Origin of the sequence: Streptomyces sp. NPDC005931, from assembly GCF_042871235.1 — a bacterium.
Classification (GTDB): Bacteria; Actinomycetota; Actinomycetes; order Streptomycetales; family Streptomycetaceae; genus Streptomyces.
Map to the genome: position 1 here is coordinate 620,467 of NZ_JBIAIG010000004.1, position 56,655 is coordinate 677,121.

A 56,655-nucleotide genomic window follows, 5' to 3' on the forward strand; every position below is an offset into this window, starting at 1 on the left:
CGGCCAGGACCTGGGCTTCCTGCGGCGCGTCACCCCGGACGGCGGCCCGTACACGGCCGAGACGGTGGTGCGCTGGCTGTCCGCCGGGCTGGAGGCCGAGACCCCCGCCCCGGCGTGAGGGACGCGGTGGTGCGGGAGGGCCCATGGGGACGCCGCGCGGGGGCACCCGGGGTGTGCGTGCGGCGGGTTCCGTCACGCGGGCGCGCGGCGGACGGGCGGGAGCGCAGGCCGGCGCCGGAAATGCCACGATGCGCCGTCGCGCGCGGTACCCGGCACCGGATACCGGGTATGGGCCCAATAACCCCATGAAATGGGATATGAGTGGACGCACTGGGCGGGAAGTGATCCGCGTGATCGAGACCGAGGGCGACCGCGCCGCGTGGACCTTCCCCGCGGACCCCGGGGCCGTGCGCGCCGCCCGTGCCGCCGTCCGGAGCCGCCTGCGCGGCTGGGGCCTGGAGAGCGTCGGTGACATCGCCGCCCTGCTCGTCAGTGAGCTCGTCACCAACGCCCTGCGGCACGCCACCGGCCCCATCGACGTGCGTCTGGTCCGCCCCACCGAACCGGGCGGCGTCCTCCTGGTCGAGGTCTCCGACCCGCTGCCCGACTTCCCTCACGAGCGCGTCGCCCGCCCGGAGGACGAGAGCGGACGCGGACTGCAACTCGTCGCCTCCGCCACCCGTCGCTGGGGCACCCGGCCCGGCGGTGTCGGCAAGACCGTGTGGTTCGAACTGGCCGTTCCCCAGTGAGGGTTCGTACCCCGCGCGCCGGTGTACGCGCCCGCCGCCGCTGTCGAACGGCCGGAACGAGCCGGTGACGGTTGCCGACGTGGGGGATTCGACGAGGTGTCCGCTGGTTAGAAGACTGGAAGTGTTCTCACGGCACGGACCGAAAAGCATCGGGACCGTGCTGTGATCGTGAACACCGTGTTGTGCGGCACCGTAGTGCTGGATACTGCGGGCAGCCGCCCCCGGTGACCGGTGCCGGACGCGGTGAGCTGGAGGGGACGGTTCGCGTGAGCGAGATACCAGCGAAGGCCACGGAGTCCGAGGACCCGTCGGGCGGCGCGAGGGCAGGGGCCGCCGACGGCCCGGTCCCCGGCGACGCCCCGTCCGCCGACGCGATGTGGCAGAGCAGTCCGCCCGGCTCCATGTACGACTACATCAAGGTCGCGTCCTTCTCCATCGGCCCCGACGGGCTGGTCGACCAGTGGAGCCTGCGCGCCGAACAGCTCTTCGGCATCCCGGCCGAACGCGCCGTCGGCGTCGACCCCATCGCCGCCTTCGTGGACTCCGACCGGCGTGAGCAGGGCCAGCGCAAGATGGCCGAGATCCTCGACGGCCGGGAGTGGACCGGCGTGGTCCCGTTCCGGCTGCCGGACTCGGCCGAACCGGACGAGCGCGACCGGGAGGGGCTCGCCGAGGTCTACGTCATGCCGACGCGCACCGAGGACGGCGAGAAGGCCGCCGTCTGCGTCGTCGTCGACGTGCGCACCCTGCGCCGGATCGAGACCGACCTCGCCGCCTCGCAGGCCATATTCGGCCAATCCCCCTTCGGATTCCTGCTGATCGACCCCGACCTGCGGGTACGCCGCGCCAACCAGCGGTTCGCGTCCGTCTTCGGCGGCACCCCCGACGACCACCGCGGCAAGGGCGTCCACGACTACCTGCCGCGCGGGGAGGCGGACCGGGTCGCCGCGACCCTGCGCCGGGTGCTGGAGACCGGCGACTCCATCACGGACATGCACGTCACCGGTTTCGTGCCGGGCTCCGAGGAGCGCCGCCACTGGTCCGTCAACCTCTACCGCGTGCACAGCGGCAGCGGCCGGCCCATCGGCATCGCCTGGCTCGGGACCGACATCACCGCCCGGCGCGCCGCCGCCCGGGAGGCCGCCGCCGCCCGGCGCAACCTCGCCCTGCTCAACGAGGCCGGGGCCCGCATCGGCAACTCCCTCGACCTGGAGACCACCGCCCGCGAACTCCTCGACGTCGTCGTCCCCGGCTTCTGCGACCTGGCCACCGTCGACCTCTACCAGGGGCTGCTGGCCGGCGACGAGACCCCGCCGGGCCTGGCCGACGGCAGCGCCGAGGTGCGCCGTGTCGCCTTCGCCAGCGCGGTGTCCGACGCGCCGTTCATCGGCACCGGCGAGCCCGTCAAGCTGGGCGCCGTCCACCACTACGCCTTCAACTCGCCCTGCGCGGACGCCCTGCGCACCGCCCGCCCGCAGACCGTCCCCGGCGAGGACGGCGGGCTCGTGCAGTCCACGCTCGCCGTGCCGATGGTCGCCCACGACACGGTGGTGGGGCTCGCCCAGTTCGCCCGCACGAAGGGCAGCGAGCCGTTCGGGGACCGGGACCGGGACCTCGCCGTGGAACTGGCGGCGCGGGCGGCCGTCTGCATCGACAACGCCCGCCTGTACCGGCGCGAGCACGAACGCGCGTTGATACTGCAACGGTCACTGCTCCCCCCTGGCGACCCGGAGGCGTCCGGCCTCGACATCGCCTGCCGGTACTTGCCCGGCAGCGCCTCCACCGGCCGGCCCAGCGAGGTCGGCGGCGACTGGTTCGACGTCATCGAACTGCCCGGCCACCGCACCGCGCTGGTCGTCGGCGACGTCATGGGGCGGGGCCTGCGGGCCGCCGTGGCCATGGGAGAACTGCGTACCGCGGTCCGCACCCTGGCCCAGCTCGACCTCGAACCGGCCGAGGTGCTCAGCCAACTGGACGAGATCGCCCGCGGCCTCGGCGCGCCCGGCGGGGTGCAGCAGGCGACCCGGGCGGCCCGCCGCCCCCGCGAGGCCGACCTGTCCGAGGTGTACTTGGCGACCTGCGTCTACGCCGTCTACGACTCGGTGACCCGGCGCTGCACCTTCGCCAACGCGGGCCATCTGCCGCCCGTGCTGGTCGAGCCCGGTGAGTCCGCGCTGATGCTGGACGTGCCGCCCGGCATGCCGCTGGGCGTCGGCGGGGAGCCCTTCGAGGAGGTCGAGGTCGAACTGCCGGAGGGCGCGCTGCTCGCGCTCTACACGGATGGACTGGTCGAAAGCCGCGACCATCCCCTGGACGAGGGCCTCCAGGCCTTCGTGGGGGCGCTGACCGAGCCCGCCCGCCCGACGCCGGTGGGGGTGGCGCGCACCGACGCCCACCGGGACCTGGAGGACGTCTGCGACCACGTCCTCGCCACCCTCGACACCCACCACGGCGAGGACGACATCGCGCTGCTGATGGCGCGCGTCCAGGGGCTCCCCGCGGATTCCGTCGGCGACTGGACGCTGCCGCGCGAGCCCCGCAGTGTGGGGCGGGCCCGCGAGTACGCCCGTGGGCAGCTGCTCAGCTGGGACATGGAGCCCCTGGTCGACACCACGGAGCTGCTGGTCAGCGAACTGGTCACCAACGCCCTGCGGTACGGCGAGGGTGAGATCAGACTCCGACTGCTCCTCGACCGCACCCTGGTCTGCGAGGTATGGGACTCCGGCCTGGTCCAGCCCCGGCGCCGGCGGGCCCGGGACACCGACGAGGGCGGGCGCGGTCTCCAGCTCGTCGGCCTCCTGAGCGCGGCCTGGGGCTCGCGCCGTACACCGCGCGGCAAGACGGTCTGGTTCGAACTCCCGTTGCCCGGAGGGGAGACGGGACTCACCGACCCGGCGGAGGCCCTGCTGAGCCTCTTCTGACCCCCTGCGCGCACCACCGTCCTGCGCTCGCCGCGTGCGTGGCATTCCGACGAGCCGGACGGCCGGTTCCCGCACCCTGCGGCCCTGGAGCCGCGCGGACGCCCCGGCCCGGCCGAGCCGTCCGAGGACGACGCCCTGCACCGCTGGACGGGCACGGGCGTACGGGACGGAGGCGAGGGCGGTGCGCCGGCCGGCCGAGCAGGCGCGTGGCCGGCGGACGGGGAACCGCTTCGCGCTCGTGGCCGAGGAGGACACCCGGCTGGTCGGCCACGTGGTCCTCAAGTACCCCGCATGCGGCGCCGGCCCGGCGGGGGTCGGCTACTGGACCCTGCCGCACGCGCGGGGGTGCGGGGTGGCCACGCGGCAGCTGGACGCCCTGACCGACCGGGCCTTCACCACGTTCGCCCAGGAGTCGCCGACCCGCCTCGAGTTGCTGCACCGGGCCGACAACACGGCGTCCTGCCGCGTCGCCACCAGGAGCGGCTTGGCCCCGACGTCCGCGGTCCGCCCTGCCCGCGTCCCCGCCCATCTTTCCCCGCGACGGCCACCTGCACCTGCGGCACGCGCCCACCACCACGTGATCGCAACCGCGCCGGAGCCTACGGTCGTCCTCCCCCTCAACATCACCCACACGGCTGAGGGGACCCACCATGCGACGCACGGGACCGGAGGAACCGGAGGCCGGGGGGACGGGGGATCCCTCGCCGGAGCCGACCGGAACTCCTCCCGCGGAGGCCGGTGACGGGCACCCGCGCGAGCGGGAGTCCCCCCGCACCGGCACCGACGCCCCGCACGAGCCCTCCGACACCCGTACCGACGCGCCCCGGGACCCGTCCGCTCCCGACGCCGACACGGACGCCGACACGGACACAGACGCAGACACAGAAGCCGACGCCGGCGCAGATGCCGGTGCCGACACCCCGGCCGGGCACGACCCCGCCCCCACCAAGACCCGGAGTCCCTGGCCCCGTCGGGTGGGGCGGGGTGTACTCGCGCTCGTGCTCGTTCTGCTCCTGCCCGTACTCGCCGCCCAGGCCGCCCTGCGGATCAACTACACCGGTGACCCCGCCGACGGCACCCGCACCCGTGACCGCGACGCCCTCTGGCTCGGGCACGCCTGGGTCGACGGGCGCAAGACGGACGTCGACGTCACCGCGCTGGCCCGGCAGTTGCGCGGCACCGGGATCCGGGACCTCTACGTCCACTCCGGGCCGCTGGAGCACGACGGGAGCCTGCCGAAGTCGGCGTACCCCCGGGCCCGTTGGCTGATCGAGGCCGTGCACCGGGAGATACCGGGGGTCCGGGTCCAGGCATGGCTCGGCGACATCCTCGCCCCGGAGCACCCCGAGGCGCTGCACCTGGAGCGTGCCGCGTCACGTGCCGCCATCCTCCGCTCAACCCGGGAGGTCCTGGACACCGGCTACGACGGCGTCCACTTCGACCTGGAGCCGCTGCACTCCGGCGACCGCGACTTCCTCGCGCTCCTGGACGCCCTGCACCGCGAGACCCGGTCCCGCGACGTGCCGCTCTCCGTCGCCGCCCACCAGATCGACCCGCTGCCCGCCTTCCACTCCTTCTGGGGCACGCTGACCGGACACCCCAAGTGGTGGTCGCAGGAGTACTTCGGGCAGGTCGCCCGGCGCGTCGACCAGATCGCCCTGATGTCGTACGACACCATCCAGCCGCTGGAGAGCACCTACGGCGGCTACGTCGCCCAGCAGACCGCCCTCGCCCTGGAGGTCACCCCGCCGTCCACCGACCTGCTGATGGGCCTGCCCTTCTTCAAGGAGAACCGCTTCGGTCACTGGGCGCACGCCGAGACCGTCCCCGCCGCCGTCCGTGGCGTCCGCCTCGGCCTGTCCCGCACCGACGCCGACCGCGCCCGCTTCGGCGTCGCCCTCTACGTCGACTTCGCCGCGACGGAGGCCGACTGGGCCGCGTACCGCAGGGACTGGGTGAACCGGCGGTGAGCCCGCCGGCCCCGGTCACCCCGTCCGCCGCCGGATCCGGTTCCCCAGCCACACCAGCGGGTCGTACTTGCGGTCCACCGCCCGCTCCTTCAGCGGGATCAGCGCGTTGTCCGTGATCCGGATGCCCTCGGGGCACACCTCCGTGCAGCACTTGGTGATGTTGCAGTAGCCGAGTCCGTGTTCGTCCTGGGCCGTGCGCTCGCGGTCGAGGCCCGTGTCCCCGGCCGCGTCGAGCGGATGCATGTCCAGCTCCGCGACGCGCATCAGGAAGCGGGGCCCCGCGAACGCCTCCTTGTTCTCCTCGTGGTCGCGCACCACGTGGCAGGTGTCCTGGCACAGGAAGCACTCGATGCACTTGCGGAACTCCTGCGACCGGTCCACGTCCTCCTGCATCATCCGGTACTCGCCGGGAGCGAGGTCCGCGGGCGGTACGAAGGCCGGGATCTCCCGGGCCTTCGCGTAGTTGAAGCCGACGTCCGTCACCAGGTCCCGGATCACGGGGAACGCCCGCAGCGGTGTCACGGTGATCGTCTCGTCCCGGCCGAAGACCGACATGCGGGTCATGCACATCAGCCGGGGCCGCCCGTTGATCTCCGCCGAGCACGAACCGCACTTGCCGGCCTTGCAGTTCCAGCGCACGGCGAGGTCGGGGACCTGGGTGGCCTGGAGGCGGTGGACGATGTCGAGGACCACCTCGCCGTCGTTCACCTCGACGGCGAAGTCCTCCAGGCCGCCGCCCTCCGCGTCCCCGCGCCACACCCTGAAGCGGGCCTCGTAGCTGCTCACTCGTACAGCTCCTCTTCGGCGAGGTACTTGACCAGCTCCTCCTTCTCGAAGAGGGCGAGCAGGTCGGGGCGGATGGGTTCGGTGGTCTCGCGGCTCAGGGAGATCCGGCCGCTCACCGGGTCGGCGGCCGGGAGCCCGCCGGTGGGGTCGGTCAGCCGGCACAGCAGGTTGACGTTGCGCCACGCGCGGTCCATTGCCGCGTGGTCCTCGCGGGTGTGCCCGCCGCGCGACTCGGTGCGCTCCAGCGCGGCCCGTGCCACGCACTCGCTGACCAGCAGCATGTTCCTGAGGTCCAGCGCCAGGTGCCAGCCCGGGTTGAACTGCCGGTGCCCCTCGACCCCGGCCCGGCGGGCCCGCACCGTCAGCTCGCCCAGCTTCTGGAGGGCCTGCTTCATCTCGGGCTCGCGGCGGATGATGCCGACCAGGTCGTTCATCGTCTGCTGGAGTTCCTGGTGCAGGGTGTACGGGTTCTCCGGCGGGCCGGCGGCCGCATCGTCGTTCTCCGCGGAGAACGGGCGCAGCGCCTCCGCGGCTGCCGTGTCGATCTGGGCCTCGTCCACCCGGGGCCGCGCCGCCCCCTGCCCGGCCGCGTACTCGGCCGCGTGCAGGCCCGCCCGGCGCCCGAACACCAGCAGGTCGGAGAGCGAGTTCCCGCCGAGCCGGTTGGAGCCGTGCATCCCGCCGGCCACCTCACCGGCCGCGTACAGCCCCGGCACCCCGCGCGCCGCCGCGGAGTCGGAGTCCACGGCGATACCGCCCATCACGTAGTGGCAGGTGGGCCCGACCTCCATCGGCTCGGCGGTGATGTCGACGTCGGCCAGCTCCTTGAACTGGTGGTACATCGACGGCAGCCGCCGCTTGATCACCTCGGCCGGCATCCGCGTGGACACGTCCAGGAAGACCCCGCCGTGCGGTGAGCCGCGGCCCGCCTTCACCTCGGCGTTGATGGCGCGGGCCACCTCGTCGCGGGGGAGCAGTTCGGGCGGGCGGCGGTTGTGGTCCGGGTCGTCGTACCAGCGGTCGCCCTCCTCCTCGGACTCGGCGTACTTGTCCTTGAAGACGTCCGGGACGTAGTCGAACATGAACCGCTTGCCCTCGGAGTTGCGCAGCACCCCGCCGTCACCGCGCACGGACTCGGTGACCAGGATGCCCTTCACCGAGGGCGGCCAGACCATCCCCGTGGGGTGGAACTGCACGAACTCCATGTTCAGCAGCGGGGCGCCCGCCAGCAGGGCCAGTGCGTGGCCGTCACCGGTGTACTCCCACGAGTTCGACGTGACCTTGAACGACTTGCCGATGCCGCCCGTCGCGATGACCACGGCGGGCGCCTCGAGCACCAAGAAGCGGCCGGTCTCCCGCTCGTAACCGAAGACCCCGCAGACGGACTCGCCGTCCTTGAGCACCCGGGTGACCGTGCACTCCTGGAACACCTTCAGCCGGGACTCGTAGTCGCCGGTCTCGCGGTGGTCCTGCTGCTGGAGGGCGACGATCTTCTGCTGGAGGGTGCGGATCAGCTCCAGGCCGGTGCGGTCGCCGACGTGGGCGAGGCGCGGGTACTCGTGGCCGCCGAAGTTGCGCTGCGAGATCCGGCCGTCCTTGGTCCGGTCGAAGAGCGCGCCCCAGGTCTCCAGCTCCCACACCCGCTCGGGCGCCTCCCGGGCATGCAGCTCGGCCATCCGCCACTGGTTGAGGAACTTGCCCCCGCGCAGGGTGTCGCGGAAGTGGACCTGCCAGTTGTCCCCGGCGTTGACGTTGCCCATGGCGGCCGCGATGCCGCCCTCGGCCATCACGGTGTGCGCCTTGCCGAACAGCGACTTGCAGATCACGGCCGTACGGGCGCCGCGCTCGCGGGCCTCGATGGCGGCGCGCAGTCCGGCGCCGCCCGCCCCGACCACGACGACGTCCCATTCCTGCCGGTCGACCACGGTCATATCGAAAAGGCCCCACTCATCAGAAGAAGCGCGGATCGTCGAAGGCACCGGACGCGACGAGATAGACGTACAGGTCGGCGAGCGCCACGCTCACCAGGGACGCCCAGGCCAGCTGCATGTGCCGGGCGTTGAGCCGGCCCACCCACTGCCACATCCGGTAGCGCAGCGGGTGCCTGGAGAAGTGCGTGAGCTTGCCGCCGACGATGTGCCGGCAGGAGTGGCAGGACAAGGTGTACGCCCAGATCAGCACGATGTTGACCAGGAACACCAGGGTGCCGAGGCCCATGTGGCCCCAGTCGTAGTGCTCGTCGCGGAAGGCGAGCACGGTGTCGTAGGTGAGGATCCCGGCGACCGGGACCGCCGCGTAGAAGAAGTACCGGTGGATGTTCTGCAGGATCAGCGGGAAGCGGGTCTCCCCGGTGTACTTCCGGTGCGGCTCGGCCACCGCGCAGGCCGGCGGGGACGCCCAGAAGCCCCGGTAGTACGCCTTGCGGTAGTAGTAGCAGGTCAGGCGGAAGCCGAGCGGGAAGATCAGGATGATGATCGCCGGTGAGATGCCCCACCAGGTGCCGAAGATCTCCCAGTTCGGCCCCGCTTTCATCGGCTCGCAGTTCTCCGCCAGGCAGGGCGAGTAGAACGGCGAGACGTACGGTGCCGCGTAGTAGTCCGCGTTGGCGAAGGCCCGCCAGGTCGAGTAGACGACGAAGGCCAGCAGGCCGGCCGCGGTGGCGGCCGGGGCCAGCCACCAGCGGTCGGTCCGTAGGTGCGGGGCGTCGATCGCGGCGCGCGTGCCCGTTCTCACGCCGCCGCCTCTTCGATGGGGTTCCGTGGCAGGGGGTTCCGTACCAGTGGCCACTTGTCCACTCCGGTCGGGTCAGGTGGGGTCGGGCGTGCCGGTCGGCGCCGGACGGGTCAGGGGGCGTTCCGGTGGCGGGCGCCGAGACCTTCGTCGTCCGTGTCCACCCACAGGGAGGGGTCGTACGGCGTGTCGGAGATGGTGACGAGGTCGGGCCGCTTCGCGGCGGACGGCGTGGCGACCGCCTCCCGCAGCAGGGCGACGCTCTCACGCAGGTGATCGGCGTCGTGCCGGACGCGGCGCATCTCGAGACCGCCGCTGCCGAGCTGCTTCTCCAGGCGTCCCACCGACCGGTACAGGTCGTCGAGGCAGCGCTGGACGGATGTCAGTTCGTCGTGCACGGACATGACTTGCCCTCACTTCCGCGGGTCCTTCGAGGCCCAAGGCGGCACGTTCATGCGCCTGCGAGTGTTGCGCGTCACACCTTGCGCTGTGAAGGGATGTGCATCGATTGGCCGAGGCGCGTGGGTGCACCGCTCGGTGCGTTGCGCCGCACGAGTGGGCTTCCCCGCCGTGGCCGCCGTGTCGCGCTCGGTTGCCGAACCCTTTCCTCTTCAGTGGCCGCATACATCAGATGAACTCCAAATACCACCAAAAGTGATCGTAACGCCCGCGGCTTCCCGGAGGTACCCAGATGTCCCACGACGGCGTCGGACCGCGTGCGGTCACCCGTTCGGCCGCCTTCCTCATCGCGGGCGCGCTGGCCGTGACCGCGCTGGCCGGATGCAGCTCCGAGGACCCCGCGGGCAGGCCCCTCGCCGGCCAGGACATCGCTCCCGCCGCCCGGGAGCGGATCGCCGACGGGGGCACCCTGCGCTGGGCGGTGGACACCGTCCCGGACACCCTGAACACCTTCCAGTCGGACGCCGATGCCACCACCACCCGCATCGCCCAGGCCGTGCTGCCGTCGATGTTCCGGATGGACGCCCGGGGCCGGCCGGTGCGCAACGCCGACTACCTGGAGTCCGCGAAGGTGGTCGAGACCGAGCCCCGGCAGGTGGTCCTCTACAAGCTCAACCAGCAGGCGGTCTGGAGCGACGGCCGCGAGATCGGCGCCGCCGACTTCGCCGCCCAGTGGCGCGCGCTGTCCGGCAAGGACACCGCCTACTGGACCGCCCGCAACGCAGGCTACGACCGCATCGAGAAGGTTGAACGCGGCAAGGGCGACCTCGAGGTCAAGGTCACCTTCCGCCGCCCGTACGCCGACTGGCGCTCGCTGTTCACGCCGCTGTACCCGAAGCAGGTCATGGGCACCCCCGACTCCTTCAACGACGGTGTGCGCCGGAAGCTGAAGATCACCGCGGGGCCGTTCGCCCTGCAGAAGATCGACCGGGCGGACGGCGAGGTCGCCCTCACCCGTAACGCCCGCTGGTGGGGCGATCCCGCCAAGCTGGGGAAGATCGTGCTGCGGGCCGTGCCCCGGGACGAGCGCATCTCCGCGCTCGCCGAGGGCACCGTCGACCTGGCCGAGATCGACCCCGCCGCAGCCCGCCGCGTCACCGTCGCAGCGCGCCGGCGCAGCGGGAACACACCGCTGGCGGGTCCGGGCGGCGACCGGTCCGCCGCGGAGGCGCTGCACTCCTGGGCGGTGGCCAACGGCTCCGACGAGGAGGCGGCGGACGAGGAGATCACCGCTCGCGAGAAGCTGCGCCGGGCCGCCGCCCGGTACGCCCGCAGGCAGAAGGCCCTCGGCGTCTTCGAGGTGCGCAAGTCGCTGGAGCCCGCCTTCACCCAGCTTGCCCTCAACGGCGCCGAGGGCCCGCTCGCCGACGAGCGGGTGCGCAGGGCCGTGGTCCGCGCCCTGGACCGGAAGGACCTGGCCGAGGCGGTCCTGAAGCCGCTCGGCCTGCCCGCCGAGCCCGTCGGCAGCCACCTGGCCCTGGTCGGCCAGTCGGCCTACGCCGACGGCAGCGGCGCCCTCGGCGACCAGGACACCAAGGAGGCGCGGGCGCTGCTGGCGGACGCCGGGTGGGTGGAGGGCGGACCTGTCGAGACGAAGGAGAACGCGGAGAAGGGAGAGAAAGGGGAGAAGAAGGAGAAGGACGAGCAGGGGAAGAAGGAGGGGGACGGGGAGCAGGCGGCCGGGTCCGAGGGCGACGAGGCATCCGGCGACGAGTCCGGGAACGGCGACGACGGCACGTACGTCGTCGGCCGGGACGGCGAGAGCAGGACGCGTGACGACGACGGCAAGGCGACCCGCGACCACGGCGGCGACGACCACGTCGCCCAGGACGGCCCCCGGCAGCTGACGCAGGGCGGTGCTCCCGGCGCCTACGCCCCCAAGGGCAGCGCCGCCCCGGCCGCCGCCGAGAGCGCCCCGCGGGCCAAGAACGGCAAACCGCTGACCCTGCGCTTCGTGCTCCCCTCGGGCCCCGGCTCCGACACCCTGCGCACCGTGGCCGACCGGATCTCCCGCATGCTGGAGCGGGTCGGCATCCGCACGGACATCTCCCGGGTCGCCGACGAGAGCTACTTCAAGGACCACATCGCCTCCGGCCAGTACGACCTCGCCCTCTACTCCTGGCCCGCGACCGCCTTCCCCGCTACCGACGCCCGCCCCGTCCACGCCAAGCCGGTCCCCGCCGCCGACGGCTCGCTGAACGTCGAGCAGAACTACACCCGCGTCGGCACCGACCAGGTCGACCAGCTCTTCGAGCAGGCCGTCGCCACGCTGGACGACGCCGAGCGCCGCTCCCTGATCCGCAAGGCCGACTCCCGGATCTGGGCGATCGCCGGCTCCATCCCCCTCTACCAGCGCCCCCAGCTCACGGCGGCCCGCAAGAACCTGGTCAACGCCGGCGCGTTCGGCTTCCGCACCCCCGTCTACGAGGACATGGGCTTCCTGAGGAAGGGGGCCCAGGGGCCGACGGCCGACCGGACGAACGACGCGAAACCGCCGACGAGCACCGCCTCCGACGGCTGACGGGTCCGAAACGGGCCGCTCGCACCTCTGAGCTACCTCAAACCGCTTGTGACCCGCCCACCGGCACCCGCACGCTGAAGCCCGCAGCGATCATGTGCGGGCGCCGACCGCGCCCGCACCTCGGGGGAAGAGGGTCCGGCCATGCGCGGTACGACACGACGGAGCCGGGCGGCGGGACCGCTCGCGGTGACGCTGGTGGCCCTGCTCGCCGCCTGCTCCGGGGGCGGGACGGGCGAGCCCCGAAGCAGTCGCACGAGCGAGAAGGCCGCGGTACGGGCCTGCGCCGGTGGCATGTTCGCGTGGTCCGGCGTCAGGAAGACGGACAGACTGACGGGTGTCGCCGAGAGGCAGCAGCTGGGGAAGAACGGGGGGAAGCTGACGAAGCCGCTGACGCGGGTGTACACCCCGCGTCCGTCGGTGCAGGCCGATGGGCCGGTCGCTTCCCCGGCGGAGGTCCTCTTCTCGCTGGGCAAGAAGATCGGCGAGATCGAGTCCGACGCTCGCACCCTGGCGCAGACGGACGGCGAGACCTGGAGCTTCACCGACGTGCACGTCAAGGCCCCTGCCCTCGACCCATCCATCACCGCCGTCAACGGTCCCGGGGACATCGTGAACTACGCCGGGGTGCGCGAGGTGGCAGGTGATTTCCGGTACACCTGTCCGGGCGGCGAGACCGTCACAGGACACGCCCGGACGTGGCAGATCGACATGGGCGGCGTCCTTGACTGCGGCGAGAGCGTCGACTCGGACCTCGCCCTCCAGGCCGCCCGCCGCGCCTGCCCACAGGGCTCCGAGGCAGCCGCAGGGCCTGACCCCGCCCCGCCCGTCGAGTCGTCACGGTCCGGGCCCCGTACCATGGGGTGAGGCCGTGGCGTGTTCAGCCCGGCAGGGCCCGCGCACCACAGACGTTCGCGCAGGGCATTCCTCAGCACTCCGGGAGTACGCCTTATATGGCCACGCGCCACGACATCCGCAACGTCGCCATCGTCGCCCACGTCGACCACGGCAAGACCACCATCGTCGACGGCATGCTCAAGCAGGCCGGTGCCTTCGCCGCCCACCAGCTCGACCAGGTCGACGACCGCATGATGGACTCCAACGACCTGGAACGTGAGAAGGGCATCACGATCCTCGCCAAGAACACGGCGGTGAAGTACCACCCCAAGGACGGCGGGGACCCCATCACGATCAACATCATCGACACCCCCGGCCACGCCGACTTCGGCGGCGAGGTCGAGCGCGGCCTGTCGATGGTCGACGGCGTCGTCCTGCTCGTGGACGCCTCCGAGGGCCCGCTGCCGCAGACCCGCTTCGTGCTGCGCAAGGCGCTCCAGCAGCGGCTGCCGATCATCCTGTGCATCAACAAGACCGACCGTCCGGACTCCCGGATCGACGAGGTCGTCAACGAGACCTACGACCTCTTCCTCGACCTGGACGCCGACGAGGAGCAGATCGAGTTCCCGATCGTCTACGCCTGCGGCCGGGACGGCGTCGCCTCCCTGACCAAGCCGGAGGACGGCACGGTCCCGGGCGACTCCGACTCGCTGGAGCCGTTCTTCTCCACGATCCTGGAGCACATCCCGGCCCCGACCTACGACGAGGACGCCCCGCTCCAGGCCCACGTCACCAACCTCGACGCCGACAACTTCCTCGGCCGCATCGCCCTGCTGCGCGTGCACCAGGGCGAGCTGAAGAAGGGGCAGACGGTCGCGTGGATGAAGCGCGACGGGTCCGTCACCAACGTGCGCATCTCCGAGCTGATGATGACCGAGGCGCTCACCCGCAAGCCCGCCGAGAAGGCCGGCCCGGGTGACATCTGCGCCGTCGCCGGCATCCCGGACATCATGATCGGCGAGACCCTGGCGGACCCGGAGAACCCGGTCCCGCTGCCGCTGATCACGGTGGACGAGCCCGCGATCTCGATGACCATCGGCACCAACACCTCCCCGCTCGTCGGGCGCGGCGGCACCGGCAAGGGCGCCGACGCCAAGGCGGCGGTGAAGGACCGAAAGGTCACCGCCCGTCAGGTCAAGGACCGCCTGGACCGCGAGCTCATCGGCAACGTCTCGCTCCGCGTCCTGGAGACCGACCGCCCCGACGCCTGGGAGGTGCAGGGCCGCGGCGAACTGGCGCTGGCCATCCTGGTGGAGACCATGCGCCGCGAGGGCTACGAGCTCACCGTCGGCAAGCCGCAGGTCGTCACCAAGGAGGTCGACGGCAAGGTCTACGAGCCGGTCGAGCGCATGACGATCGACGTGCCCGAGGAGCACATGGGCGCCGTGACCCAGCTCATGGGTGTCCGCAAGGGCCGGATGGACAACATGTCCAACCACGGCTCGGGCTGGGTGCGCATGGAGTTCGTGGTGCCCTCGCGCGGCCTCATCGGCTTCCGCACCGAGTTCCTGACCCAGACCCGCGGCACCGGTATCGGCCACTCCATCCACGAGGGCCACGAGCCGTGGTTCGGGGCGCTCACGACCCGTAACAACGGCTCCCTGGTCGCCGACCGCTCCGGTGCCGTGACCGCCTTCGCGATGACCAACCTCCAGGAGCGCGGCGTGCTGTTCGTCGAGCCCGGCACCGAGGTGTACGAGGGCATGATCGTCGGGGAGAACTCCCGCTCCGACGACATGGACGTCAACATCACCAAGGAGAAGAAGCTCACCAACATGCGGTCCTCGACGGCCGACGTGACCGAGTCGATCGTGCCGCCGCGCAAGCTGTCGCTGGAGCAGTCCCTGGAGTTCTGCCGCGACGACGAGTGTGTCGAGGTGACCCCGGAGGCCGTCCGCATCCGCAAGGTCGTCCTCGACCAGCGCGAGCGCGCCCGCGCCGCCAGCCGCGCCAAGCACGCCTGAGGCCCTTCCGCACGACGCCGCCGGGCACCCCACACGACCGTGGGGTGCCCGGCGGCGTTTGTGCGCTGGAAGACACGCGAATACACGAGAAAGGCCGCCGCGCCCCAGAACCCCTGTGGGACGTCACCTGAGATGTCTCCGGGGGCGTCATGGGAGAAGTACAGGGGCAGAAGCCCGCGAGAGCAGAGCGAATAAGAAGTGGTCGAAAGAGGGAGGGTAGGGAAAACCCTTGACTTGCCTTTGCCCCGCCGATGAGCAGGCCCGCGGGCACTACCCTGCTCCGGAAGCGGCGCCCTTGTGACCGGCAGATTCCGGGCCCACGGCCTCACGGCCAACGGCCTTGCCACACAAGCCCGCTGAGCACAGGGCAGTCCTTGAGGGCACCCTGCACGGCGGCGACGTTACCCGCAATCGGTTTTTCTCACCCCGGCGTCCGGAATGCGGACACCACACTCCGATAGATGTGTAACAAGTCCGTTTCGCAGGGATCTTTCACCAAACCGTTTGTCCGGATTTTGGAAGATGTAGGCGCGAGCTGTGATCGAACCGAGACCTCGAGAGTGTGGTTCGGTCCGGGCGCATGGCAGATAGTTAGGCGCGTAGAGCTCGGAAGAACGGGTCACGCGCTGACGGCGCCGACTCACGAGCGCGGGGGCACCTGACGATCTCCGACACCGGCGACGGGCGGTGGGCGGTGACATGTCGTGTGCTCCCCTTTGCGGTGAACCAATGGACTCATGAGGAGGAACCCATGCGCGGTGCCAAGAGCGCCAAGTGGGTCGCGATAGCCGCGGTTGTGGCGCTGGGCGCGACCGCCTGTGGTGGGGGAAGCGGTGACAGCGAGGGGCAGAAGAAGGGCTCCGGACCCGCGGGCTACGTCTCGATCGACGTCGGCGAGCCGCAGAAGCCGCTGATCCCGGCTGACACCAACGAGAGCAACGGCTCGTACGTCATCCAGTCCCTGTTCACCCAGCTGCTGGACTTCGACGCCAAGGGCGAGATCGTCTACACGAACGCCGAGTCGGTCACCACCGACGACTCCAAGACGTGGACGGTCAAGCTCAAGAAGGACTGGAAGTTCCACAACGGCGAGGCCGTCACCTCCAAGTCGTACGTCGACGCCTGGAACTGGTACGCCAACATCAAGAACAACCAGCAGAACTCCTTCTGGTTCCAGGACATCAAGGGCTACGACGACGTCCACCCCGAGAAGGGTGACCCGAAGTCCGAGGCCATGTCCGGCCTGAAGATCGTGGACGACCACACCTTCACGATCGAGCTGAAGTACACGATGCCGTACTTCAACTACAAGCTCGGCTACTCCACCTGGGCCCCGCTGCCCAAGGTCTTCTACGACGACCCGAAGGCCTTCGGCAAGAAGCCGGTCGGCAACGGTCCCTACACCTTCGAGAAGTGGGACCACAAGAAGCTGATCCAGGTCAAGGCCTGGGACGACTACAAGGGCCCGAACAAGGCGAAGAACAAGGGCGTCCAGTTCAAGGCCTACACGACGCTCGAGGCCGCCTACAAGGACGTCGTCTCCGGCAACCTGGACATGATCCGCCAGGTCGGCCCGACGGACCTGCCGAAGTACAAGCAGGACCTGGGTGACGGCGCCATCGAGCAGCCGTACGCGGCCATCCAGACGCTGACCCCGGCGTTCTACTCCAAGACCTTCAAGGACATCGACCCGAAGGTCCTGCAGGGTCTGTCGATGGCGATCGACCGCGAGACGATCACCAAGACGGTTCTGAACAACACCCGTACGCCGGCCAAGGGCTTCACGCCGCCGGGAGTCAAGGGCTACCAGAACCTGGACACCGACATCTTCACGTACAACCCGGAGAAGGCCAAGCAGCTCGTCAAGGAGGGTGGCGGCGTTCCGGGCAACAAGTTCACCATCCAGTACAACACCGACGGTGGCCACAAGGAGTGGGTGACCGCGGTCTGCGAGTCCATCCGCAAGGTCACCGGCGTCGACTGCGTGGGCGACCCCAAGCCGGACTTCGCCACGGACCTCGAGGCCCGTGACAACGACCAGGTGAAGGGCATGTACCGCGGTGGTTGGGTTGCCGACTACCCGGTCAACGCCAACTTCATGAAGGAGCTCTACCACTCCACCGCCGAGGCCAACAACGGTCGCTTCTCCAACAAGGAGATCGACAAGCTGATGAACGAGGCCGACCAGGCCAAGTCCCTCGACGAGTCGGTGAAGGCCTTCCAGAAGGTCGAGGAGAAGCTGGTCGAGCACATGCCGGCCATCCCGCTCTGGTACTACCGCATCAACGGCGGTCACGGTAAGAACGTCGACAACGTCAATGTCGACTTCCACGGTGACCTCGAGGTCTGGGCCGTCACGACGAAGTAAGTCGAGCCCTCGGGCCTCATTCCCAACTCGGCCGTTGACCCACCGCCGCTGCGAAGCGGCGGTGGGAGGTTGCACGGGGCCGCACCCTGGATCAGGGGGCGGCCCCCGAACCTGCAGTAACCCCTCACGGAGGCACCTATGGGGCGCTATGTCGCACGACGACTGCTCCAGATGATCCCGGTGTTCATCGGGTCAACCTTGATCATCTTCTGCATGATGTACGCCCTGCCCGGCGATCCCGTCCGGGCGATGATGGGGGATCAGGCGTACGACCCGACGGTGGTCGCGAACATCAAGAAGGACCTCGGGCTCGATCAGCCGCTCATTCAGCAATATGTGAACTACATGGCCGGGCTGTTCCAGGGTGACTTCGGCACCCAGATCGCCAGTCAGCGGCCGATCGCCGACATCATTGCGGACGCGTTCCCGGTGACGATCCGGCTGACGATCTTCGCGTTCACCTTCGTCTCGCTCGTGGGCATCGGCCTCGGCATCGTCGCGGGCCTGAAGCCCGACACGCTGCGCGACCGCGGACTGCTCACCCTGACGCTGGTGCTCGTCTCGATGCCGTCCTTCGTGCTGGGCTTCCTGCTGCAGTACCTGCTTGCCTTCAAGTGGTCCGTCACCACGCCCACGGTGACCGACTCGACCGACTTCTCCCAGCTCGCGCTGCCCGCCACCGTGCTGGCATCACTGTCGCTCGCCTACGTCGCCCGGTTGACCCGCACGTCGATCGCGGAGAACCTGCGTTCCGACTACATCCGCACCGCCGTGGCCAAGGGCCTGCCGCGCCGCCGTGTCGTCGGTGTCCACCTGATGCGCAACTCGCTGATCCCCGTGGTCACCTTCCTCGGCATCGAGATCGGCAGCCTGATGACCGGCGCCATCGTCACCGAGGGCATCTTCAACGTGCGGGGTATCGGTGTCGAGATCTACGAGGCGCTCACCCGGCGTGAGGGTGCCACGGTCGTCGGCATCGCCTCGCTGATGGTGCTCGTCTACCTCGCCGCCAGTTTGATCGTCGACCTGCTCTACGCGGTCCTGGACCCGAGGATCCGGTATGCCTGACAAGACCGCTGAGAAGGTCACGACCGCAACCGGCGAGCCGATCGCCGCCGTTGTCGCCCCGGACGCCGGTTCCGCGCCGGCCAAGGCGCGCAGCCTCTGGTCCGACGCCTGGCACGACCTGCGGCGCAACCCGCTGTTCCTGATCTCGGCCGTGCTGATCGTGTTCCTGCTGGTGATGTCGGTCTGGCCGGGCCTGTTCACCAGCGCTTCGCCGCGCGACGCCGATCTGGCCAAGCACTACCTGGGCAAGCCGAACTGGGGTCACTTCTTCGCCCCCGACTGGCTCGGCTACGACGTGCAGGGGCGTTCGATCTACGCGCGGGTGGTCTACGGGGCCCGTGCGTCCATCTCCGTCGGTGTCGGCGTGACCGTCTGCGTCACCGTCCTCGGCACCGTCATCGGCATGGTCGCCGGCTACTTCGGCGGCTGGACCGACACCCTGCTCTCGCGGCTGACCGACATCTTCCTGGGCATCCCGTTCCTGCTCGGCGCCCTGGTCGTGCTGAACTCCTTCACCGACCGCACCGTCATCGTGGTGATCCTGGCCCTCGCCTTCCTCGGCTGGACCCAGATCGCCCGTGTCGCCCGCGGCGCGGTGATCACCATCAAGCAGGCCGACTACGTGGTGGCGGCCAAGGCGCTCGGTGCCTCCACCTCCCGGATCCTGTTCCGGCACATCCTGCCCAACGCGCTCGCTCCCATCATCGTCGTGGCGACGATCGCGCTCGGCGGTTACATCGCGGCCGAGGCGACGTTGTCCTTCCTGGGTGTCGGCCTCGGTGACACCGCGGTGTCCTGGGGCGGCGACGTGGCGCGAGGACGTGAGCAGCTCCGTATCGCTCCGCACACGCTGATCGTCCCCTCGGTGATGGTCTCGATCACGGTGCTCTCGTTCCTGATGTTCGGCGATGCGGTACGCAACGCCCTCGACCCCAAGCTGCGCTGAGGGAGGCGTACGTGACCACCATCGACAAGACATCCAGCGTCGTCGACCTCGACGGCTCGGGCGACTACACCGGGCCGCTCCTGGACGTCCGTGACCTGCACGTGGAGTTCCACACGCGGGACGGCGTCGCCAAGGCCGTCAACGGCGTCAACTACTCCGTGGACGCGGGCGAGACGCTCGCGGTGCTGGGCGAGTCCGGCTCGGGCAAGTCCGTGACGGCGCAGGCCGTCATGGGCATCCTCGACATGCCTCCGGGGCGCATCCCCAAGGGCGAGATCGTCTTCCGCGGCCAGGACATGCTCAAGATGTCCGAGGAGGAGCGGCGCCGGATCCGCGGCCGGAAGATCGCCATGATCTTCCAGGACGCGCTGTCCTCGCTCAACCCCGTGCTCTCGGTGGGCTACCAGCTCGCCGAGATGTTCCGGGTGCACGAGGGCATGTCCAAGAAGGACGCCAAGGCCAAGGCGATCGAGATGATGGACCGGGTCAAGATCCCGGCCGCCGCCGCGCGGGTCAACGACTACCCGCACCAGTTCTCCGGCGGTATGCGCCAGCGCATCATGATCGCGATGGCGCTGGCCCTGGAGCCGGATCTGATCATCGCCGACGAGCCCACCACCGCGCTCGACGTGACGGTGCAGGCGCAGGTGATGGACCTGCTGGCGGAACTCCAGCGCGAGTACCGGATGGGTCTGATCCTCATCACCCACGATCTCGGCGTGGTCGCCGACGTCGCGGACAAGATCGCGGTCATGTACGCGGGCCGGATCGTGGAGCGCGCCCCGGTCCACGAGCTGTACAAGAACCCGGCCCACCCCTACACCAAGGGTCTGCTGGACTCGATCCCGCGCCTGGACCAGAAGGGCCAGGAGCTCTACGCGATCAAGGGCTTGCCGCCGAACCTGACGCGCATCCCGAGCGGTTGCGCGTTCAACCCGCGCTGCCCCATGGCGCAGGACATCTGCCGTACGGATGTTCCGCCGCTGCACCCGGTCACCGGGCCGGACGGGACCGAACTGGTCGGCCGTGCCTCGGCGTGCCACTTCTGGAAGGAGACGATCAATGGCTGAGCTCAGCAAGAAGGACGAGCCGGTCGACGCCACGCCGAACGTCTCCGAGGTGGACCGCGTCGACGCCCACTCCGAGGCGGAGGAGGTCGCGGCGCTCGAGGCACCCGTGGAGCGCGGTGAGCCGATCCTCCAGGTGCGCAACCTGGTGAAGCACTTCCCGCTCACCCAGGGCATCCTGTTCAAGAAGCAGGTCGGCGCGGTCAAGGCCGTGGACGGCGTCTCCTTCGACCTGTACCAGGGCGAGACCCTGGGCATCGTGGGCGAGTCCGGCTGCGGCAAGTCGACGGTGGCCAAGCTCCTGATGAACCTGGAGCAGGCCACGGCCGGCGAGATCTTCTACAAGGGCCAGGACATCACCAGGCTGTCGGGCCGGGCCCTGAAGGCGGTCCGCCGCAACATCCAGATGGTGTTCCAGGACCCGTACACCTCGCTCAACCCGCGTATGACGGTGGGCGACATCATCGGGGAGCCGTTCGAGATCCACCCCGAGGTGGCCCCGAAGGGCGACCGGCGCAAGCGCGTGCAGGAACTCCTGGACGTGGTCGGTCTCAACCCGGAGTACATCAACCGGTACCCGCACCAGTTCTCCGGCGGCCAGCGCCAGCGCATCGGCATCGCCCGCGGTCTGGCGCTCAACCCGGAGATCATCATCTGCGACGAGCCGGTGTCCGCGCTGGACGTGTCGGTGCAGGCGCAGGTCATCAACCTGATGGAGCGGCTGCAGGACGAGTTCAACCTGTCCTACATCTTCATCGCGCACGACCTGTCGATCGTCCGGCACATCTCGGACCGGGTCGGGGTCATGTACCTCGGCAAGGTGGCCGAGATCGGCACCGACGAGCAGATCTACGACCATCCGACGCACCCCTACACCCAGGCGCTGCTGTCGGCGGTTCCGGTGCCGGACCCGGAGGCCCGGGAGCGCCGCGAACGGATCATCCTCACCGGTGACGTCCCGTCCCCGGCGAACCCGCCCTCGGGCTGCCGCTTCCGCACCCGCTGCTGGAAGGCGCAGGACAAGTGCGCCGAGGAGGTCCCGCTGCTGGCGATCCCCGAGCGCTTCCGCGACTCGGACTCCCCGGCGGCCCACGAATCGGCGTGTCACTTCGCCGAGGAGAAGGACGTCGTCCACGCGGCCTGACGCCACCCCGTCACCACTCCGTTTCCCGGCACCCGTTCAGGGGTGCCGGGAAACGGCGTTTTCCGGAGCCGCCGTCCGCGGGGCCCTCATACGTACATCCGGATACCTACATCCGGGTACGTACATCCGGCTGGAGTCACCCCCGTACAGGTGCCGTACGTGTGCGCTGTGCACCTTTTGCCTCGATATTTGCCGAAAGGATCAGTGCAGCAGCGAGGACGGACGAGGAGGCACTCCATGCGTGGAGCCACGCACGCCAGATGGGTCGCGGGCGCGGCGGCGGTAGCGCTCGCGGTGTCGGCCTGCGGAGGCGACGGGGACAGCGGCGGCAGCGGGGACGCCGGCGCCGTGCTCAGTGCCTCCTGGGGCGACCCGCAGAACCCGTTGGAGCCGGCCAACACCAACGAGGTGCAGGGCGGCAAGGTCCTCGACATGATCTTCCGGGGCCTGAAGCGCTACGACCCGGAGACCGGCGAGGCGACGGACATGCTCGCCGAGAAGATCGAGAGCGCGGACTCGCAGAACTTCACTGTCACCGTCAAGGACGGCTGGAGCTTCAGCAACGGCGAGAAGGTCACCGCCCGGTCCTTCGTCGACGCCTGGAACTACGGCGCCGGCCTGAGGAACAACCAGCGCAACGCCTACTTCTTCGGCTACATCGAGGGCTACGACAAGGTCCACCCCGAGGACGGCAGCAAGCAGAGCGCCGACACCCTCTCCGGCCTGAAGGTCGTCGACGACCGCACCTTCACCGTCAGGCTCACTCAGAAGTTCTCGACCTTCCCCGACACCCTCGGCTACGCCGCCTTCGCTCCGCTGCCCCGCGCCTTCTTCGACGACCACGACGCCTGGGTGCGCAAGCCGATCGGCAACGGGCCCTACACCGTGCAGTCGTACACCAAGGGCTCGCAGATGTCCCTGCGCAAGTGGGACGACTACCCGGGCGAGGACAAGGCCCAGAACGGCGGCGTCGACCTCAAGGTCTACACCGACAACAACACCGCGTACACCGACCTCATGGCCGGCAACCTCGACCTCGTCGACGACGTCCCCGCCTCCCAGCTGAAGAACGTCAAGAACGACCTCGGTGACCGCTACCTCAACACCCCCGCCGGCATCATCCAGACCCTCGCCTTCCCCTTCTACGACGAGGCGTGGGACAGGCCCGGCACGGAGAAGGTCCGCAAGGGCCTGTCCATGGCCATCAACCGGGACCAGATCACCGACACGATCTTCCAGAAGACCCGCACCCCCGCCACCGACTGGACCTCCCCGGTCCTCGGCGAGGACGGCGGCTTCCGCGAGGGCCTGTGCGGAAAGTCCTGCGAGTACGACCCCGCCGAGGCCAAGAGGCTCATCGAGGAGGGCGGCGGCCTGCCCGGCGGCAGCGTCCGGATCACCTACAACGCCGACACCGGCTCCCATCGCGAATGGGTCGACGCCGTCTGCAACTCCATCAACAACGCCCTGGGCAACGACCGCGCCTGCACCGGCAACCCGGTCGGCACCTTCGCCGACTTCCGCAACCAGATCACCCAGCAGAAGATGAGCGGTCCCTTCCGCGCCGGCTGGCAGATGGACTACCCGCTCATCCAGAACTTCCTCCAGCCGCTCTACTACACCAACGCCTCCTCCAACGACGGCAAGTGGTCCAACAAGGAGTTCGACGACCTCGTCGACCGGGCCAACCAGGAGACCGACACCGCCAAGGCCGTCGACCTGTTCCAGCAGGCCGAGGAGGTCCTGCGCGACAACATGGCGGCCATCCCGCTCTGGTACCAGAACGGCAGCGCCGGCTGGTCCGAACGGCTGTCCAACGTGAAGCTCAACCCCTTCAGCGTCCCCGTCTACGACGAGATCAAGGTCAGCTGAGCCGCCATGGGGCGCTATGTCGTCCGGCGTCTGCTCCAGATGATCCCGGTGTTCGTCGGGGCCACACTGCTGATCTTCCTCATGGTGAACGTGATGGGCGACCCCATCGCGGGCCTGTGCGGCGAGCGGCGCTGCGACCCGGCGACCGCCGCCCAGCTGAAGAAGGAGTTCGGCCTCGACAAGCCGGTCTGGCAGCAATACCTGACCTACATGGGGAACGTCTTCACCGGCGACTTCGGCACGGCGTTCAACGGCCAGGAGGTCACCGAGCTGATGTCGACGGCGTTCCCCGTCACCATCCGGCTGACGCTCGTCGCGATCCTCTTCGAGATCGTCATCGGCATCGCCCTCGGCGTGGTCACCGGGCTGCGCCGGGGCCGCCCCGTCGACACCGGCGTGCTGCTGCTCACCCTCGTCGTCATCTCCGTGCCCACCTTCGTCACCGGCCTGCTGCTCCAGCTGCTGCTCGGCGTGAAGTGGGGCTGGATCCGGCCCTCGGTCTCCTCCGAGGCGCCCTTCGACGAGCTGATCGTGCCCGGACTGGTGCTGGCCTCCGTCTCCCTCGCCTACGTCACCCGGCTGACCCGCACCTCCATCGCCGAGAACCGGCGCTCCGACTACGTCCGCACGGCCATCGCCAAGGGCCTGCCCCGGCAGCGGGTGATCGTGCGGCACCTGCTGCGCAACTCCCTCATCCCCGTGGTCACCTTCATCGGCGCGGACATCGGCTTCCTCATGGGCGGCGCGATCGTCACCGAGCGGATCTTCAACATCCACGGCGTCGGCTACCAGCTCTACCAGGGCATCCTGCGGCAGAACACCCAGACCGTCGTCGGCTTCGTGACCGTGCTGGTGCTGGTCTTCCTGGTCTGCAATCTCGTCGTGGACCTCCTCTATGCCGTACTCGACCCGAGGATCCGCTATGCCTGACCAGCACCACGAACCCGAGCGCGCCGTCGCGGGAACCGGCATGGGCGGCACCATGGACCTGGGCGTGGACGAGGCCGAGGCGCTGGAGCGGTCCCCGGGCGGCCCTGCCGGGCGGGACGACCCCGGACCGCAGGGCAGGCCGCGTTCCCTGTGGTCCGACGCCTGGCGCGACCTGCGCCGCAACCCCGTCTTCATCGTCTCGGGCCTGGTGATCCTGTTCCTCGTCGTGATCTCCCTGTGGCCCTCGCTGATCGCCTCCGGCAGCCCCCTCAAGTGCGATCTGGCCAAGGCCCAGGAGGGCTCCCAGGCCGGTCATCCCTTCGGCTTCGACGGCCAGGGCTGCGACGTCTACACCCGCACCGTCTACGGCGCCCGCACGTCCGTCACGGTCGGCGTGTGCGCCACGCTCGGCGTCGCCGTCCTCGGCAGCGTCCTCGGGGCGCTCGCCGGCTTCTTCGGCGGGGTGTGGGACGCGGTCCTGTCCCGCATCACCGACGTCTTCTTCGCCATCCCGGTCGTCCTCGGCGGCCTGGTGCTGCTGTCCGTGGTGACCAGCAGCACCGTCTGGCCCGTCGTCGGGTTCATGGTGCTCCTCGGCTGGCCGCAGCTGTCCCGGATCGCCCGCGGCTCGGTCATCACCGCCAAGCAGAACGACTACGTCCAGGCCGCGCGGGCGCTCGGCGCCTCCCACACCCGGCTGATGCTGCGGCACATCGCGCCCAACGCCGTCGCGCCGGTCATCGTGGTGGCGACCATCGCGCTCGGCACCTACATCTCGCTGGAGGCGACCCTGTCCTACCTCGGCGTCGGCCTGAAGCCGCCCAGCGTCTCCTGGGGCATCGACATCTCCGCCGCCTCGCCCTACATCCGCAACGCCCCGCACGCGCTGCTGTGGCCCTCCGGGGCCCTCGCGATCACCGTCCTGGCGTTCATCATGCTCGGTGACGCGGTGCGCGACGCCCTCGACCCGAAGCTGAGGTGAGCCGGCATGTTGCTCGAAGTGCGCGACCTGCACGTGGAGTTCCACACCCGGGACGGGGTCGCCAAGGCCGTCAACGGTGTCACGTACGGCGTCGACGCGGGCGAGACGCTGGCCGTGCTCGGCGAGTCCGGCTCCGGCAAGTCGGTGACCGCGCAGGCGGTGATGGGCATCCTCGACACGCCGCCCGGCCGGATCACCGGCGGGCAGGTCCTCTTCCAGGGCCGGGACCTGCTGAAGCTGAAGGAGGACGAGCGCCGCAGGATCCGGGGCGCCGAGATGGCGATGATCTTCCAGGACGCGCTCTCCTCCCTGAATCCGGTGATCTCCGTCGGCGACCAGCTCGGCGAGATGTTCGTGGTGCACCGGGGCATGTCGAAGAAGGACGCGCGGGCCAGGGCGGTCGAGCTGATGGACCGGGTGCGCATCCCCGCGGCCAGGGAACGGGTCCGGCAGTATCCGCACCAGTTCTCCGGCGGTATGCGCCAGCGCATCATGATCGCGATGGCGCTGGCCCTGGAACCGGCCCTGATCATCGCCGACGAACCGACCACCGCCCTCGACGTCACCGTGCAGGCCCAGGTCATGGAGCTGCTCGCGGAACTCCAGCGCGAGTACCGCATGGGGCTGATCCTGATCACCCACGACCTGGGCGTGGTCGCGGACGTGGCCGACCGGATCGCCGTGATGTACGCGGGCCGGATCGTGGAGTCGGCCCCGGTGCACGACATCTACAAGGCCCCCGCCCACCCGTACACCCGCGGCCTGCTGGACTCCATCCCGCGCCTGGACCAGAAGGGCGCGGAGCTGTACGCCATCAAGGGCCTGCCTCCCAACCTCATGCACATCCCGTCCGGATGCCCCTTCCACCCCCGCTGCCCGATGGCCCGGGACGTCTGCCGCACCGACGTGCCTCCCCTGTACGAGGTGACCGAGTCGGACGCGGACCGGGGCAGCGCCTGCCACTTCTGGAGGGAGTGCCTGCATGGCTGAGCCGATTCTGGAGGTCAGCGGACTGGTCAAGCACTATCCGCTGACCCGGGGCGTGCTGTTCAGGAAGCAGGTCGGCGCGGTCAGGGCGGTCGACGGCGTGGACTTCGCGCTGGGCCGGGGCGAGACGCTGGGCATCGTGGGGGAGTCGGGCTGCGGCAAGTCGACGGTCGCGAAGATGCTGGTCAACCTCGAGCGGCCGACGGCCGGTTCGATCCGGTACAAGGGCGAGGACATCACCAGGCTGTCGGGCCGGGCCCTGAAGGCGGTCCGCCGCAACATCCAGATGGTGTTCCAGGACCCGTACACCTCGCTCAACCCGCGTATGACGGTGGGCGACATCATCGGGGAGCCGTACGACATCCACCCCGAGGTGGCCCCGAAGGGCGACCGGCGCAGGCGCGTGCAGGAACTCCTGGACGTGGTCGGTCTCAACCCCGAGTACATCAACCGCTATCCGCACCAGTTCTCCGGCGGCCAGCGCCAGCGCATCGGCATCGCCCGCGGTCTGGCCCTGCGGCCGGAGGTCATCGTGGCCGACGAGCCGGTGTCGGCGCTGGACGTGTCCGTGCAGGCCCAGGTCATCAATCTGATGGACCGGCTGCAGAGCGAGTTCGACCTCGCGTACCTCTTCATCGCCCACGACCTGTCCATCGTCCGGCACATCTCCGACCGGGTCGGGGTGATGTACCTGGGGCGGATCGTGGAGATCGGCACGGACACCGAGATCTACGACCACCCGACCCACCCCTACACCCAGGCGCTGCTGTCGGCGGTCCCGGTGCCGGACCCGGAGGCCCGGGAGCGCCGTGAGCGGATCATCCTCAGCGGTGACGTGCCGTCCCCGACGAACATCCCCTCCGGCTGCCGCTTCCGCACCCGCTGCTGGAAGGCGCGCGAGCGCTGCGCCCTGGAGGTGCCGGCACTGGCCGTCCCCGCCGGGTTCCGTACGGTCGGCGGTCCCGCGGCCCACGACTCGGCCTGCCACTTCGCGGAGGAGAAGCGGGTGGTCCCGGCGGAGGAGCGTGGCAGCGGGCCGGGATGACATGGCGCACCCCGGCCCGCTTACGGCACCCGCACGGCCGTACGCTGTACAGCCTGCCGTGTCCGTATATCGGTACCGCTTCCGTCAAGTTGCCTGCACGTTAACGAGGTTCATCCCTCTTTGCGCGGGTGCGCGAGGGTGCGCCGGAGGAAGTCCACCTGGAGCAGCAGCAGGTTCTCCGCCACCTGTTCCTGGGGGGTGATGTGGGTGACGCCGGACAGCGGCAGGACCTCGTGCGGGCGGCCCGCGGCCAGCAGGGCGGACGACAGGCGCAGGGCGTGGGCGACGACCACGTTGTCGTCGGCCAGGCCGTGGACGATCATCAGCGGGCGGTGCGGTTCGGCGGGGGAGGACAGCCCCTCGTCCGTGACCAGACTGCTCTTCGCGTACGCCGCCCGATGGACGGCCGGGTCGCCCAGGTACCGCTCGGTGTAGTGCGTGTCGTACAGCCGCCAGTCCGTCACCGGTGCACCCGCGATGCCCGCGTGGAAGACGTCCGGACGGCGCAGCACGGCCAGCGCCGCCAGGTAACCGCCGTAGGACCAGCCGCGGATGGCCACCCGCGACAGGTCGAGGGGGTGCGACCTCGCCAGGTCCTGGAGGGCCTCCACCTGGTCGTCGAGGCTGAGCGTGAAGTCGTGGTGGACCGCCTTCTCCCAGGCGGGGGAGCGGCCCGGGGTGCCGCGGCCGTCGGCGACGACCACCGCGAAGCCCTGGTCGGCGAACCACTGCGAGGTCAGATGCGGATGGTGCGCGGCGAGGACGCGCGGGCCGTGCGGACCGCCGTAGGGATCCATGAGGACCGGCAGGGGGGTGTCACCCGCGTAGTCCCGAGGCATGAGCACGGCGCACGGAATGCGGCGTGCGCCCCCCTGGGTCAGCAGCACGCGGGGGGACATACCGGGATGTTCGGCGCAGGACCGGACCGTCACCGCCGGCTTCCCGTCACGCAGGACCCGCACCAGTGACCCCGGCCGCTCCGGCGTCGCGGACACCAGCACGATCACACCCCCGGCCCGCACCGCCGAGTGCACTCCCGGCTCCTGGGAGACGCGCTCCACGCCGAGTTCGTTCACCCGGTGGACGTGCACCTCACCGATCTCCGGATCGGCCGCCTCCTCGCCCGCCGACGCCGAGACCAGCACGTCGTCGTCGGACACGTCCAGCACCGCGCGGATGTGCAACTGGGGTCCCGTCAGCGGGCGTTCCCCCACGACCAGTCGCCGGGCACCGCCCTCGTCGGCGATCCGCACCAGCTGCCCGGAGGGGCTCCAGCACGGCACCCCGGGGAAAAGATCAAGCCAAGTTGGATCTTCGTCGGCATGTACCATCCGCGTCGTCCCCGTGTCCGGGTCCACCGCCAGGAACAGCTGGGCGCGCTGGTCGCGCGCCTGCACCAGCAGCAGCGGCGCACCCGCCGCTGACCAGTGCACACGCGCCAGATACGGGAACCGCGCCCGGTCCCAGACGACCTCCGTGCGCTCTCCGTCCAGCCCGATCACGAACAGCCGCACCTCCGCGTTCGCCGTACCCGCCGCCGGGTACGGCACCCGCTGCGGCTCCCGCTCGGGCTGTGCCGGATCGGAGATCCACCACCGCCGCACCGGCGTGTCGTCCACCCGGGCCACCAGCAGCCGGTCCGACTCCGGAGCCCACCAGAAGCCCCGTGAGCGCCCCATCTCCTCGGCCGCGACGAATTCGGCCAATCCGTACGTGACGTTCTCCGCCTCCGGGTCCGCGAGGGCCCGGTCGCGTTCCCCCTCGGCGCCCACCACCCGCAGCGCACCCCGGGCGACATAGGCGACGTGCCGCCCGTCGGGCGACGGACGCGGATCGATCACCGGCCCCGCGGCGGGCAGTTCACGCGCCGTGCCGGCCCGCAGCTCGGCCGTGAAAAGCCGCCCCGACAAGGCGAAAGAGGCCAACTCCACGGCCCCGTCGGTGGCGTAGCCGACGATGCCGGCACCGCCCTCGCGGCTGCGCTCGCGCCGCGCCCGCTCCTCGGCCGACAGGCGCTCCGAGGTCCCGCCCAGGAGAGCGCGCGGGTCGGCCGCCACCCGTTCACCGCCCTCCTCGGTGTCGAGGACCCACAGGGAGTTCGCCCGGTCCGTACCGGAAGCGGAGCGCAGGAAAACGACCCGCGAACCGTCGGGCGCCACGGTGAACGAACGCGGCGCGCCGAGCGTGAAGCGCTGGGTACGGGCATGCCGTCGGGGGAAGGAGTCAGCCTCGGTCGTCATGCCCCGACCATATTGGCCATGCGCCCCCTTGTGCGGCCGTGCGCCGATCGATGCGCACGTACGGATAGTTATGATCCCTAGCGCACAGTGGGTATGAACCTGCTGCCCGCTGTGTGGATTTATCTGCCCCCATATCTCTACTCCCCCGTCGTCCTGGGATCTTTGGAGGTGAGCCGCCGTGGCACTCTCGATTTCGGCGGTGGTGCTGCTGGCGATCATCGTCTTCCTGCTGGTCAAGAAGTCCGGGCTGAAGACGGGGCACGCCGTCGTGTGCATGCTCCTCGGCTTCTACCTGGCCTCGTCGACGGTCGCTCCCACGATCAGTGAGCTCACGACGAACATCGCGGGGATGATCGGCAGCATCAAGTTCTGAGCGACGCGTCGTCCGGCCGGGGCCCGAGGCAAGCCCCGGGCCCCGGCCGGAGCCATGTGCCGCGTGCCGGGTCAGTCCTGGACCGCGTACGGCACGAAGTGGACCCACGTGGAGGGGGCGAACGACAGACGCGGGCCCTCGATGTCCTTCGAGTCACGGACGTGGACGGTGCAGGGTGCCGTGGCGACCTCGACGCACGAGTCGCCCTCGCTGCTGCTGCTGTAACTGCTCTTGAACCACGCCAGGTCGGAGGCGTCCCCGGACGAGGTCGTGCGACTCATGTCTCCCCCAGCAGTTGTTCGACGAATGAAGCCGACTCACGTGGAGTGAGGGCCTGCGCCCGGATGATGCCGTAGCGCAGTTCCAGGATACGGAGCTGCCTGGGTTCGGAGACCGGTCGGCCGTTGGCGACCGCCGGTGAACGCCCCACCATCGAGCCGTCGTCGAACTTCAGCACTTCGATGCCGCCTGCCAGGCCGGCGTGCTCCTCGCGGTCCATCGGCATCACCTGTAGTTCGACGTTCCGCAGGCGCGCCACCTCAAGCAGGTGTTCCAGTTGGTGACGCAGTCTCGCCCTGCCGCCCAGTGGACGCCGAAGCGTCCATTCCTCGAGGACGAAGCTCAGTTCAGGTGCAGGATCCCGTTCGAACACGGTCTTGCGGGCCACACGTGCGGAGATGAACCGCTCCACCTCCTCCGCCGAGTAGGCAGGGCGCCGCATCTGGAGCAGCCCACGTGCGTAGTCAGGCGTTTGCAACAGCCCATGGATGTTGAGGGGGTCATAGAGCTGGAGCTCAACCGCCCGCGCCTCCATCTGCGCCAGATCCCGTACCTTCTTCGGGTACCGGACCTTCTTCACGTCCTCCTTCATCGCCGCGACCAGGCCCCCGGCGCACAGCACTTCGTCCGCCGTGTCCAGGTACTCGGGCCGGGGGATCCGCTTGCCCGACTCGATCTTGTAGACGAGGTCCTCCCCGTAGCCGACGGCCACCGCGAACTGGGGGACCCGCATGCCGGCGGCCTCCCGGCGCAGCTTCAACTGCCGTCCCACGGTGGCCACCACGGCGAGTGCCCAGTCGTCGTCCGGGTCCACCTCCCACCCCGGCTCGTCCGTCTCCTCCGCACCGGCCCTGACCCGTACCGCTTCACCGTCCACCGACATGTGTGCCCTCCCGTGGTGCCGTTCCGTGGTGCCGCGCCCCGTCCCGTAGGGCCGTACCGACAGTCCGAACACCCGGACACGCTGGGGACGGTCACTCTACGCAGCGCCGCGATGACCCATCACCGTAGTTCCGTCCGGCCACTGCGAGTCACGTGATCCGGGAAATCGACGGCACCGGAACCCGACCCCGCGCGATCCGGTGCCGTCGGCGGCTGAAGGACAAAGGACCCGGGGGAGAAAGCACCCCTCCAAGCCCCACCCCTCCCGCCCGTGGTCGCGCTCACTCGGGCGGGTGAACCTCACCGAACCGGCTGATCTCGCGGCCCCCGAGGACCGACGCTCGGCGCAACGCACCACCACAACCGCAGACATGAGACGGCCCCCGCCGGGACGGACAATCCCAGTGCGAGGGCCTGACCACCGAGGAAGGTAGAGCTTCCCGATGGGGTATCCAGAACCCTAGCGTGCCCCCGCACGGGCAGGACCGCGTTGCGGGCGACAAGCACCCGAACCGGCGGCCCGGCACGGTGCACCGCACCGGAGGGGTCCAGCACGACAACGCCCGCCACACCACCCGCTTCACGGTGGTCGGCAACCACCTGGCCCAGCACCGGGAGCTCTCGCTCCTCGCGATCGGGCTCGGCGTGCACCTCCAGTCGCTGCCCCGGGGCGCCGCCGCCGACATCAAGAGCCTCGCCGCACGGTTCCCCGAGGGGGGCCACCCGTATCGCCGCCGCCCTGCGCGAGTTGGAGACCCACGGCTATCTCCGCCGCGAACGCGTCCGCACGCCGTCCGGCCGGATCGTCACCCGCACGATCTCCTGCAACCAGCCGGCCGCCGTCCGCCGCCGTGCGGAAACCCCGGAGCCGCAGCAGCCGTGCCAGGAGGGTGCGGCACTGCCGCCACGCGAGAAGCGGGCCCGCAAGCCGCTCCCCGCCGTGCCGCGCCCCGCGTACTCCGGCCCCGGACTCCTCCAGGCCGCCACCGACCTCCTGGCGGGCCTGCGCCGCCACGACCCCCGACTGCTCCTGTCCGCCTGCGACACCGCCCACCTGGCCCCCGGCGTCGCCGCCTGGCTGGAGCGGGACGTCACGCCCGCCGCCGTTCGCCACGCCCTGACCGCCGATCTGCCGTCCGAGGGCCTGCGGCGTCCCGCCGCCCTCCTGGCCCACCGCCTCGCCGTCCAGCTCCCGCCCGTGCCCCCGCCCAGGACCCGGCCGGACGCCCCGCCGCCGGTACGGCACCCTTGCAGACCTGCGAGGGCTGCGACCGCGCCTTCCGTGCGCCCCACCCCGGCCGCTGCCGCGACTGCCGAACCGACCTCCAGGATGGCCGCCCAGCACGAACGTGACGATCCTTGCCCCTGGGCGCAGACGGCGAGAGGACGACACCCTTCGTCGGGGAGTGGACCATCTCTACGGACGCCCTCCCGCGCTACCGGGACGAGGGCGGGAGCCAGGGCAGGGCAAGGGGCGCGGTGAGGCGAGGACCTCTCCTCGTAGGGTGGAGCCCATGACGGAACTGCCCGCCCGGCGTCTGCTGCTGGTGCACGCCCACCCGGACGACGAGTCGATCAACAACGGCGCCACCATGGCCCGGTACGCCGCCGAGGGAGCCCATGTGACCCTGGTCACGTGCACCCTCGGCGAGCGCGGCGAGGTCATTCCGCCGGACCTCGCGCACCTCACGGGTGCCGCCCTCGGGCAGCACCGTCTGGGCGAGCTGAGGGAGGCCGTGCGGGCACTCGGCGTCCGGGACGCCCGGCTGCTCGGCGGCGCCGGGCGTTACAGCGACTCCGGGATGATGGGCCTGCCCGACAACGACGACCCCGGCTGCTTCTGGCAGGCCGACGTCGACGAGGCGGCCGGACTGCTCGCCGAGGCCGTCCTCGACGTACGCCCCCAGGTCCTCGTCACCTACGACGACAACGGCGGCTACGGGCACCCCGACCACGTTCAGGCCCACCGCGTCGCCATGCGCGCCGTGGAACTCGCCGCCGACGCGGGCTGGGACGTCCCCAAGGTCTACTGGAACCGCGTGCCCCGCTCCGTCGCCGAGGAGGCGTTCGTCCGCCTCCGGGAGGACCTGCCCGGCCTGCCCTTCGCCAAGGCGGCCGGCGTCGACGACGTACCGGGCGTGGTCCCCGACGAGCGGATCACCACCGAGATCGACGGCACCGCGCACGCCGCAGCCAAGGCCGCCGCGATGCGCGCCCACGCCACCCAGATCACCGTCGCCGAACCGTACTTCGTGCTCTCCAACGACCTCGCCCAGCCCCTGTTCACCACCGAGTACTACGAATTGGTGCGCGGTGTGCGCCCCGACGGGCGGGAGAGCGACCTGTTCGCCGGCCTCGGGGAGGCGTCGTGACCGACCGGAACACCCCCGCGCTCGCCCAGCCGCTGCGCCCGCCCTCCGCCGGGCGGATCACCGCCTACCTCGGCCTGTTCGTGCTCGGCGCGGTGGTCGGTGTGGCCGGGGCGCTGGTGCAGCCCGGCTGGTTCCCGGGCGGACTGCTGCTGGCCCTCGCGGGCGAGGCCGGGCTCTGCCTGGGAGCGGCCCGAGCGATGCGCGGCCGGGGCGGGGCGGTCGCCTCCGCCACGGGCTGGGCGCTGGCCGTCATCCTGCTCACCGCCAGCCGCCCGGAGGGCGACTTCCTGTTCGCCGCGGGCAGCGGCTCCTACCTCTTCCTGCTCGGCGGCATCGGTGTCGCTGTGATCTGCGCCACCTTCGCTCCGGGACGGCAACGGGACGGGGCCCCGGTCCGACGTGGCAAGTGACGTACCACTTCACCGCGGAACGGGCGTGCGGGTCCGGTGTGGGTTTCCCCGGCGGTCCCGGGATACGGATCGGACATGGCCAGTATGGTGGTGCGCGCCGCCGAGCCTCCCCGAACTCTCGGCTTCGCTCGAGCTGGGGGGGACCCCCAACCGTGAGGTCGTGACGGGCGGCGGAGCCAACCGGGAGAACCTGCCTTGAGTCGTGAAACTGACACCCCGTCCTCCGGGCCCAACGGGCGCGGCGGAGCCGCCTACCCGTCGGGCACGCCGCCCTACGGGATCCCGGTGGTTCCGGACGACGGGACGGGCGCGGGCCGTTCGGCCACGCGGCCGGAGGAACGCAAGACCGAGACCACGCTGACGACCAGGATCCGGATCAACATCCCCGGATCCAGGCCCATTCCACCGGTCGTCGTGCGCAAGCCCGTCACGGACACCGAGGGCGGCAAGGGCGACACCGAGGCCCCGGCGTCGGCTTCCGCCGCGTCCACGGTGTCCACGGCGCCCCCTACGTCCCGAACGCCCGCCATGTCGCCGCGTCCGGCCGGGTCTTCGGCCGAGCCCGACCGGTCCTCCGGGCCCGCGGCCCAGGAACCGGCGGAGGACAAGCCGGCCAGTGACTGGTTCGCGCCGCGCAAGGGGGGCGGCAAGCCCGGTGCGGGCACTTCCGGCCCCGGTGCGGGCGCTCCGGGCGGCGGCTCCACCAACGGCGCGGGACAGCCGGGCGGTTCGGCGGGCGCGGCCGGCGGCAGCGGTGCAACCGGCGGTCCCGCGGCCCCGGGTGCGTCGGCGCAGGGCACCTCCGCGGGTACGCGGCCGGGTGGCGGCGGGCGTCCCGGCGGCGTGGTCGGGTCCGTGAGCGTGCCGGGCGGTCCCCGGCCCGGCTCCCGCCCCGGCGGCTCGGGTCTCACCGGCGCGACCGGCGGCCCCGTGGCTCCCGGGCACGGTGGCGGCACCGGCTCCTTCGACGTGACCGAGGCCCTCTCGGCAGGTTCCCGCCCGGGTGCGGGCAGCGGTGAGCCGCGCGGTGGCGACGGCGCGGGCAGCGCGGACGGCACGCACGGCCGGGCGGGACAGACCGGCCGGACCGATCCGTCCGGCCGGCCCGGCCACGGCGCCCAGGGCCACCCCGGTGGCCCCCGGACCACGGCCGGCCCGACGAGCGGTCCCGCCACCGGCGAGATCGTCAGGACACCGCCGGCCGGCGGCGGCCCCGGTGGCCCCGGTGCTCTCGGCGCTCGGACGGCCCCCGGTGCCCAGGCGGGCCCCGGCGTCCCGTCGGGCCCGGGCGTCCAGGGTGGTCCCGGTGCTTCCGCGGGCTTCGGCGAAGTGGGCCGACCGGGCGCCTCCGGCGGCCCCGGTGCTCCTGGCGCACAGGGCGGTCCCGGCATCCCCGCGGGCTTCGACGAGCCGGGCCGCCCCGGCGGCCCCGCCGCCCCCGGTGGCCTGAGCGACGACACCGCGATCCTCACCCCGCAGAAGCCGGCCCCCGAGCCGGGCGGCGCCCCGGGCCACGGCCCCCGCCACGACAACGTCTCCGGGCACACCGTCACCAGCGGCATCCCGGTCGTCCCGCCGGGCGCGGCCTTCGGCGCCGGCGCGCCCGGCACCGGCGTCCCCGGGGTCGGACCGCTGGCGCACACGCCGCCCAGGCTGCCCGAGCCGGTCTCCCCGCCCCCCGCCGGCTCCTCGAAGCCGCCGAAGAAGAAGGGCCGCAACAAGCTCGTCCTGCTCGGCGCCGGCGCCTTCTTCCTCGCAGGTGTCGCCTACGGCGCCGGCCTGCTGATGAACCACTCCGACGTGCCCAAGGGCACCACCGTGCTCGGCGTGGACATCGGTGGCGGCACGCGTGACGAAGCCGTGCAGAAGCTCGACGAGGCCCTCCAGGAGCGGCTGAACAAGCCTCTGAAGCTGTCGGTCGGCGGCAGGACCGTCGCGCTCCAGCCGGACAACGCGGGCCTCCAGTTCGACACCGACGCCACCGTCGGCGCCGCGGCCAAGAGCGACTACAACCCGGTCTCCGTGATCGGCTCGCTCTTCGGCAACCACCGGGTCGTCGAGCCCGTCATGCCCGTCGACGAGGAGAAGCTGCACGCCGCCCTCGAGGACGCCGCCGGTGGCACCGGCTCGGTGACCGAGGGATCGATCACCTTCGAGTCCGGCCGGGCCGTCCCCGTGTACCCCAAGGCGGGCCAGGGCATCGACGTCGACAAGGCGACCGACGTGGTGGAGGAGGCGTACCGCACCCAGGTGGAGACCGGCTCCTCCTCCCCGGTGACGGTCGCGACGACCACCCGGCAGCCCAAGGTCTCCAAGGCCGAGGTCGACCGCATGATGAAGGAGTTCGCCGAGCCGGCGATGTCGGCCAACGTGACCGTGCAGACCGACCCGTCGCGGCGCGTCCCGATGAGCCCGCAGAACTCGCTGTGGAAGTTCCTCCGGGTCGAGGCCGTCAACGGCAAGCTGGTCGACAAGCCCGACCTCGACGCCCTGAAGGAGCTCTACGGCCAGGCGTTCGAGGGCGTCCTCATCACCCGGGGCAACGGCGAGAAGACTCCCGTGACCCCCCAGGACGTGTACGTCGCCCTGCGCCCGGCCCTGATGAGCAAGACCGACCGGCTCGCGGTCATCGAAACCGACCCCAGCTGATACGCGCCCGATTCGGACGGGGCGCCCGGAGAACACCGGGCGCCCTCCCCGCGTGCCGGCGGCAGCCTAGTTGAGCAGAGCCCGCGCCGCCCGCGCCTGCCCGCGCACGCGCTCCGCCGCCGGCCCGTCGACCGCCGCCAGGATCTCCGCGTACGCCTCCAGCTCGTCCGCGCCGTCCAGGAAGTCGCCGCGCTGAACCAGGAGCTGGGCCCGCTCGTAGCGCAGCCGCGCCGGGTGGGAGGGCAGCAGCAGGGACAGGTCCACCGCCCACAGCGACACGTCGGACCGCTCCGGCCGGGCCGCCGCCCACGCGCGGATGTTGTTCAGGATGCGCAGGACGACGTCCAGCGGATCGGCCGGGGTCAGCATGGAGGCGTCCAGCGGCGCCCCCGTGGCCCCGACGACCAGCAGCTCCGCGTCGGCACCGGTGAGCACCCGGCCGCCGGCGAAGGGGTCGGCCAGCACCTGCTCCTCCGCCTCCCCGAACCCGACGACGAAGTGCCCGGGCAGCGCCACCCCGTACACCGGCGCGCCGACGCGTCTGGCCACCTCCAGCCACACGACCGACAGCAGGATCGGCAGCCCGCGCCGGCGCCGCAGCACCTCGTGCAGCAGCGACGACTCCAGGCGCCGGTAGTCGCCCGGGGTGCCGTGGAAGCCGTACCGCCCGCCCAGCAGCTCCCGCAGGGCGTGCGCCCAGGCGCCGGGTGCCCCCGGCCGGTAGGGCAGCCGCCCGGCCAGCCGGTCCAGCTCCACCTGCGCGCCGTCCATGCCCGCCTCGTCGAGCGTGCCGTCCGCCTCCGCGCCCACCAGCAGGCACAGGGTGGACAGGTCGGGCCGCTCGGAGCGGGCCTCCTCGGCGAACCGCCGCCGCAGCTCGGCGGAGCGCTCGGGCGGTGGGGGGAAGAGGGGACGCATAGCCGGTTCGTGCCCTCTCACGGCGATCCGATACCGCCCGGAGCCGACGCGTCCGGGATCCGGTAGTGGTGGTAGGCGTGGTGCGGGGCGAAGCCCATCCCGTCGTACAGCGCCCGCGCGCCCGCGTTGTCGTCCTCGACCTGGAGCCAGGCGGCCGACGCGCCCTCGTCCAGCGCCCGCCGGGCCAGCGTGGCCATCACCGCCGTCGCCAGGCCCCGGCGCCGCTCGACCGGGTCCACCTCGACCGCGGCGAACCCGGCCCACCGCCCGTCGACCACGCACCGTCCGACGGCGGCCGGCACCCCGCCCGCTCCCGGCACCGTGGCGAACCACACCGAGGGGCCGCTCGCCAGCACCTTCAGGGCCACCTCACCGGCCCCCTTGCGCCGGTACCGCGCCAGCCACGCCTCGTCGGCCTCCCGCGACAGCTCGACCCCCGAGGGCTCCGTCCCCGGGTCGGCGACGCGCGCCAGCCCCCCGGTCCACAGCTCGGCCGTCACCTCCCGCACCCAGCCCCGCCGCTCCAGCTCCGCGCACAGCAGCTCCTGGGTGCCCTCGGCGCCGGTCGCGGTCTGGACGTAGGCGGGCAGACCCCGGTCGGCGTACCAGCGGCGCACGACGGCCAGCGCCTCGTCGAGCGGCACGCCCGGGTCGCCGAGCGGTAGCACCGAGTTCGCCCGCCGGGTGAACCCGCCGGCCGCCCGCAGCTCCCACTCGCCCAGCCGCTCGCTCTCCACCGGCCGCCACGCCCGCGCGGCGACCCGTGCCAGCTCCTCGTAGGAGGCGGCGGGAAGGCCCCGGCGGCGCGCCGGGGCCGTCGGCACCACCTTGCCCGCGACCAGCGCGGATTCCGCGATCCGGACGCTTTCGCCGCTCTTCCGTGTGATCTGCAGCACACCGTTGTCCCATGATGTGAGAACACCGACCGTGTCGGTGAACTTCTCACCCTGAGGACCATGTTCGATCAAGCTCCGTACGGAGACCCGTTTTCCCACGTCAGCAGTGGTGATACGGACCTCGAGGTGCCCGGCGGCAGAGAATTCCACAGGTCAGTTCACCCCTCCTGTTCGGATCATGCCCAGGAACGGAGATACTAGGGGCGGGCATCGACGACGCCGCGCTCCCGCGCGCCAGGCGGCGGAGCCTGAGGAGGCCCGCCAGCGCCCTATCGAGGAGGAACGACAGCGTGACCTACGTCATCGCGCAGCCTTGTGTCGACGTCAAGGACAAGGCGTGCATCGAGGAGTGCCCGGTCGACTGCATCTACGAGGGCCAGCGGTCCTTGTACATCCACCCGGACGAATGTGTCGACTGCGGTGCCTGCGAACCGGTCTGCCCGGTCGAGGCCATCTTCTACGAGGACGACGTCCCGGAGGAGTGGAAGGACTACTACAAGGCGAACGTCGAGTTCTTCGACGAGCTCGGTTCGCCCGGTGGCGCGAGCAAGCTCGGCCTGATCGAGCGCGACCACCCGCTGATCGCCGCGCTGCCGCCGCAGGGCGAGTGATCCCGTAACCGGCCCGCGCCTCCGTCCCCCGGCCACCCGGCCCGCCCGGACCCGGGGGACACGCCTCGCCTCGGCCCCGTACGGCCCGATCGCTCCGGTCGCCGCACGGGACCGAGGCGTTTGCCGTACCAGAAAGTGAGCCCGTACCCGTGTCCGCAGTCTCCGACCGGCTGCCCACCTTCCCCTGGGACAAGCTGGAGCCCTACAAGAAGACGGCCGCCGCGCACCCGGACGGCATCGTCGACCTCTCCGTCGGCACCCCCGTCGACCCGGTCCCCGAGCCGGTCCAGAAGGCCCTGATCGCCGCGGCCGACTCCCCGGGCTACCCCACGGTCTGGGGCACCCCGGAACTGCGTGACGCGATCACGCGCTGGCTGGAGCGCCGCCTGGGCGCCCGGGACGTCACCCACCGCCACGTCCTGCCGATCGTCGGCTCCAAGGAACTGGTCGCGTGGCTCCCCACCCAGCTGGGCCTCGGTCCCGGTGACAAGGTGGCCCACCCGCGCCTGGCGTACCCCACGTACGAGGTCGGCGCGCGTCTGGCCCGCGCGGAGTACGAGGTCTACGACGACCCGACCGAGCTCGACCCGTCCAACCTGAAGCTGCTCTGGCTGAACTCCCCGTCCAACCCCACCGGCCGGGTGCTGTCCCGGCAGGAGCTGACCCGGATCGTCGTGTGGGCCCGTGAGCACGGCGTGCTGGTCTTCTCCGACGAGTGCTACATCGAGCTGGGCTGGGAGACCGACCCCGTCTCGGTGCTGCACCCGGACGTCAACGGGGGCTCCTACGACGGCATCGTCTCCGTGCACTCCCTGTCCAAGCGCTCCAACCTGGCCGGCTACCGGGCCGCCTTCCTGGCCGGCGACCCGGCGGTGCTCGGTCCGCTGCTGGAGATCCGCAAGCACGGCGGCATGATGACCTCGGCACCGACCCAGGCCGCGGTGGTGGCCGCCCTCGGTGACGACGAGCACGTGCGCGTCCAGCGCGAGCGCTACGCGGCCCGGCGCGCGGCGCTGCGCGAGGCGCTGCTCGGCCACGGCTTCCGCATCGAGCACAGCGAGGCCAGCCTCTATCTGTGGGCCACGCGCGACGAGTCCTGCTGGGACACGGTCGCCCACCTCGCCGAACGCGGCGTCCTGGTCGCACCCGGCGACTTCTACGGCCCGGCGGGCGAGCGGTTCGTCCGGGTGGCCCTGACCGCCACGGACGAGCGGGTACGGGCCGCGGTGAAGCGCCTGTCCGCGTAAAGCGCCCCGGCGCCGGGCGCATCACGCGCCCCCGCACCGGACGACGGGCGGGGCCCGGGGAGGATGCCCCGGGCCCCGCCGGCGTCCGCGCCGCGACCGGTCAGCGCAGCGGCAGGTCCTCGACCGGCAGGGTTCGGGCCGGCGAGCCGCCCTCGGTGAGGGACTCGACCGGCAGCTTCTTCACGGTCGGCGAGGTCTGCTGGAGGGTCCGGTGGGTGCCCGGCACCACCTTGTCGGCATCGGCCGCGGTCTGGTTGACGGTCCGCGTCACGCTGCCCGCGGGGTCTCCGGCCGCCCCGTCCAGGGCGGTCGGCGCGCCCAGGTTCGGGGTGGCCGGCAGCTCGGCCGCCGCGGCGGCCGAGCCGGCCGCACCGATCCCGGCGGCCGCTCCCGCAGCGACGAGCAGCGCGGTACGGGCGATCCGGCGGGTCAGGGGGAGGGACATGGTGCTCCTTCGACGGGGATGACGGTGAAGTGTCGAGCCGTGCCCGTAACGTGATCGACCGGCTGCCGATCTCCGGGCAACGGACGCAGTGACTACCGTGCGAACGGCGCGAAGGTTGCGGCGATCCGCCGTAAAGAGTTGGCAATGCGTCGCATTATCGGCTGCGGTGGAAACGGCGCAAAGGCCGCGGCCGGAAAGGGGCGCCGAATCCTTGCAGCCCTTTGGCCCAACGGTTTTTCCGTGCCCGCCGACGCCCGGGCGAAAAGCCTCGCCCGGCCTCCCCGGCCCCAGCCGCGCATTACGCCTGCGGGTGAGCGCCCGTACTACTGCGCGGTCGTGATCCGTACGGCCCCGGGACCCTCGTCCCCGTCCTGCGAGCCCTTCGCGTCGGAGGTGCGCCACTGGCTGTCGGTGTGCCCGGCGGTCCACTCCCGCCCCGCGTACGCGACGCTCTTTATGTGCAGCTCGGAGGCATGGGCCACGGCCCAGTGCGCCAGCTGCCAGCCCCGCGCCCCGGCGTTCCGGTCCGCGCCGTCCCCGGCCCCGGCTGCGACCGGCAGCGTCACCGTCCGCCCGCCGTCGGCGGTCCGCTCCCTTGGAGCGGGGGAGGGATCCGGTGCGTCGCCCCCGTCGGCGCCGGCCGGCTCCAGCACGTCCCGCCCGAAGTCCCGGACCAGCGCCGCGCGCACCGTGTCCGCGCCCGCCGCCCGGGTCGCGGCCGGGCGGCCCGCACAGGTCAGCGTGGCCTGTGAGCGCCCGGTCAGCGCGGCGGCCAGCAGCGTGGCGTCCGGTTCGTGCTTGGCGTACGCCTGCGGGAAGCCGCTGCGCTGCACGCGCTGGGCTGCGACGGTGAGCGGCAGCCGGGTGTAGCCCGGCACCTCGACCAGGTGGTCGTAGAACTTGCCCGCCGCGTAGGTCGGGTCCATGATCTCCTCCGGCCTGCCCCAGCCCTGCGAGGGCCGCTGCTGGAACAGGCCGAGCGAGTCGCGGTCGCCGTGGTCGATGTTGCGCAGCGCCGACTCCTGGAGCGCGGTCGCCAGCGCGATCGTCACGGCCCGATCCGGCAGGTTGCGCGCGGTGCCCACGGCGGTGATCGTCGCCGCGTTCACCGCCTGCTCGGGCGAGAACTCGTACGTCGCCCCGTCGCCCTTGCCGGAGACGACCTTGCAGCCCGGTCCGCCGGTGCCCCCGGTGACGTACTGCACCACCAGGTAACCGGCGAGGGCGAGCAGCACCACGAGGCCCGCTCCGAAGCGGAAGAGGCGGCCGCGACGCTGGGGAGGAAGGGACGGCTCTGGCACGCGTACAAGGTACTGGAGAGTACGGGAGCCCGTGAGCCGGGTGCGCACAGTGGCTCCTGGCCGGGCGCGGGCCGTGGGTCCCCCGGGCGCGTTAGGGTCGACGGCATGGCCGACACCCCGCTTGACCTCACGCTGGACGCCGCGCGCCTGACCGCGCAGCTCGTCGACTTCCCCTCCGAGAGCGGAACCGAGAAGCCGCTCGCGGACGCGATCGAGACCGCCCTGCGTGCCCTGCCGCACCTGACGGTCGACCGCCTGGGCAACAACGTCGTGGCCCGCACCACGCTGGGGCGGCAGGAACGGGTGATCCTCGCCGGCCACATCGACACGGTCCCGATCGCCGCAAACGTCCCCTCCCGGCTCGACGCGGACGGCACACTGTGGGGCTGCGGCACCTGCGACATGAAGGCGGGCGTCGCCGTCCAGCTGCGCATCGCGGCCACGGTGCCCGCCCCCAACCGGGACCTGACCTTCGTGTTCTACGACAACGAGGAGGTTGCCGCCGAGCTCAACGGCCTCAAGCACGTGGCCGAGGCCCACCCCGAGTGGCTGCACGGCGACTTCGCGGTCCTCCTGGAACCCTCCGACGGCCAGGTCGAGGGCGGCTGCCAGGGCACGCTGCGGGTGCTGCTGAGGACCAAGGGCGAGCGGGCCCACTCCGCCCGCGGCTGGATGGGCTCCAACGCCATCCACGCGGCGGCCCCGATCCTCGCCCGCCTCGCCTCCTACGAGCCCCGCTACCCGATGATCGACGGCCTCGAGTACCGGGAGGGCCTGAACGCGGTCGGCATCTCGGGCGGTGTCGCGGGCAACGTCATCCCCGACGAGTGCGTCGTCACCGTCAACTTCCGCTACGCGCCCGACCGCACGGAGGAGGAGGCGCTGGCCCACGTGCGCGAGGTGTTCGCGGACTGCGGGGTCGAGGAGTTCGTCGTCGACGACCACAGCCCCGGTGCCCTGCCCGGGCTGTCCCACCCGGCCGCCGCGGCCTTCATCGAGGCGGTCGGCGGCACCCCGCATCCCAAGTACGGCTGGACGGACGTCTCCCGCTTCTCGGCGCTCGGCGTCCCGGCGGTCAACTACGGCCCCGGGAACCCCCACTTGGCGCACAAGCGGGACGAACGCGTGGACACGGTGAAGATCCTGGCGGGGGAGGAGCGGCTGCGGGACTGGCTGACCGCGTGAGGCCCGGCGGGCTTCCGCGGCGTTTAGGACGCAGTTTCGCGGACATGCTGACGTCCCCCGCACGTAACCCGCGTAGATCTACGCTGAGGTGGAACGACCTCCCCGCGCCCGGCCCCGCCGAGTGGGGGAGACCCCGAACGGAGGGAGCGCACATGGCCACCGGCAACCCCGAGGGGAAGCGGAAGCCGCCGGAGGAGCAGCGGCTGGGACCGGTCCTCCGCAGGCGCGACCAGGTCCAGGCGAGCACCACCGACCAGCGGCTGCTGGACGAGCGCGCCCCCGCGGACTGGGTCCACACCGACCCGTGGCGGGTGCTGCGCATCCAGTCGGAGTTCATCGAGGGCTTCGGCACGCTCGCCGAACTCCCGAGTGCCATCAGTGTCTTCGGCTCCGCGCGCACACCGGTGGACTCGCCCGAGTACGAGGCCGGGGTCCGGCTGGGCAGGGGCCTGGTCGAGGCGGGCTTCGCGGTCATCACGGGCGGCGGTCCCGGGGCCATGGAGGCGGCCAACAAGGGTGCGTGCGACGCGAAGGGCACCTCGGTCGGCCTGGGGATCGAACTGCCCTTCGAGCAGGGGCTCAACCCCTATGTGAACATCGGACTGAACTTCCGTTACTTCTTCGTCCGGAAGATGATGTTCGTCAAGTACGCCCAGGGCTTCGTCGTCCTGCCCGGCGGACTCGGCACCCTGGACGAGCTGTTCGAGGCCCTGACGCTGGTCCAGACCCAGAAGGTCACCCGCTTCCCCATCGTCCTGTTCGGCACGGAGTACTGGGGCGGCCTGGTCGACTGGCTCCGCGGCACGGTGATCGCCCAGGGCAAGGCGGCCGAGAGGGACCTCCTCCTCTTCCACGTCACGGACGACGTGGACGAGGCGGTCGCCCTGGTCTCGAAGGAAGCGGGGCGCTGAGGCAGGGGCTCACGCCCCTCGGCCCACCGAGCCCCCCCGCCGCCGGCCCCCGCCCGAGCGAGTCGGGTGGGGAGGGACGAAGGCCCCCGGGGCAGGGGCGGAGTGCGTGGCGGGGTTCGGGGCCGGGCCCCCGGCGGGGCGGGCAGGGACGAAGTCCCTGCGGCGGCCGCTCGGCAACCCGGGGGCTCCGCCCCTACGCCAGCCCCCGCCGGGCCACCGCCGGCGGGCGGTGGCCCGCGATCGACGCCACCATGTCCAGCACCTGCCGGGTCTCCGCCACCTCGTGCACCCGGTACACCTGCGCCCCCAGCCACGCCGACACCGCCGTCGTCGCGAGCGTCCCCAGCACCCGCTCCTTCACCGGCCGGTCCAGCGTCTCCCCCACGAAGTCCTTGTTGGACAGCGACACCAGGACGGGCCACCCCGTGGCGACCATCTCGTCCAGCCGCCGTGTCGCCTCGAGACTGTGCCGCGTGTTCTTCCCGAAGTCGTGCCCCGGGTCGATCAGCACCGACTCCCGCGGCACCCCCAGCGCGACGGCCCGCTCCGCCAGCCCCACGGTCACCCCGAGGATGTCGGCCATGACGTCCTCGTACGTCACCCGGTGGGGCCTGGTCCGCGGTTCCGCGCCCCCCGCGTGGGTGCACACCAGCCCGACGCGGTACCGCGCGGCGACCTCCGCGAGCCGCGGGTCGACCCCGCCCCACGCGTCGTTCAGCAGGTCCGCCCCCGCCTCGCACACGGCCTCGCCGACCTCGTGCCGCCAGGTGTCCACACTGATCACGACGTCCGGGAAGCGCCGCCTGACCTCCGCGACGAAACCGACCGTCCGCCGTGCCTCCTCCTCGGCGCTCACCTCTTCGCCCGGCCCGGCCTTCACCCCGCCGATGTCGATGATCGCGGCCCCCTCCGCCACGGCCTGCTCCACGCGGGCGAGCGCCGGCTCGTCGCGGAACGTCGCGCCCTGGTCGTAGAAGGAGTCCGGCGTCCGGTTCACGATCGCCATGACCACCGGCTCGTGCGGCTCGAATTCCCGCCTGCCCAGCCTGAGCATCCCCTGTGACCTCTCCTCACCCGTCCGTCCTCGGCCGCCGCTGCCCGCCTGCGGCCCCGACTGTCAGACTCGCATGGCACGATCGGAGCCACACATCCGACTCCGGCACACTCCGACGTGGGGGCTCAAGCGATGGTTATGTTCTTGTTCCTGGTCGTCGCGCTGGCCGTCGTGGTCGCCGCGGTGACCCTCGCCGTGGTGGGCGGCGGGGAGAACGGCCCGCTGCCCGACGTCGCCCCCGAGCGCCTGCGGGACCCGCTGCCGCCGGACCGGCCGGTCAACCGGGAGGACGTGGACGCCCTGCGCTTCCCGCTCACCGCCCGCGGCTACCGGATGGCGGACGTGGACGAGGCCCTCGGCCGGCTCGCCGCCGAGATCGCCGAGCGCGACGCCCGCATCGCCGACCTGGAGTCCGCGCTGGCCGGCGCCCGGGCCGCCGCGGCCCACGTCTCCATGGACAAGTCCGCCCCGCACGCGGAGGGTGAACAGCGGTGAGCGACGGCGCCGCCCTCACCGGCCCCGACGGCGCCCCGCGCTGCCCCTGGGCGCTGGCCACCCCGGACTACGTGACGTACCACGACGAGGAGTGGGGCCGCCCGGTCCACGGCGACGACGCCCTCTTCGAACGGCTCAGTCTGGAGGCGTTCCAGTCCGGCCTGTCCTGGATCACGATCCTGCGCCGCCGCCCCGGCTTCCGCGCCGCCTTCGCCCGCTTCGAGATCGCGTCGGTCGCGGAGTTCACCGACGCGGACCGCGAGCGCCTGCTGGCCGACCCCGGGATCATCCGCAACCGCGCCAAGATCGACGCCACCCTGGCCAACGCCCGGGTGCTGGCCGGGTGGGCCCCCGGCGACCTGGACGCCCTGATCTGGTCCCACGCCCCCGACCCGGCCGCCCGCCCGGTTCCCCGGACCCTCGCCGAGGTTCCCGCGGTCACCCCGGAGTCGACGGCCCTGTCCAAGGCCCTGAAGAAGCGGGGCCTGCGCTTCGTCGGCCCGACCACGGCCTACGCCCTGATGCAGGCGTGCGGCCTGGTCGACGACCATGTGGCGAACTGCGTGGCCCGTCGGCGGTGAGCCCCGGGCCCGGTGACGGAGCGGGCCGGTCCGGCCCGGGCCGTCGCCCCGCCCGCCCCGGCCGCGCTCAGCGACCCAGGTACTTCGGCTTCTCCTTGTTCACGAACGCCTGCACCGCGATGGCGTGGTCATCGGAGGAGCCCGCCCGGGTCTGGAGCTCGTCCTCCTTCTCCAGGGCCTCCTCCAGGGAGTGGTCGAGCCCGTACGCCACGGACTCCTTCAGCGCCGCGTACGCCACCGTCGGGCCCTCGGCCAGCGCCCGCGCCACCTTCTCCGCCTCCGCGCGCAGCTCGGCCGCCGGGACCAGCCGGTTCGCGATGCCCAGCTCGTACGCCTCCTGCGCCGAGATGCTGCGCGGGAACAGCAGCAGGTCGGTGGCGCGCGAGGGGCCGATCACGCGGGGCAGCGTCCACGAGATGCCGGAGTCCGCGGTCAGCGCCACCCCGGCGAACGACGTGTTGAAGGCCGCCGTGTCCGCCACGATCCGGTAGTCCGCCGCCAGCGCGAAACCGAAGCCGGCGCCCGCCGCGACCCCGTTCACCGCGGCGACCACCGGCTTCGCCGCCCCGACCAGCGCCTTGACGATCGGGTTGTAGTGCTCGCGCACCGTGGTCATGGTCTCCCTCGAGCCGGTCTCCTTGTCGGCCACCAGCAGACCGATGTGCTCCTTGAGGTCCTGTCCCACACAGAAGGCCCGGTCACCGGCCGCCGTGAGCAGCACGGCCCGTACGGCGTCGTCGTCCGCGGCGGAGCGGACCGCGTCCCGGAGGGCGACCTTCGTCGCGACGTTCAGCGCGTTCATCGCCTCCGGGCGGTTCAGCGTGATCGTCGCGAGCCCGTCGCTCACCTCGTAGAGCACGGTGTCGGCCATGGCGTATCCCCTCCGTGTGGCGGCTGGGACGTACCCACGGGTACGTCCGTTGTCTGCAGGACAGCATGACGGAGTTCACCGGCCGGGAAACGCACCGGACGTGTGACCTGCGTCAAAGAATTCCCGGCCGTTTTCGTCGGGTGGATCTGTGTGCGGCGGCGCAGTATCGCAGTCACATCGCCGAATTGAGTGGTTTTGCTCGCGGACGTTGCCCAAGCGATGCCGACCGATGTTGGTCATCGGGTCCTGAGATGCGGGATAATGGCCTGGAAGCAATGTGTTCGATGCCGGTGGCGTGTGTCCTGTGACAAGGACCGCAGGTGCCCTTCAGTGGGCCGTCGGCTTAGACGGTTGAGCTGGGTTTCAGGAAGGGGAACGAGCATGGCGGCCATGAAGCCGCGAACGGGTGACGGCCCGCTCGAGGTGACCAAGGAGGGGCGGGGCATCGTCATGCGCGTTCCGCTCGAAGGCGGCGGTCGGCTCGTCGTCGAGCTGACCCCGGACGAGGCCGACGCGCTCGGCGACGCCCTCAAGAAGGTCGTCGGCTGACGCGCAAGCGACCATACCCTTTCAGCCGCCCCGGTGCCGCCCTCGGTGCCGGGGCGGCTGTTTGTCCGGGTGGCAGCGGATCCCGCTACCGCTTCACCGCGCACAGCAGCCCGTCGCCCACCGGCAGCAGCGACGACACCAGCTCCTGGCTCTCCCGCACCGCGCGCAGCAGCTCCCGCAGCCGCACCACCTCCGTGGGCTGCGGTCCGGAGTCCACGGTCCTGCCGTGCGCGAAGACCCCCTCGAAGGCGACCAGGCCCCCGGGACGCAGCAGGCGCAACGATTCAGCGAGGTAGTCCTGGTACTCCAGGCGGTCACCGTCGCAGAAGACCAGGTCGTATCCGGCGTCCGCGAGCCGCGGCAGGACGTCCAGGGCGCGGCCGGGGATGAACCGGGCCCGGTTGCTGGCGAAACCCGCGGTGCGGAAGGCCTGACGGGCGAACTGCTGGTGCTCCGGCTCCGGATCGACCGTCGTCAGTACGCCGTCCGGCCGCATCCCGTGCAGCAGATGGATCCCCGAGACACCGCAGCCGGTGCCGATCTCGGCGACCGCCTTGGCGTCCACGGTGGCGGCGAGCAGGCGCAGGGCCGCGCCCGTGCCGGGCGACACCGAGCGCAGCCCTGCCTCCTGGGCCCGGTCACGGGCCCAGAGCAGCGCTTCGTCCTCGGCGACATAGGCGTCGGCGAACGCCCAGCTCGTCTGCCGGTTGGCGGTAATGACCCTCTCCTGTCCCCATGGTTGCCTCGGCGTGACTGTATCCGTTGGCGTCGGGAACCCGCAGATGGGACCGGTCGTTTAAAGGGATGAGCAAGTGGCGCGTGCCGCGACGGGGGGCAGACAGTGGACGAGGACGCCGAGCAAGTGCTGACGCAGCCGTACGAGCCGTGGCAGCCCAGATCAAATTCTCGTAAAACCGCTTATCCGGAGCTAACGGGCGAGGTGGCTATGGTAGGGGCTCCACTGGACACCACCAGAGCCGACAGGGGAGGTGCGGCTGCGCCTGTGGACCGGGGAGGAGTGCTCCGGCGCTTCCTCGGGTCGGCGGGCAGGCCGAAATCCGTGAACGACACCGCTGCTGACCACAGCCACGCCGGCGACCCGGCCCAAACCGCGAGCTTCTCCACCGACGCGGACGGGCAGGCGTGGACTCCGCCCACCTGGGAGGAGATCGTCAGCATGCACAGCGGCCGGGTGTACCGGCTCGCCTACCGCCTCACCGGCAACCAGCACGACGCCGAGGACCTCACCCAGGAGGTCTTCGTCCGCGTCTTCCGCTCCCTGTCGACGTACACGCCGGGCACCTTCGAGGGCTGGCTGCACCGCATCACCACCAACCTCTTCCTGGACATGGTCCGCCGCAAGCAGCGCATCCGATTCGACGCGCTCGGCGAGGACGCGGCGGAGCGGCTGGCCAGCAAGGAGCCCACCCCCCAGCAGGTCTTCAACGACGCCCACTTCGACGCGGACGTCCAGCAGGCCCTCGACACGCTCGCCCCCGAGTTCCGCGCGGCGGTCGTCCTGTGCGACATCGAGGGACTGTCCTACGAGGAGATCGCCGCGACCCTCGGCGTCAAGCTCGGCACGGTCCGCTCCAGGATCCACCGCGGGCGCTCCCAGCTGCGCAAGGCCCTCGCGCACCGCTCACCGCAGGCACGCGCGGAGCGCCGCCCCTTCGTGCCGCGTGTTCCCGCATTGGGAGGAGGGGGCGCGAGCGCGTGAGCGGTTCACGACCGAAGTCTTCCGAGGGACACCTCGCAGAGCAGCACCTGGGAGACCGACTCTCCGCCCTGGTGGACGGAGAGCTCGGTCATGACGCGCGCGAGCGCGTACTGGCGCATGTCGCCACCTGCGCGAAGTGCAAGGCGGAGGTGGACGCGCAGCGCCGCCTGAAGAACGTCTTCGCGGAGGCGGCTCCTCCGCCGCCCTCGGAGAGCTTGCTGGCCCGCCTCCAGGGTCTTCCGGCGGGCGGTGACCTCGGCGGCGGCTCACCGCCGGCCGGGGGCGGCCTGCCCGGCGGGACAGCTGGGCGGTTCGGCGCGGCGTCCGGCGTCTTCGGCGCCAAACGGCCCGAGCGCTTCGACTTCGGCTACGAGCCGTCCCGGCGGCACACCCCCGAGCTCTCGGCGGCGGGCCGTGGCTTCCGCATCCATGACGTCGGCCGCCAGGAGGCGGACCGGCCGTCCTCGCGCGGCCTGCGGTTCGCGTTTGTGGCCGCCGGGGCGGTGTCGCTCGCCGCGATCGCCCTCGGTGGCGTCACCACCGCGGGGGCGCCGGGCGACGCCGAGGCCCGCGGCGGCTCCGGCAAGGGCAGCAACGTCACACCGACGCGCACACAGGGCGCGGGGGCGGCGGCGACGCCCGAGTCCCAGCGGCGCCGCGGGTCCGCACCGCTGCTGGGCCAGTTGCAGGGCCAGGGCGTGCTCGGGGACACCCCGGTCACCCCGAGCTCGGTCTCCGCACCCTTGCTGCCCGGCGCATCGGCCTCCGACGGCCACCACGACCTGACCACCCCGATGACGGCCGGTGCGGCGGCGGTGTCGCCGCTGATACGCCCGCTCGCCACGACCGCGCAGCTCGGCCTGCCCACCTGGGCACCGGCGGACGGGATCAAGAACCCCGGCCTGCTCACCGCCCCCGCCCCAGCGACGGCACCGGCCCCCTCGCCGACGGCCTCCTCCCGCACGGCCCGCTGACCCGTCCTCTGCGCCGGGGCGTGCGAACCTGATTGAATCCGGGGTGGCGCCCGGGGCGACGCAGCCGGGCGCCGAGCCATGGGTTCCGGCGCGCAGACGGCGGAGCCACGGATGCCGACGATCTGCGGCCACCGCCGACGAGCCGTGCCGCGGCCAGCTGTGGGGAGAGCATGAACGAGGGGAAGCCCACGAAGGCGAAGTGGTGGAGCCGTCCTCGACCACAGGGCCCATCGGGAGCGGGGGAGCCGGAGGAGGCGGCCTCCGCGGACGCCGTGCACGGTGACGCGGAACCGGGGGAAGCGGCGCGCCCTGAGGCGGCGCGGACCGAGCCCGAGGCCCGGCACGTCGTGGTCAGCGGCCACGACGGCGACTACGAACTGGCCCGCCCCGCGGCACCCCGGCACGGCACCGAGGGCGACTACGCACTCGACCGCCCCACGAGCCCGGCCCCGGCACCGCGATCCCCCGGAGCGTTCCGGGCCACCGACCACACCGAGGGCCCCGCGGGGGGCTCGCCCTCCTCGCCGGCACCGTCGGCACCGACGGCCCCGTCGGAACCGACCGGGGCCGACGAGAGCGCGGGCGGCGTATCCGCCCCGCCCGGGGAGTCCGTCGCCCCGGGTGCCTCCGTCCCGTTGCTGGCCGCCGGGTCACCCGGGTCCGTTCCGTCGGCGTCGGCGCCCACCGCCGCGCCCGCGCCGCAGGCCTTCACGCCGCCGGGCGAGGCCGGCCCGGCGGCCCCGTCCGCCGCCGTTCGGGGCGAGGCCCCCCGGCCGTTGCACGACCCCGACCCCTACAGCACCCCGCCGTACGGCGAACCGGGGCCCTGGGCGCCCGCGCCGCCGGTGCAGCATCCCGCGGTCACTCCCGCGCACGGCACGGCCCTGACGGCGCCGCTGCCCGCGGACACACCGGCCCACGGCACGTCCGTACCGCCGTCGCAGCAGCACGTCACACCCGCGCCGACGGCCCGGGCGCCCGACCCCTGGCGCCGTTACGACCCCTGGGCCGCCGCCTCCCGGCCCGCCGCCACCTCCCCGGCCCCCACGGCCCCCGTGGCCGTCGGGCCGCTCCAGCAGAGCGGTGCCGGTGTGATCGGCGAAGCGCGGCGCCGCGGGCGGGCCAGGAGGACGGTCGTCGGCGCCTTCCTGGTCGTCGCGCTCGTGTCGGGCGTCGGCGGAGGCATCGTCGGTGCGTATCTGGAGCGCAACGGCGGCATCGGCACCGTCGAGCTGCCGCAGGCCGGGAAGGAGAGCGTCGAGCGCCCTGCGGGGAGCGTCGCCGGGATCGCCGCACAGGCCCTGCCCAGCGTGGTCACCCTGCACGTCAGCGGCGCCGGAGAGGCCGGCACCGGCACCGGGTTCGTACTGGACACCCGCGGCCACATCCTCACCAACGACCACGTCGTCGAGCCCGCCGGCAGCGGCGGCGAGATCACCGTGACCTTCAACAGCGGCGACACCGCCGAGGCCACCGTCGTCGGCCGGGACAAGGGGTACGACCTCGCCGTCGTGAAGGTCAAGGGCGTGCGCGGCCTGACCCCCCTGCCCCTCGGCAACTCCGACAACGTGCGCGTCGGCGACCCCGTCGTCGCCATCGGCGCCCCCTTCGACCTGGCCGGCACCGTCACCTCCGGCATCATCAGCGCCAAACAGCGCCCCATCACGGCCGGCGGCGAGAAGGGCGACGGCAGCGACGTGTCGTACGTCGACGCGCTGCAGACCGACGCGCCGATCAATCCCGGCAACTCCGGCGGACCGCTGCTCGACGCCAAGGCCCGCGTGATCGGCATCAACTCCGCCATCCGCTCCGCCGGTGCGGGCCCCGACCCGGAGGGCGGCCCGTCCGGCTCCATAGGGCTCGGCTTCGCGATCCCCATCAACCAGGGCAAGCGCGTCGCCGAGGAACTGATCAACTCCGGCAGGGCCACCCACCCGGTGATCGGCATCACCCTCGACATGGACTACACCGGCGACGGCGCCCGCGTCGGCACCGAGGGCAGCGACGGCGGCCCCCCGGTCAGCACCGGCGGCCCCGGCGACAAGGCCGGGATCAAGCCCGGCGACGTCATCACCGAGGTCGACGGGCGGCGGATCCACTCCGGCGAGGAGCTGATCGTCAAGACCCGCGCGCACCGCCCGGGGGACCGCCTGGAACTCACCCTGGAGCGCGGCGGGAAGGAGCGGACGGTCTCCCTGGTGCTCGGCTCCTCCGGCGGGGACTGACACGAGGGGCCGGCCCCGGCCGGGTTGCGGCGGGGCGAACACCCCGCGAATCCGCCCGCACACCCGCACACGCGGCCCCCGGGACAGTACCGGTCGAACGGGATCCCCGGGTACCGTGGACCCGGCCCGGACCACGGAAGACCGCAATCACCCCGAGGGCCGAGGACCGAAGGCATCGCGAGGAGCTTCAGGTGTTCAATGACATAGGATCGCTCGAGCTGGTGACGCTCATCATCCTCGCCGTGCTCGTCTTCGGTCCGGACAAGCTCCCCAAGGTCATCCAGGACGTCACCCGCACGATCCGCAAGATCCGGAGCTTCTCGGAGAGCGCCAAGCAGGACATCCGTCAGGAACTCGGCCCGGAGTTCAAGGACTTCGAGTTCGAGGACCTCAACCCCAAGACGTTCATCCGCAAGCAGATGGACAACGACGACCTGGGGCTCAAGGAGATCCGCAACGGCTTCGACCTGAAGAAGGAGATGGCCGAGGTCACCGACGCCGTCCACGGCCGTGACGCCGACGCCTCCTCCGGCTCCGGCGGGGGGCGCGTGGACATGGCGAAGAAGCCCGAGACCCCCGCCCGTGACGACCGTCCGCCTTTCGACGCGGACGCCACCTGAGCCGTCCGCCACGGGGCGCACGCCCCCGCGCACGCCCCGGTGTACGTGACGCGTTTCATACTCCTTCCGGGCCGCGCGCGACCCGAACCGGACGTCGGCGCGCCCCGCGCGCCGGGCGGTTTCCCGGCGCCCGTCGGCGGGGTGGCTATGCTGCCGAGTTGTTGTGCGGACCGGGCGAGGACGCCCGAAGGGGGGCGGGCCGCCCCGGTCCGACGAGAGCGAGGAGGCGTCCGGGCACATGGAGACGACGAGTCGGGCAGTCGCGCAGGCGCCGGCCGCGGAGGGTGGGCAACAGCTCCCCTCCGCCCGGCGTACGGTCGACGGCTACCTGAGCGCGCCCTTCCCGTGGTACGGCCTCGACGAGGCCTTCACAGGGGCGCGCTGGCTGATGCAGGTCGGTACGGCGGCCGACGGCGCCGTCGAGCACGGGTCGGTGGGGCACGGTGACGAGCCCTCGGTGCGCAGCGAGTACACGGCCGGCGCCGACCAGGACGCCAAGGAGAAGTTCGCGGTCGTCGTGACGGTGGCCGCCAACCCGGTGCGCCGCAGCCCGGACGGCACGGGACTGCTGGAGGCCACCTCGGTCTCCTCGGCCGCGTGGCTCGCCGGGGTGGGGCTGCTGTCCTTCACCTGGCCCGGCCAGATGGACCACTCCCTGCGCGACGACTGGCTGGAGCAGCAGACGGAGACCGCCTGGGCCCTCGCGGACGACCTGACGGGCGCGGAGTGGTCGACGCTGTCCCTGCCCGTCGACGGCGTCCCGACGCCGTTCCACTACCGCGAGTCCGAGTTCGGCTGGGTGCTCGCCGGGTCGACGCAGGCGGGCGTGCACGTGGGCGCGTACGGCAGGGGGATGAGCGCGTACGGGCTGGGCTTCTCGGTGATCAAGGACATCGGCCAGTACGCCTGACCGTTCGGGCGGCACGCCTGCCACCCGTCGCGGCGCGCCCACGCATACGCATCGCACGGTGCGCGTGTCGCATCGCGCGGGACGCCGGACGCCGGAGGCAGCGCGCGGGACGCATGACAAGAGGGGCACCGAGGCGGTGCCCCTCCACGGGCCGACGGACGCGACCGGTCAGAACTTGTTCTTCGGGGTGATCCCCAGCGAGAGCCCCGAGAGCCCGCGCTGACGGCCCCCCAGCTTGCCCGCGATCGAGCGCAGGGCCGCGCCCGCCGGGGACTCCGGGTCGGTCAGCACGACCGGCCGCCCCTCGTCGCCGCCCTCGCGCAGCCGGACGTCGATCGGGATGCTGCCGAGCACCGGAACGCTGGTGCCCGTGGTGCGGGTCAGGCCGTCGGCGACCAGCTGGCCGCCGCCCGTGCCGAAGACGTCGACCATCTCGCCGCAGTGCGGGCAGGGCAGGCCGGACATGTTCTCGACCACGCCCACGATCTTCTGGTGCGTCTGCACCGCGATGGAACCCGCCCGCTCGGCCACCTCGGCCGCCGCCTGCTGCGGGGTCGTGACCACCAGGATCTCGGCGTTCGGCACCAGCTGGGCCACGGAGATGGCGATGTCGCCGGTGCCGGGCGGCAGGTCCAGCAGCAGCACGTCCAGGTCGCCCCAGTACACGTCCGCCAGGAACTGCTGGAGCGCGCGGTGCAGCATCGGGCCGCGCCAGACGACCGGCGCGTTGCCCGGGGTGAACATGCCGATGGAGATGACCTTCACGCCGTTCGCCGACGGCGGCATGATCATGTTCTCGACCTGGGTGGGACGCCCGTCGGCACCCAGCATCCGGGGCACGGAGTGGCCGTAGATGTCGGCGTCCACGACACCGACCTTCAGGCCGTCCGCCGCCATCGCCGCCGCCAGGTTCACCGTCACCGACGACTTGCCGACGCCGCCCTTGCCGGAGGCGACCGCGTACACCCGGGTCAGGCTGCCCGGCTTGGCGAAGGGCACCTCGCGCTCGGCCTGGCCGCCGCGCAGGGCGTTCGCCAGTTCCTTGCGCTGCTCGTCGCTCATCACGTCCAGCGTGACGTCGACGCGGGTGACGCCCTCGACCCGGGAGACGGCGTCCGTCACCCGCTGCGTGATCGTCTCCCGCATGGGGCAGCCGGAGACGGTCAGGTACACGGTCACCGCGACCGCCCCGTCCGAGCCGATCTCCACCGATTTGACCATGCCCAGCTCGGTGATGGGCCGGTTGATCTCGGGGTCGTTCACCGTCGCCAGTGCTTCGCGCACCGCGTCTTCCGTAGCCATAGGGACGATGGTACGGCGCCCGGTATACCCCCCGGTAAGTCCGTCAGTGGTCTTCTGCGTCACGTCCCGGTGGCCGTTCCGCCCGCATGGCCGGGAATGTGCCGTGATGTTCCCGGTGTCCGTTCCCGTGTTCGTCGAGTTCCTTGATGAGGTCCTGGAGCTCAGAGCGGATCCAGTCCCGGGTCGCGACCTCCCCGAGCCCGATGCGCAGCGCGGCCACCTCCCGGGTCAGGTACTCGGTGTCCGCGATCGACCGCTCGTTCTGCTTGCGGTCCTGCTCCAGATTGACCCGGTCCCGGTCGTCCTGCCGGTTCTGCGCGAGAAGGATCAGCGGGGCCGCGTAGGACGCCTGGAGGGACAGCATCAGGGTCAGGAAGATGAACGGGTACTCGTCGAACCGCAGCCCCCGCGGCGCGGAGACGTTCCACACCACCCACAGGATGATGACGATCGTCATCCAGACGATGAACCGCCCGGTGCCCAGGAAGCGCGCGATGCGCTCCGACAGCCGTCCGAAGGCCTCCGGGTCCCACTCCGGCAGCAGCCGCCGCCGGGCGGGGCGCGGCTGGTCCAGCCGGGGGGCGCGCGGCCGGCCCGCGGCCGTGGCGCCCGACGGCACGCGCTCGCGCACGCCCTCACGCTCAGGAGCCATCGGCCGGCACCTCCTGGTCGAGGTGGAACTCGGTCTCGCGCCAGTCGTCGGGCAGCATGTGGTCCAGCACGTCGTCCACGGTGACCGCGCCCAGCAGTGAACCCGCCTCGTCGACCACGGGTGCCGCCACCATGTCGTACGTGGCGAAGAACCCGGCCACCACCGGCAGCGCGGCGTCCGGCTCCAGCGGTTGGAGGTCGTCGTCGAGGATCGAGCCCACCAGCGTGTACGGGGGGTCGCGCAGCAGCCGCTGGAAGTGCACCGTGCCCAGGTACTTGCCGGTCGGCGTCTCCTCCGGCGGGCGGCAGACGTAGATCTGGGCGGCGTGCGCCGGGGACAGGTCGGGGTTGCGGATCCGGGCGAGCGCGTCGGCGACGGTCGCGTCGGGCCGCAGCACGATCGGCTCGGTCGTCATCAGACCGCCCGCGGTGTGCTCCTCGTACGACATCAGGCGCCGCATGTCGGCCGCGTCCCCGGGCTGCATCAGGCTCAGCAGCCGCTCCTTGTCCTCCTCCGGGAGCTCGGCGAGCAGGTCGGCCGCGTCGTCCGGGTCCATGGCCTCCAGGACGTCGGCGGCGCG

At 71.7% G+C, this 56,655-nt stretch carries 51 protein-coding genes and 1 pseudogene (2 of these 52 cut by a window edge); 35 read left to right on the forward strand and 17 right to left on the reverse strand.

Annotation, left to right across the window (positions count from 1 at the left end):
- The 5 genes from ACFYOV_RS13905 to ACFYOV_RS13925 form a co-directional block, all read left to right on the forward strand.
- Positions 1-118, forward strand: the end of a protein-coding gene (locus ACFYOV_RS13905; protein ID WP_389086862.1) for a nitronate monooxygenase. The gene continues 1,286 nt to the left of window position 1, outside the view; only the last 118 of its 1,404 coding nucleotides appear in the window; its start codon lies beyond the left edge, outside the window; it ends in the stop codon at positions 116-118.
- A gap of 199 nt (positions 119-317) precedes the next feature.
- Positions 318-749: an ATP-binding protein gene (locus ACFYOV_RS13910; RefSeq protein ID WP_389086864.1), complete on the forward strand. Its 432-nt coding sequence runs from the start codon at positions 318-320 to the stop codon at positions 747-749.
- A 266-nt stretch (positions 750-1,015) separates the two neighbouring features.
- Complete coding sequence (locus ACFYOV_RS13915; RefSeq protein WP_389086865.1) at positions 1,016-3,670, forward strand: SpoIIE family protein phosphatase; 2,655 nt, start codon at positions 1,016-1,018, stop codon at positions 3,668-3,670.
- A 34-nt stretch (positions 3,671-3,704) separates the two neighbouring features.
- Positions 3,705-4,412, forward strand: coding sequence for a GNAT family N-acetyltransferase (locus ACFYOV_RS13920; protein WP_389086868.1), 708 nt, complete (start codon positions 3,705-3,707; stop codon positions 4,410-4,412).
- The gene (locus ACFYOV_RS13925; protein WP_389086870.1) at positions 4,321-5,640 is read left to right on the forward strand and encodes a hypothetical protein; all 1,320 of its coding nucleotides are present in this window, start codon (positions 4,321-4,323) and stop codon (positions 5,638-5,640) included. The genes ACFYOV_RS13920 and ACFYOV_RS13925 overlap by 92 nt, the downstream gene beginning before the upstream one ends.
- A 15-nt stretch (positions 5,641-5,655) precedes the next feature.
- Here ACFYOV_RS13925 and ACFYOV_RS13930 read toward each other — a convergent pair whose 3' ends face one another.
- Genes ACFYOV_RS13930 through ACFYOV_RS13945 form a run of 4 tightly spaced genes read right to left on the reverse strand, consistent with a single transcriptional unit; the run spans position 5,656 to position 9,560 of the window.
- A complete protein-coding gene (locus ACFYOV_RS13930; RefSeq protein WP_389086872.1) occupies positions 5,656-6,426 on the reverse strand; it encodes a succinate dehydrogenase/fumarate reductase iron-sulfur subunit in 771 nt (256 codons plus the stop codon).
- Positions 6,423-8,357: a fumarate reductase/succinate dehydrogenase flavoprotein subunit gene (locus tag ACFYOV_RS13935; RefSeq protein WP_389086875.1), complete on the reverse strand. Its 1,935-nt coding sequence runs from the start codon at positions 8,355-8,357 to the stop codon at positions 6,423-6,425. The genes ACFYOV_RS13930 and ACFYOV_RS13935 overlap by 4 nt, the downstream gene beginning before the upstream one ends.
- Before the next feature lie 19 nt (positions 8,358-8,376).
- Complete coding sequence (locus ACFYOV_RS13940) at positions 8,377-9,213, reverse strand: hypothetical protein (protein ID WP_389086877.1); 837 nt, start codon at positions 9,211-9,213, stop codon at positions 8,377-8,379.
- A 56-nt stretch (positions 9,214-9,269) separates the two neighbouring features.
- The gene (locus tag ACFYOV_RS13945; protein ID WP_389086880.1) at positions 9,270-9,560 is read right to left on the reverse strand and encodes a hypothetical protein; all 291 of its coding nucleotides are present in this window, start codon (positions 9,558-9,560) and stop codon (positions 9,270-9,272) included.
- A gap of 287 nt (positions 9,561-9,847) precedes the next feature.
- On the opposite strand from ACFYOV_RS13945, the gene ACFYOV_RS13950 reads away from it, so the two are divergent.
- The 13 genes from ACFYOV_RS13950 to ACFYOV_RS14010 all read left to right on the forward strand — a co-directional run bounded on the left by ACFYOV_RS13950 (position 9,848) and on the right by ACFYOV_RS14010 (position 27,403).
- Positions 9,848-12,136, forward strand: coding sequence for an ABC transporter family substrate-binding protein (locus ACFYOV_RS13950; RefSeq protein WP_389086882.1), 2,289 nt, complete (start codon positions 9,848-9,850; stop codon positions 12,134-12,136).
- Between the two features lie 141 nt (positions 12,137-12,277).
- On the forward strand, positions 12,278-13,000 hold the full coding sequence (locus ACFYOV_RS13955; protein WP_389086885.1) for a hypothetical protein: 723 nt from the start codon (positions 12,278-12,280) through the stop codon (positions 12,998-13,000).
- Positions 13,001-13,086: 86 nt separating this feature from the next.
- Complete coding sequence (typA, locus tag ACFYOV_RS13960) at positions 13,087-14,994, forward strand: translational GTPase TypA (RefSeq protein ID WP_389086887.1); 1,908 nt, start codon at positions 13,087-13,089, stop codon at positions 14,992-14,994.
- A 751-nt stretch (positions 14,995-15,745) separates the two neighbouring features.
- Entirely contained in the window at positions 15,746-17,362 is a 1,617-nt protein-coding gene (locus ACFYOV_RS13965; protein WP_389086890.1) for an ABC transporter substrate-binding protein, read from the forward strand.
- Between the two features lie 138 nt (positions 17,363-17,500).
- Positions 17,501-18,430 carry an ABC transporter permease gene (locus ACFYOV_RS13970; protein ID WP_389086891.1) on the forward strand — a complete coding sequence of 310 codons (930 nt, stop codon included), beginning with the start codon at positions 17,501-17,503 and terminating at the stop codon, positions 18,428-18,430.
- A complete protein-coding gene (locus ACFYOV_RS13975) occupies positions 18,423-19,376 on the forward strand; it encodes an ABC transporter permease (RefSeq protein ID WP_389086894.1) in 954 nt (317 codons plus the stop codon). The genes ACFYOV_RS13970 and ACFYOV_RS13975 overlap by 8 nt, the downstream gene beginning before the upstream one ends.
- Positions 19,377-19,387: 11 nt before the next feature.
- Positions 19,388-20,446, forward strand: a complete 1,059-nt coding sequence (locus ACFYOV_RS13980) for an ABC transporter ATP-binding protein (RefSeq protein ID WP_389086896.1) — start codon at positions 19,388-19,390, stop codon at positions 20,444-20,446.
- Positions 20,439-21,587: an ABC transporter ATP-binding protein gene (locus tag ACFYOV_RS13985; RefSeq protein ID WP_389086899.1), complete on the forward strand. Its 1,149-nt coding sequence runs from the start codon at positions 20,439-20,441 to the stop codon at positions 21,585-21,587. The genes ACFYOV_RS13980 and ACFYOV_RS13985 overlap by 8 nt, the downstream gene beginning before the upstream one ends.
- A gap of 237 nt (positions 21,588-21,824) precedes the next feature.
- Entirely contained in the window at positions 21,825-23,459 is a 1,635-nt protein-coding gene (locus ACFYOV_RS13990) for an ABC transporter substrate-binding protein (protein ID WP_389086901.1), read from the forward strand.
- Positions 23,460-23,465: 6 nt separating this feature from the next.
- Positions 23,466-24,389: an ABC transporter permease gene (locus tag ACFYOV_RS13995; protein WP_389086904.1), complete on the forward strand. Its 924-nt coding sequence runs from the start codon at positions 23,466-23,468 to the stop codon at positions 24,387-24,389.
- Entirely contained in the window at positions 24,382-25,371 is a 990-nt protein-coding gene (locus ACFYOV_RS14000) for an ABC transporter permease (RefSeq protein WP_389086906.1), read from the forward strand. Before ACFYOV_RS13995 ends, ACFYOV_RS14000 begins: the two co-directional genes overlap by 8 nt.
- Positions 25,372-25,377: 6 nt before the next feature.
- Complete coding sequence (locus ACFYOV_RS14005) at positions 25,378-26,361, forward strand: ABC transporter ATP-binding protein (protein ID WP_389086908.1); 984 nt, start codon at positions 25,378-25,380, stop codon at positions 26,359-26,361.
- Entirely contained in the window at positions 26,354-27,403 is a 1,050-nt protein-coding gene (locus ACFYOV_RS14010) for an ABC transporter ATP-binding protein (protein ID WP_389086911.1), read from the forward strand. Before ACFYOV_RS14005 ends, ACFYOV_RS14010 begins: the two co-directional genes overlap by 8 nt.
- Positions 27,404-27,513: 110 nt before the next feature.
- Here the strand turns inward: ACFYOV_RS14010 and ACFYOV_RS14015 are convergent, their stop codons facing one another.
- A complete protein-coding gene (locus ACFYOV_RS14015) occupies positions 27,514-29,643 on the reverse strand; it encodes a prolyl oligopeptidase family serine peptidase (RefSeq protein WP_389086913.1) in 2,130 nt (709 codons plus the stop codon).
- Between the two features lie 178 nt (positions 29,644-29,821).
- On the opposite strand from ACFYOV_RS14015, the gene ACFYOV_RS14020 reads away from it, so the two are divergent.
- Positions 29,822-30,016: a hypothetical protein gene (locus tag ACFYOV_RS14020; protein WP_389086916.1), complete on the forward strand. Its 195-nt coding sequence runs from the start codon at positions 29,822-29,824 to the stop codon at positions 30,014-30,016.
- Between the two features lie 71 nt (positions 30,017-30,087).
- Here ACFYOV_RS14020 and ACFYOV_RS14025 read toward each other — a convergent pair whose 3' ends face one another.
- The gene (locus ACFYOV_RS14025; RefSeq protein WP_389086918.1) at positions 30,088-30,297 is read right to left on the reverse strand and encodes a DUF397 domain-containing protein; all 210 of its coding nucleotides are present in this window, start codon (positions 30,295-30,297) and stop codon (positions 30,088-30,090) included.
- Complete coding sequence (locus ACFYOV_RS14030; RefSeq protein WP_389086921.1) at positions 30,294-31,178, reverse strand: helix-turn-helix domain-containing protein; 885 nt, start codon at positions 31,176-31,178, stop codon at positions 30,294-30,296. The genes ACFYOV_RS14025 and ACFYOV_RS14030 overlap by 4 nt, the downstream gene beginning before the upstream one ends.
- Before the next feature lie 464 nt (positions 31,179-31,642).
- Between ACFYOV_RS14030 and ACFYOV_RS14035 the strand changes: the two are divergent.
- The 4 genes and pseudogenes from ACFYOV_RS14035 (at position 31,643) to ACFYOV_RS14050 (ending at position 36,608) form a co-directional block, all read left to right on the forward strand.
- Positions 31,643-32,530, forward strand: a pseudogene (locus tag ACFYOV_RS14035) (helix-turn-helix domain-containing protein).
- A 161-nt stretch (positions 32,531-32,691) separates the two neighbouring features.
- On the forward strand, positions 32,692-33,549 hold the full coding sequence (mshB, locus tag ACFYOV_RS14040) for an N-acetyl-1-D-myo-inositol-2-amino-2-deoxy-alpha-D-glucopyranoside deacetylase (protein ID WP_389086923.1): 858 nt from the start codon (positions 32,692-32,694) through the stop codon (positions 33,547-33,549).
- Positions 33,546-33,959 (forward strand): DUF6113 family protein, encoded by a 414-nt coding sequence (locus tag ACFYOV_RS14045; RefSeq protein ID WP_389086925.1) that lies wholly within the window; start codon positions 33,546-33,548, stop codon positions 33,957-33,959. Before mshB ends, ACFYOV_RS14045 begins: the two co-directional genes overlap by 4 nt.
- 195 nt (positions 33,960-34,154) lie before the next feature.
- The gene (locus ACFYOV_RS14050) at positions 34,155-36,608 is read left to right on the forward strand and encodes a hypothetical protein (protein WP_389086927.1); all 2,454 of its coding nucleotides are present in this window, start codon (positions 34,155-34,157) and stop codon (positions 36,606-36,608) included.
- Between the two features lie 66 nt (positions 36,609-36,674).
- Here ACFYOV_RS14050 and ACFYOV_RS14055 read toward each other — a convergent pair whose 3' ends face one another.
- Both ACFYOV_RS14055 and ACFYOV_RS14060 read right to left on the reverse strand, forming a co-directional pair.
- Complete coding sequence (locus ACFYOV_RS14055; protein WP_389086930.1) at positions 36,675-37,526, reverse strand: tetratricopeptide repeat protein; 852 nt, start codon at positions 37,524-37,526, stop codon at positions 36,675-36,677.
- A 17-nt stretch (positions 37,527-37,543) separates the two neighbouring features.
- A complete protein-coding gene (locus ACFYOV_RS14060) occupies positions 37,544-38,572 on the reverse strand; it encodes a GNAT family N-acetyltransferase (RefSeq protein WP_389086932.1) in 1,029 nt (342 codons plus the stop codon).
- A 140-nt stretch (positions 38,573-38,712) separates the two neighbouring features.
- Here ACFYOV_RS14060 and fdxA point away from each other — a divergent pair, with 140 nt between their 5' ends.
- Positions 38,713-39,033: a ferredoxin gene (gene fdxA / locus ACFYOV_RS14065; protein ID WP_361294155.1), complete on the forward strand. Its 321-nt coding sequence runs from the start codon at positions 38,713-38,715 to the stop codon at positions 39,031-39,033.
- A 149-nt stretch (positions 39,034-39,182) separates the two neighbouring features.
- On the forward strand, positions 39,183-40,280 hold the full coding sequence (locus tag ACFYOV_RS14070) for a bifunctional succinyldiaminopimelate transaminase/glutamate-prephenate aminotransferase (protein ID WP_389086935.1): 1,098 nt from the start codon (positions 39,183-39,185) through the stop codon (positions 40,278-40,280).
- 100 nt (positions 40,281-40,380) lie between these two features.
- Here the strand turns inward: ACFYOV_RS14070 and ACFYOV_RS14075 are convergent, their stop codons facing one another.
- Positions 40,381-40,725: an ATP-binding protein gene (locus tag ACFYOV_RS14075; RefSeq protein ID WP_389086937.1), complete on the reverse strand. Its 345-nt coding sequence runs from the start codon at positions 40,723-40,725 to the stop codon at positions 40,381-40,383.
- Positions 40,726-41,048: 323 nt separating this feature from the next.
- Entirely contained in the window at positions 41,049-42,026 is a 978-nt protein-coding gene (locus tag ACFYOV_RS14080) for a heavy metal transporter (RefSeq protein WP_389086940.1), read from the reverse strand.
- Between the two features lie 105 nt (positions 42,027-42,131).
- Here ACFYOV_RS14080 and dapE point away from each other — a divergent pair, with 105 nt between their 5' ends.
- Together dapE and ACFYOV_RS14090 are read left to right on the forward strand one after the other, a co-directional pair.
- Positions 42,132-43,211, forward strand: coding sequence for a succinyl-diaminopimelate desuccinylase (dapE, locus tag ACFYOV_RS14085; protein ID WP_389086941.1), 1,080 nt, complete (start codon positions 42,132-42,134; stop codon positions 43,209-43,211).
- A gap of 152 nt (positions 43,212-43,363) precedes the next feature.
- Complete coding sequence (locus ACFYOV_RS14090; protein WP_389086944.1) at positions 43,364-44,122, forward strand: TIGR00730 family Rossman fold protein; 759 nt, start codon at positions 43,364-43,366, stop codon at positions 44,120-44,122.
- A gap of 193 nt (positions 44,123-44,315) precedes the next feature.
- Here the strand turns inward: ACFYOV_RS14090 and folP are convergent, their stop codons facing one another.
- Positions 44,316-45,176, reverse strand: coding sequence for a dihydropteroate synthase (gene folP, locus ACFYOV_RS14095; RefSeq protein ID WP_389086946.1), 861 nt, complete (start codon positions 45,174-45,176; stop codon positions 44,316-44,318).
- A 132-nt stretch (positions 45,177-45,308) separates the two neighbouring features.
- On the opposite strand from folP, the gene ACFYOV_RS14100 reads away from it, so the two are divergent.
- Both ACFYOV_RS14100 and ACFYOV_RS14105 read left to right on the forward strand, forming a co-directional pair.
- The gene (locus ACFYOV_RS14100; RefSeq protein WP_389086949.1) at positions 45,309-45,671 is read left to right on the forward strand and encodes a DivIVA domain-containing protein; all 363 of its coding nucleotides are present in this window, start codon (positions 45,309-45,311) and stop codon (positions 45,669-45,671) included.
- Positions 45,668-46,252: a DNA-3-methyladenine glycosylase I gene (locus tag ACFYOV_RS14105; RefSeq protein WP_389086951.1), complete on the forward strand. Its 585-nt coding sequence runs from the start codon at positions 45,668-45,670 to the stop codon at positions 46,250-46,252. Before ACFYOV_RS14100 ends, ACFYOV_RS14105 begins: the two co-directional genes overlap by 4 nt.
- Positions 46,253-46,319: 67 nt before the next feature.
- Here the strand turns inward: ACFYOV_RS14105 and ACFYOV_RS14110 are convergent, their stop codons facing one another.
- Positions 46,320-47,123, reverse strand: coding sequence for an enoyl-CoA hydratase/isomerase family protein (locus ACFYOV_RS14110; protein WP_389086954.1), 804 nt, complete (start codon positions 47,121-47,123; stop codon positions 46,320-46,322).
- A gap of 381 nt (positions 47,124-47,504) precedes the next feature.
- Here ACFYOV_RS14110 and ACFYOV_RS14115 point away from each other — a divergent pair, with 381 nt between their 5' ends.
- Positions 47,505-47,672, forward strand: coding sequence for a DUF3117 domain-containing protein (locus ACFYOV_RS14115; RefSeq protein ID WP_003966491.1), 168 nt, complete (start codon positions 47,505-47,507; stop codon positions 47,670-47,672).
- Between the two features lie 85 nt (positions 47,673-47,757).
- Here the strand turns inward: ACFYOV_RS14115 and ACFYOV_RS14120 are convergent, their stop codons facing one another.
- Complete coding sequence (locus ACFYOV_RS14120) at positions 47,758-48,456, reverse strand: O-methyltransferase (RefSeq protein WP_389087111.1); 699 nt, start codon at positions 48,454-48,456, stop codon at positions 47,758-47,760.
- 162 nt (positions 48,457-48,618) lie between these two features.
- On the opposite strand from ACFYOV_RS14120, the gene sigE reads away from it, so the two are divergent.
- The 5 genes from sigE (at position 48,619) to ACFYOV_RS14145 (ending at position 54,121) form a co-directional block, all read left to right on the forward strand.
- A complete protein-coding gene (gene sigE / locus ACFYOV_RS14125; protein WP_389086956.1) occupies positions 48,619-49,392 on the forward strand; it encodes an RNA polymerase sigma factor SigE in 774 nt (257 codons plus the stop codon).
- Positions 49,389-50,366: an anti-sigma factor family protein gene (locus ACFYOV_RS14130; RefSeq protein WP_389086959.1), complete on the forward strand. Its 978-nt coding sequence runs from the start codon at positions 49,389-49,391 to the stop codon at positions 50,364-50,366. The genes sigE and ACFYOV_RS14130 overlap by 4 nt, the downstream gene beginning before the upstream one ends.
- Before the next feature lie 170 nt (positions 50,367-50,536).
- Positions 50,537-52,591, forward strand: coding sequence for a trypsin-like peptidase domain-containing protein (locus tag ACFYOV_RS14135; RefSeq protein ID WP_389086961.1), 2,055 nt, complete (start codon positions 50,537-50,539; stop codon positions 52,589-52,591).
- A gap of 191 nt (positions 52,592-52,782) precedes the next feature.
- Positions 52,783-53,211, forward strand: a complete 429-nt coding sequence (locus tag ACFYOV_RS14140) for a sec-independent translocase (protein WP_389086964.1) — start codon at positions 52,783-52,785, stop codon at positions 53,209-53,211.
- Positions 53,212-53,449: 238 nt separating this feature from the next.
- Positions 53,450-54,121 carry a hypothetical protein gene (locus tag ACFYOV_RS14145; RefSeq protein ID WP_389086966.1) on the forward strand — a complete coding sequence of 224 codons (672 nt, stop codon included), beginning with the start codon at positions 53,450-53,452 and terminating at the stop codon, positions 54,119-54,121.
- Between the two features lie 168 nt (positions 54,122-54,289).
- Here the strand turns inward: ACFYOV_RS14145 and ACFYOV_RS14150 are convergent, their stop codons facing one another.
- The 3 genes in view from ACFYOV_RS14150 to ACFYOV_RS14160 are tightly spaced (at most 43 nt apart) and all read right to left on the reverse strand, a layout consistent with a single transcriptional unit that may run on beyond the window.
- On the reverse strand, positions 54,290-55,423 hold the full coding sequence (locus tag ACFYOV_RS14150) for an Mrp/NBP35 family ATP-binding protein (RefSeq protein WP_389086969.1): 1,134 nt from the start codon (positions 55,421-55,423) through the stop codon (positions 54,290-54,292).
- Between the two features lie 43 nt (positions 55,424-55,466).
- A complete protein-coding gene (locus ACFYOV_RS14155; RefSeq protein WP_389086971.1) occupies positions 55,467-56,075 on the reverse strand; it encodes a DUF1003 domain-containing protein in 609 nt (202 codons plus the stop codon).
- On the reverse strand, positions 56,065-56,655 hold the 3' end of the coding sequence (locus tag ACFYOV_RS14160) for a magnesium transporter MgtE N-terminal domain-containing protein (protein ID WP_389086974.1). 693 nt of this gene lie beyond the right edge of the window; the window shows 591 of its 1,284 coding nt (coding positions 694-1,284); the start codon falls outside the window, past its right edge — the gene reads right to left on this strand; the stop codon is at positions 56,065-56,067. Before ACFYOV_RS14160 ends, ACFYOV_RS14155 begins: the two co-directional genes overlap by 11 nt.

Excerpts from the sequence above, each read along its gene's own strand:
- ACFYOV_RS13910 (WP_389086864.1), top strand. The coding sequence starts at position 318 with ATGAGTGGACGCACTGGGCGGGAAGTGATCCGCGTGATCGAGACCGAG.
- ACFYOV_RS13925 (WP_389086870.1), top strand. The coding sequence starts at position 4,321 with ATGCGACGCACGGGACCGGAGGAACCGGAGGCCGGGGGGACGGGGGAT.
- ACFYOV_RS13935 (WP_389086875.1), bottom strand. The coding sequence starts at position 8,357 with ATGACCGTGGTCGACCGGCAGGAATGGGACGTCGTCGTGGTCGGGGCG.
- ACFYOV_RS13945 (WP_389086880.1), bottom strand. The coding sequence starts at position 9,560 with ATGTCCGTGCACGACGAACTGACATCCGTCCAGCGCTGCCTCGACGAC.
- ACFYOV_RS13950 (WP_389086882.1), top strand. The coding sequence starts at position 9,848 with ATGTCCCACGACGGCGTCGGACCGCGTGCGGTCACCCGTTCGGCCGCC.
- ACFYOV_RS13955 (WP_389086885.1), top strand. The coding sequence starts at position 12,278 with ATGCGCGGTACGACACGACGGAGCCGGGCGGCGGGACCGCTCGCGGTG.
- typA (WP_389086887.1), top strand. The coding sequence starts at position 13,087 with ATGGCCACGCGCCACGACATCCGCAACGTCGCCATCGTCGCCCACGTC.
- ACFYOV_RS13965 (WP_389086890.1), top strand. The coding sequence starts at position 15,746 with ATGCGCGGTGCCAAGAGCGCCAAGTGGGTCGCGATAGCCGCGGTTGTG.
- ACFYOV_RS13970 (WP_389086891.1), top strand. The coding sequence starts at position 17,501 with ATGGGGCGCTATGTCGCACGACGACTGCTCCAGATGATCCCGGTGTTC.
- ACFYOV_RS13975 (WP_389086894.1), top strand. The coding sequence starts at position 18,423 with ATGCCTGACAAGACCGCTGAGAAGGTCACGACCGCAACCGGCGAGCCG.
- ACFYOV_RS13985 (WP_389086899.1), top strand. The coding sequence starts at position 20,439 with ATGGCTGAGCTCAGCAAGAAGGACGAGCCGGTCGACGCCACGCCGAAC.
- ACFYOV_RS13990 (WP_389086901.1), top strand. The coding sequence starts at position 21,825 with ATGCGTGGAGCCACGCACGCCAGATGGGTCGCGGGCGCGGCGGCGGTA.
- ACFYOV_RS13995 (WP_389086904.1), top strand. The coding sequence starts at position 23,466 with ATGGGGCGCTATGTCGTCCGGCGTCTGCTCCAGATGATCCCGGTGTTC.
- ACFYOV_RS14000 (WP_389086906.1), top strand. The coding sequence starts at position 24,382 with ATGCCTGACCAGCACCACGAACCCGAGCGCGCCGTCGCGGGAACCGGC.
- ACFYOV_RS14005 (WP_389086908.1), top strand. The coding sequence starts at position 25,378 with ATGTTGCTCGAAGTGCGCGACCTGCACGTGGAGTTCCACACCCGGGAC.
- ACFYOV_RS14010 (WP_389086911.1), top strand. The coding sequence starts at position 26,354 with ATGGCTGAGCCGATTCTGGAGGTCAGCGGACTGGTCAAGCACTATCCG.
- ACFYOV_RS14015 (WP_389086913.1), bottom strand. The coding sequence starts at position 29,643 with ATGACGACCGAGGCTGACTCCTTCCCCCGACGGCATGCCCGTACCCAG.
- ACFYOV_RS14025 (WP_389086918.1), bottom strand. The coding sequence starts at position 30,297 with ATGAGTCGCACGACCTCGTCCGGGGACGCCTCCGACCTGGCGTGGTTC.
- ACFYOV_RS14030 (WP_389086921.1), bottom strand. The coding sequence starts at position 31,178 with ATGTCGGTGGACGGTGAAGCGGTACGGGTCAGGGCCGGTGCGGAGGAG.
- mshB (WP_389086923.1), top strand. The coding sequence starts at position 32,692 with ATGACGGAACTGCCCGCCCGGCGTCTGCTGCTGGTGCACGCCCACCCG.
- ACFYOV_RS14055 (WP_389086930.1), bottom strand. The coding sequence starts at position 37,526 with ATGCGTCCCCTCTTCCCCCCACCGCCCGAGCGCTCCGCCGAGCTGCGG.
- ACFYOV_RS14075 (WP_389086937.1), bottom strand. The coding sequence starts at position 40,725 with ATGTCCCTCCCCCTGACCCGCCGGATCGCCCGTACCGCGCTGCTCGTC.
- dapE (WP_389086941.1), top strand. The coding sequence starts at position 42,132 with ATGGCCGACACCCCGCTTGACCTCACGCTGGACGCCGCGCGCCTGACC.
- ACFYOV_RS14090 (WP_389086944.1), top strand. The coding sequence starts at position 43,364 with ATGGCCACCGGCAACCCCGAGGGGAAGCGGAAGCCGCCGGAGGAGCAG.
- folP (WP_389086946.1), bottom strand. The coding sequence starts at position 45,176 with ATGCTCAGGCTGGGCAGGCGGGAATTCGAGCCGCACGAGCCGGTGGTC.
- ACFYOV_RS14100 (WP_389086949.1), top strand. The coding sequence starts at position 45,309 with ATGGTTATGTTCTTGTTCCTGGTCGTCGCGCTGGCCGTCGTGGTCGCC.
- ACFYOV_RS14110 (WP_389086954.1), bottom strand. The coding sequence starts at position 47,123 with ATGGCCGACACCGTGCTCTACGAGGTGAGCGACGGGCTCGCGACGATC.
- ACFYOV_RS14115 (WP_003966491.1), top strand. The coding sequence starts at position 47,505 with ATGGCGGCCATGAAGCCGCGAACGGGTGACGGCCCGCTCGAGGTGACC.
- sigE (WP_389086956.1), top strand. The coding sequence starts at position 48,619 with ATGGTAGGGGCTCCACTGGACACCACCAGAGCCGACAGGGGAGGTGCG.
- ACFYOV_RS14135 (WP_389086961.1), top strand. The coding sequence starts at position 50,537 with ATGAACGAGGGGAAGCCCACGAAGGCGAAGTGGTGGAGCCGTCCTCGA.
- ACFYOV_RS14145 (WP_389086966.1), top strand. The coding sequence starts at position 53,450 with ATGGAGACGACGAGTCGGGCAGTCGCGCAGGCGCCGGCCGCGGAGGGT.
- ACFYOV_RS14150 (WP_389086969.1), bottom strand. The coding sequence starts at position 55,423 with ATGGCTACGGAAGACGCGGTGCGCGAAGCACTGGCGACGGTGAACGAC.
- ACFYOV_RS14155 (WP_389086971.1), bottom strand. The coding sequence starts at position 56,075 with ATGGCTCCTGAGCGTGAGGGCGTGCGCGAGCGCGTGCCGTCGGGCGCC.